The 55850-nt window shown below is 43.5% G+C and carries 63 protein-coding genes (1 of these 63 running past the window's edge); 22 read left to right on the top strand and 41 right to left on the bottom strand.

What is annotated here, in order from left to right; all coding sequences use genetic code 11:
* Positions 1 to 397: the 5' portion of a DMT family transporter gene (locus ACTRXF_RS13305; RefSeq protein ID WP_474262234.1), read on the bottom strand. 29 nt of this gene lie to the left of the window's left edge; only the first 397 of its 426 coding nucleotides appear in the window; its start codon is at positions 395 to 397; its stop codon lies off the left edge, out of view.
* 156 nt (positions 398 to 553) lie between these two features.
* Here ACTRXF_RS13305 and ACTRXF_RS13300 point away from each other — a divergent pair, with 156 nt between their 5' ends.
* Positions 554 to 1420, top strand: coding sequence for a LysR family transcriptional regulator (locus tag ACTRXF_RS13300; protein ID WP_474279476.1), 867 nt, complete (start codon positions 554 to 556; stop codon positions 1418 to 1420).
* A 388-nt stretch (positions 1421 to 1808) separates the two neighbouring features.
* On the opposite strand, the gene ACTRXF_RS13295 is transcribed toward ACTRXF_RS13300, so the two are convergent.
* From ACTRXF_RS13295 to msrA, 3 genes are all read right to left on the bottom strand, one after another.
* Entirely contained in the window at positions 1809 to 2966 is a 1158-nt protein-coding gene (locus ACTRXF_RS13295; RefSeq protein WP_474279474.1) for a hypothetical protein, read from the bottom strand.
* 108 nt (positions 2967 to 3074) lie between these two features.
* Positions 3075 to 4037: an arsenic resistance protein gene (locus ACTRXF_RS13290; RefSeq protein WP_474279472.1), complete on the bottom strand. Its 963-nt coding sequence runs from the start codon at positions 4035 to 4037 to the stop codon at positions 3075 to 3077.
* 307 nt (positions 4038 to 4344) lie between these two features.
* A complete protein-coding gene (msrA, locus tag ACTRXF_RS13285) occupies positions 4345 to 5472 on the bottom strand; it encodes a peptide-methionine (S)-S-oxide reductase MsrA (protein ID WP_474262238.1) in 1128 nt (375 codons plus the stop codon).
* 221 nt (positions 5473 to 5693) lie between these two features.
* On the opposite strand from msrA, the gene ACTRXF_RS13280 reads away from it, so the two are divergent.
* Positions 5694 to 5969 (top strand): hypothetical protein, encoded by a 276-nt coding sequence (locus ACTRXF_RS13280; RefSeq protein WP_474262239.1) that lies wholly within the window; start codon positions 5694 to 5696, stop codon positions 5967 to 5969.
* 837 nt (positions 5970 to 6806) lie between these two features.
* Here the strand turns inward: ACTRXF_RS13280 and ACTRXF_RS13275 are convergent.
* Positions 6807 to 7700: a PhzF family phenazine biosynthesis protein gene (locus ACTRXF_RS13275; protein WP_474279470.1), complete on the bottom strand. Its 894-nt coding sequence runs from the start codon at positions 7698 to 7700 to the stop codon at positions 6807 to 6809.
* Between the two features lie 176 nt (positions 7701 to 7876).
* On the opposite strand from ACTRXF_RS13275, the gene ACTRXF_RS13270 reads away from it, so the two are divergent.
* Entirely contained in the window at positions 7877 to 8278 is a 402-nt protein-coding gene (locus tag ACTRXF_RS13270) for a VOC family protein (RefSeq protein ID WP_474262241.1), read from the top strand.
* A gap of 95 nt (positions 8279 to 8373) precedes the next feature.
* Here the strand turns inward: ACTRXF_RS13270 and ACTRXF_RS13265 are convergent, their stop codons facing one another.
* From ACTRXF_RS13265 to ACTRXF_RS13250, 4 genes are all read right to left on the bottom strand, one after another.
* Positions 8374 to 9906 (bottom strand): BCCT family transporter, encoded by a 1533-nt coding sequence (locus ACTRXF_RS13265; RefSeq protein WP_474279468.1) that lies wholly within the window; start codon positions 9904 to 9906, stop codon positions 8374 to 8376.
* 207 nt (positions 9907 to 10113) lie between these two features.
* A complete protein-coding gene (locus ACTRXF_RS13260) occupies positions 10114 to 10701 on the bottom strand; it encodes a type 1 glutamine amidotransferase family protein (RefSeq protein ID WP_474262243.1) in 588 nt (195 codons plus the stop codon).
* 69 nt (positions 10702 to 10770) lie between these two features.
* On the bottom strand, positions 10771 to 11193 hold the full coding sequence (locus tag ACTRXF_RS13255) for a VOC family protein (protein WP_474262244.1): 423 nt from the start codon (positions 11191 to 11193) through the stop codon (positions 10771 to 10773).
* Between the two features lie 47 nt (positions 11194 to 11240).
* The gene (locus ACTRXF_RS13250; RefSeq protein WP_474262245.1) at positions 11241 to 11801 is read right to left on the bottom strand and encodes a sugar O-acetyltransferase; all 561 of its coding nucleotides are present in this window, start codon (positions 11799 to 11801) and stop codon (positions 11241 to 11243) included.
* 183 nt (positions 11802 to 11984) lie between these two features.
* On the opposite strand from ACTRXF_RS13250, the gene ACTRXF_RS13245 reads away from it, so the two are divergent.
* Both ACTRXF_RS13245 and ACTRXF_RS13240 read left to right on the top strand, forming a co-directional pair.
* Positions 11985 to 12578 (top strand): TetR/AcrR family transcriptional regulator, encoded by a 594-nt coding sequence (locus ACTRXF_RS13245; RefSeq protein ID WP_474262246.1) that lies wholly within the window; start codon positions 11985 to 11987, stop codon positions 12576 to 12578.
* Complete coding sequence (locus ACTRXF_RS13240; protein WP_474262247.1) at positions 12575 to 13132, top strand: hypothetical protein; 558 nt, start codon at positions 12575 to 12577, stop codon at positions 13130 to 13132. The genes ACTRXF_RS13245 and ACTRXF_RS13240 overlap by 4 nt, the downstream gene beginning before the upstream one ends.
* A gap of 17 nt (positions 13133 to 13149) precedes the next feature.
* Here the strand turns inward: ACTRXF_RS13240 and ACTRXF_RS13235 are convergent, their stop codons facing one another.
* The 3 genes from ACTRXF_RS13235 to ACTRXF_RS13225 all read right to left on the bottom strand — a co-directional run bounded on the left by ACTRXF_RS13235 (position 13150) and on the right by ACTRXF_RS13225 (position 15246).
* The gene (locus tag ACTRXF_RS13235; protein WP_474279466.1) at positions 13150 to 14274 is read right to left on the bottom strand and encodes an MFS transporter; all 1125 of its coding nucleotides are present in this window, start codon (positions 14272 to 14274) and stop codon (positions 13150 to 13152) included.
* Positions 14275 to 14364: 90 nt separating this feature from the next.
* Positions 14365 to 14919 carry a TetR/AcrR family transcriptional regulator gene (locus tag ACTRXF_RS13230; RefSeq protein ID WP_474279464.1) on the bottom strand — a complete coding sequence of 185 codons (555 nt, stop codon included), beginning with the start codon at positions 14917 to 14919 and terminating at the stop codon, positions 14365 to 14367.
* Positions 14920 to 14994: 75 nt separating this feature from the next.
* Entirely contained in the window at positions 14995 to 15246 is a 252-nt protein-coding gene (locus ACTRXF_RS13225) for a hypothetical protein (RefSeq protein WP_474279462.1), read from the bottom strand.
* 233 nt (positions 15247 to 15479) lie between these two features.
* On the opposite strand from ACTRXF_RS13225, the gene ACTRXF_RS13220 reads away from it, so the two are divergent.
* Positions 15480 to 16304, top strand: a complete 825-nt coding sequence (locus ACTRXF_RS13220) for a DUF6920 family protein (RefSeq protein WP_474279460.1) — start codon at positions 15480 to 15482, stop codon at positions 16302 to 16304.
* Between the two features lie 442 nt (positions 16305 to 16746).
* Here ACTRXF_RS13220 and ACTRXF_RS13215 read toward each other — a convergent pair whose 3' ends face one another.
* The 8 genes from ACTRXF_RS13215 to ACTRXF_RS13180 all read right to left on the bottom strand — a co-directional run bounded on the left by ACTRXF_RS13215 (position 16747) and on the right by ACTRXF_RS13180 (position 23748).
* Positions 16747 to 16968, bottom strand: a complete 222-nt coding sequence (locus ACTRXF_RS13215; protein ID WP_474279458.1) for a DUF6007 family protein — start codon at positions 16966 to 16968, stop codon at positions 16747 to 16749.
* Between the two features lie 112 nt (positions 16969 to 17080).
* Positions 17081 to 17965, bottom strand: coding sequence for a M23 family metallopeptidase (locus tag ACTRXF_RS13210; RefSeq protein ID WP_474279456.1), 885 nt, complete (start codon positions 17963 to 17965; stop codon positions 17081 to 17083).
* Positions 17966 to 18017: 52 nt separating this feature from the next.
* Positions 18018 to 18191, bottom strand: coding sequence for a hypothetical protein (locus tag ACTRXF_RS13205; protein ID WP_474279453.1), 174 nt, complete (start codon positions 18189 to 18191; stop codon positions 18018 to 18020).
* A 151-nt stretch (positions 18192 to 18342) separates the two neighbouring features.
* Entirely contained in the window at positions 18343 to 19860 is a 1518-nt protein-coding gene (gene arfA / locus ACTRXF_RS13200) for an arabinosylfuranosidase ArfA (protein WP_474279451.1), read from the bottom strand.
* Positions 19841 to 20518: a YesL family protein gene (locus ACTRXF_RS13195; RefSeq protein WP_474279449.1), complete on the bottom strand. Its 678-nt coding sequence runs from the start codon at positions 20516 to 20518 to the stop codon at positions 19841 to 19843. The genes arfA and ACTRXF_RS13195 overlap by 20 nt, the downstream gene beginning before the upstream one ends.
* Before the next feature lie 23 nt (positions 20519 to 20541).
* Positions 20542 to 21384, bottom strand: coding sequence for a carbohydrate ABC transporter permease (locus tag ACTRXF_RS13190; protein WP_474262282.1), 843 nt, complete (start codon positions 21382 to 21384; stop codon positions 20542 to 20544).
* A gap of 6 nt (positions 21385 to 21390) precedes the next feature.
* On the bottom strand, positions 21391 to 22323 hold the full coding sequence (locus ACTRXF_RS13185) for a carbohydrate ABC transporter permease (RefSeq protein WP_474279447.1): 933 nt from the start codon (positions 22321 to 22323) through the stop codon (positions 21391 to 21393).
* A 54-nt stretch (positions 22324 to 22377) separates the two neighbouring features.
* Positions 22378 to 23748 carry an ABC transporter substrate-binding protein gene (locus tag ACTRXF_RS13180; RefSeq protein WP_474279444.1) on the bottom strand — a complete coding sequence of 457 codons (1371 nt, stop codon included), beginning with the start codon at positions 23746 to 23748 and terminating at the stop codon, positions 22378 to 22380.
* Positions 23749 to 23946: 198 nt separating this feature from the next.
* Here ACTRXF_RS13180 and ACTRXF_RS13175 point away from each other — a divergent pair, with 198 nt between their 5' ends.
* Positions 23947 to 25053 (top strand): substrate-binding domain-containing protein, encoded by a 1107-nt coding sequence (locus tag ACTRXF_RS13175; RefSeq protein WP_474279442.1) that lies wholly within the window; start codon positions 23947 to 23949, stop codon positions 25051 to 25053.
* Positions 25054 to 25214: 161 nt separating this feature from the next.
* On the opposite strand, the gene ACTRXF_RS13170 is transcribed toward ACTRXF_RS13175, so the two are convergent.
* The gene (locus ACTRXF_RS13170; protein ID WP_474279440.1) at positions 25215 to 26597 is read right to left on the bottom strand and encodes a sugar porter family MFS transporter; all 1383 of its coding nucleotides are present in this window, start codon (positions 26595 to 26597) and stop codon (positions 25215 to 25217) included.
* Positions 26598 to 26934: 337 nt separating this feature from the next.
* Here ACTRXF_RS13170 and ACTRXF_RS13165 point away from each other — a divergent pair, with 337 nt between their 5' ends.
* Genes ACTRXF_RS13165 through araD form a run of 4 tightly spaced genes read left to right on the top strand, consistent with a single transcriptional unit; the run spans position 26935 to position 31799 of the window.
* Positions 26935 to 28572, top strand: coding sequence for a xylulokinase (locus ACTRXF_RS13165; protein ID WP_474279438.1), 1638 nt, complete (start codon positions 26935 to 26937; stop codon positions 28570 to 28572).
* A gap of 26 nt (positions 28573 to 28598) precedes the next feature.
* Positions 28599 to 30023: an L-arabinose isomerase gene (gene araA / locus ACTRXF_RS13160; RefSeq protein WP_474279436.1), complete on the top strand. Its 1425-nt coding sequence runs from the start codon at positions 28599 to 28601 to the stop codon at positions 30021 to 30023.
* A gap of 42 nt (positions 30024 to 30065) precedes the next feature.
* Entirely contained in the window at positions 30066 to 31067 is a 1002-nt protein-coding gene (locus ACTRXF_RS13155) for a glycoside hydrolase family 43 protein (RefSeq protein ID WP_474279434.1), read from the top strand.
* A 42-nt stretch (positions 31068 to 31109) separates the two neighbouring features.
* On the top strand, positions 31110 to 31799 hold the full coding sequence (araD, locus tag ACTRXF_RS13150) for an L-ribulose-5-phosphate 4-epimerase AraD (RefSeq protein ID WP_474262266.1): 690 nt from the start codon (positions 31110 to 31112) through the stop codon (positions 31797 to 31799).
* 99 nt (positions 31800 to 31898) lie between these two features.
* On the opposite strand, the gene ACTRXF_RS13145 is transcribed toward araD, so the two are convergent.
* Positions 31899 to 32642, bottom strand: a complete 744-nt coding sequence (locus ACTRXF_RS13145; RefSeq protein ID WP_474279432.1) for an amidohydrolase family protein — start codon at positions 32640 to 32642, stop codon at positions 31899 to 31901.
* A gap of 179 nt (positions 32643 to 32821) precedes the next feature.
* Here ACTRXF_RS13145 and ACTRXF_RS13140 point away from each other — a divergent pair, with 179 nt between their 5' ends.
* The 4 genes from ACTRXF_RS13140 (at position 32822) to ACTRXF_RS13125 (ending at position 34404) form a co-directional block, all read left to right on the top strand.
* Positions 32822 to 33046 (top strand): helix-turn-helix transcriptional regulator, encoded by a 225-nt coding sequence (locus tag ACTRXF_RS13140; protein ID WP_474279430.1) that lies wholly within the window; start codon positions 32822 to 32824, stop codon positions 33044 to 33046.
* 1 nt (position 33047) lies between these two features.
* Positions 33048 to 33338 carry a hypothetical protein gene (locus ACTRXF_RS13135; RefSeq protein WP_474279428.1) on the top strand — a complete coding sequence of 97 codons (291 nt, stop codon included), beginning with the start codon at positions 33048 to 33050 and terminating at the stop codon, positions 33336 to 33338.
* 316 nt (positions 33339 to 33654) lie between these two features.
* Positions 33655 to 33972 (top strand): ArsR/SmtB family transcription factor, encoded by a 318-nt coding sequence (locus ACTRXF_RS13130; protein WP_474279426.1) that lies wholly within the window; start codon positions 33655 to 33657, stop codon positions 33970 to 33972.
* A gap of 27 nt (positions 33973 to 33999) precedes the next feature.
* The gene (locus ACTRXF_RS13125) at positions 34000 to 34404 is read left to right on the top strand and encodes an ArsI/CadI family heavy metal resistance metalloenzyme (protein ID WP_474279497.1); all 405 of its coding nucleotides are present in this window, start codon (positions 34000 to 34002) and stop codon (positions 34402 to 34404) included.
* An 18-nt stretch (positions 34405 to 34422) separates the two neighbouring features.
* Here the strand turns inward: ACTRXF_RS13125 and ACTRXF_RS13120 are convergent, their stop codons facing one another.
* The 3 genes from ACTRXF_RS13120 to ACTRXF_RS13110 form a co-directional block, all read right to left on the bottom strand.
* Positions 34423 to 34800 (bottom strand): iron chaperone, encoded by a 378-nt coding sequence (locus ACTRXF_RS13120; protein WP_474279424.1) that lies wholly within the window; start codon positions 34798 to 34800, stop codon positions 34423 to 34425.
* 188 nt (positions 34801 to 34988) lie between these two features.
* On the bottom strand, positions 34989 to 35303 hold the full coding sequence (locus ACTRXF_RS13115; protein ID WP_474279422.1) for a DMT family transporter: 315 nt from the start codon (positions 35301 to 35303) through the stop codon (positions 34989 to 34991).
* Positions 35303 to 35650 (bottom strand): DMT family transporter, encoded by a 348-nt coding sequence (locus ACTRXF_RS13110; protein ID WP_474279420.1) that lies wholly within the window; start codon positions 35648 to 35650, stop codon positions 35303 to 35305. Before ACTRXF_RS13110 ends, ACTRXF_RS13115 begins: the two co-directional genes overlap by 1 nt.
* Positions 35651 to 35686: 36 nt before the next feature.
* Between ACTRXF_RS13110 and ACTRXF_RS13105 the strand changes: the two genes are divergently transcribed.
* A complete protein-coding gene (locus ACTRXF_RS13105) occupies positions 35687 to 36520 on the top strand; it encodes a LysR family transcriptional regulator (protein ID WP_474279418.1) in 834 nt (277 codons plus the stop codon).
* Positions 36521 to 36695: 175 nt separating this feature from the next.
* Here ACTRXF_RS13105 and ACTRXF_RS13100 read toward each other — a convergent pair whose 3' ends face one another.
* The 5 genes from ACTRXF_RS13100 to ACTRXF_RS13080 form a co-directional block, all read right to left on the bottom strand.
* The gene (locus tag ACTRXF_RS13100) at positions 36696 to 36917 is read right to left on the bottom strand and encodes a helix-turn-helix domain-containing protein (protein WP_474279416.1); all 222 of its coding nucleotides are present in this window, start codon (positions 36915 to 36917) and stop codon (positions 36696 to 36698) included.
* A gap of 11 nt (positions 36918 to 36928) precedes the next feature.
* A complete protein-coding gene (locus tag ACTRXF_RS13095) occupies positions 36929 to 37411 on the bottom strand; it encodes a DUF2975 domain-containing protein (RefSeq protein WP_474264196.1) in 483 nt (160 codons plus the stop codon).
* Positions 37412 to 37622: 211 nt separating this feature from the next.
* Positions 37623 to 37901, bottom strand: coding sequence for a hypothetical protein (locus tag ACTRXF_RS13090; RefSeq protein WP_474279414.1), 279 nt, complete (start codon positions 37899 to 37901; stop codon positions 37623 to 37625).
* A gap of 165 nt (positions 37902 to 38066) precedes the next feature.
* Positions 38067 to 38672, bottom strand: a complete 606-nt coding sequence (locus ACTRXF_RS13085; RefSeq protein WP_474279412.1) for a class I SAM-dependent methyltransferase — start codon at positions 38670 to 38672, stop codon at positions 38067 to 38069.
* A gap of 124 nt (positions 38673 to 38796) precedes the next feature.
* Positions 38797 to 39669 (bottom strand): DMT family transporter, encoded by an 873-nt coding sequence (locus tag ACTRXF_RS13080; protein WP_474279410.1) that lies wholly within the window; start codon positions 39667 to 39669, stop codon positions 38797 to 38799.
* A gap of 241 nt (positions 39670 to 39910) precedes the next feature.
* Here ACTRXF_RS13080 and ACTRXF_RS13075 point away from each other — a divergent pair, with 241 nt between their 5' ends.
* Complete coding sequence (locus ACTRXF_RS13075; protein WP_474279408.1) at positions 39911 to 40234, top strand: hypothetical protein; 324 nt, start codon at positions 39911 to 39913, stop codon at positions 40232 to 40234.
* A 108-nt stretch (positions 40235 to 40342) separates the two neighbouring features.
* Here the strand turns inward: ACTRXF_RS13075 and ACTRXF_RS13070 are convergent, their stop codons facing one another.
* The 5 genes from ACTRXF_RS13070 to ACTRXF_RS13050 all read right to left on the bottom strand — a co-directional run bounded on the left by ACTRXF_RS13070 (position 40343) and on the right by ACTRXF_RS13050 (position 45533).
* A complete protein-coding gene (locus ACTRXF_RS13070) occupies positions 40343 to 41908 on the bottom strand; it encodes a malate:quinone oxidoreductase (RefSeq protein WP_474279406.1) in 1566 nt (521 codons plus the stop codon).
* A 218-nt stretch (positions 41909 to 42126) separates the two neighbouring features.
* On the bottom strand, positions 42127 to 42798 hold the full coding sequence (locus ACTRXF_RS13065) for a 3D domain-containing protein (RefSeq protein WP_474264184.1): 672 nt from the start codon (positions 42796 to 42798) through the stop codon (positions 42127 to 42129).
* A gap of 520 nt (positions 42799 to 43318) precedes the next feature.
* The gene (locus ACTRXF_RS13060; RefSeq protein ID WP_474279404.1) at positions 43319 to 43972 is read right to left on the bottom strand and encodes a hypothetical protein; all 654 of its coding nucleotides are present in this window, start codon (positions 43970 to 43972) and stop codon (positions 43319 to 43321) included.
* Positions 43973 to 44023: 51 nt separating this feature from the next.
* Positions 44024 to 44860 (bottom strand): hypothetical protein, encoded by an 837-nt coding sequence (locus tag ACTRXF_RS13055; RefSeq protein WP_474279402.1) that lies wholly within the window; start codon positions 44858 to 44860, stop codon positions 44024 to 44026.
* A gap of 367 nt (positions 44861 to 45227) precedes the next feature.
* Positions 45228 to 45533 carry a hypothetical protein gene (locus ACTRXF_RS13050; protein WP_474279399.1) on the bottom strand — a complete coding sequence of 102 codons (306 nt, stop codon included), beginning with the start codon at positions 45531 to 45533 and terminating at the stop codon, positions 45228 to 45230.
* Positions 45534 to 45835: 302 nt separating this feature from the next.
* On the opposite strand from ACTRXF_RS13050, the gene ACTRXF_RS13045 reads away from it, so the two are divergent.
* Positions 45836 to 46402 carry a DNA-3-methyladenine glycosylase I gene (locus tag ACTRXF_RS13045; RefSeq protein ID WP_474279397.1) on the top strand — a complete coding sequence of 189 codons (567 nt, stop codon included), beginning with the start codon at positions 45836 to 45838 and terminating at the stop codon, positions 46400 to 46402.
* A 167-nt stretch (positions 46403 to 46569) separates the two neighbouring features.
* Positions 46570 to 46905, top strand: coding sequence for a hypothetical protein (locus ACTRXF_RS13040; protein WP_474279394.1), 336 nt, complete (start codon positions 46570 to 46572; stop codon positions 46903 to 46905).
* A gap of 64 nt (positions 46906 to 46969) precedes the next feature.
* On the opposite strand, the gene ACTRXF_RS13035 is transcribed toward ACTRXF_RS13040, so the two are convergent.
* From ACTRXF_RS13035 to ACTRXF_RS13010, 6 genes are all read right to left on the bottom strand, one after another.
* Positions 46970 to 48001, bottom strand: a complete 1032-nt coding sequence (locus tag ACTRXF_RS13035; RefSeq protein ID WP_474279392.1) for a LacI family DNA-binding transcriptional regulator — start codon at positions 47999 to 48001, stop codon at positions 46970 to 46972.
* Between the two features lie 221 nt (positions 48002 to 48222).
* Positions 48223 to 49662 carry a sugar porter family MFS transporter gene (locus ACTRXF_RS13030; protein ID WP_474279390.1) on the bottom strand — a complete coding sequence of 480 codons (1440 nt, stop codon included), beginning with the start codon at positions 49660 to 49662 and terminating at the stop codon, positions 48223 to 48225.
* A gap of 158 nt (positions 49663 to 49820) precedes the next feature.
* Positions 49821 to 50648, bottom strand: a complete 828-nt coding sequence (locus ACTRXF_RS13025) for a sugar phosphate isomerase/epimerase family protein (RefSeq protein ID WP_474279388.1) — start codon at positions 50646 to 50648, stop codon at positions 49821 to 49823.
* Positions 50649 to 50668: 20 nt separating this feature from the next.
* Positions 50669 to 51709, bottom strand: a complete 1041-nt coding sequence (gene iolG, locus ACTRXF_RS13020; RefSeq protein WP_474279386.1) for an inositol 2-dehydrogenase — start codon at positions 51707 to 51709, stop codon at positions 50669 to 50671.
* 13 nt (positions 51710 to 51722) lie between these two features.
* Positions 51723 to 52919 carry a Gfo/Idh/MocA family protein gene (locus tag ACTRXF_RS13015; RefSeq protein WP_474279384.1) on the bottom strand — a complete coding sequence of 399 codons (1197 nt, stop codon included), beginning with the start codon at positions 52917 to 52919 and terminating at the stop codon, positions 51723 to 51725.
* Between the two features lie 104 nt (positions 52920 to 53023).
* Positions 53024 to 54040 (bottom strand): Gfo/Idh/MocA family protein, encoded by a 1017-nt coding sequence (locus tag ACTRXF_RS13010; protein WP_474279382.1) that lies wholly within the window; start codon positions 54038 to 54040, stop codon positions 53024 to 53026.
* 551 nt (positions 54041 to 54591) lie between these two features.
* On the opposite strand from ACTRXF_RS13010, the gene ACTRXF_RS13005 reads away from it, so the two are divergent.
* From ACTRXF_RS13005 to ACTRXF_RS12995, 3 genes are all read left to right on the top strand, one after another.
* On the top strand, positions 54592 to 55053 hold the full coding sequence (locus ACTRXF_RS13005) for a hypothetical protein (protein ID WP_474279380.1): 462 nt from the start codon (positions 54592 to 54594) through the stop codon (positions 55051 to 55053).
* 56 nt (positions 55054 to 55109) lie between these two features.
* Positions 55110 to 55361 (top strand): hypothetical protein, encoded by a 252-nt coding sequence (locus tag ACTRXF_RS13000; RefSeq protein ID WP_474279378.1) that lies wholly within the window; start codon positions 55110 to 55112, stop codon positions 55359 to 55361.
* Between the two features lie 241 nt (positions 55362 to 55602).
* Positions 55603 to 55850 (top strand): Na/Pi symporter (locus ACTRXF_RS12995; protein WP_474279495.1); only part of this gene is annotated, 248 nt, incomplete at its 3' end.

The following is a 55850-nucleotide window of genomic DNA, read 5'->3' as shown; positions in this document are numbered from 1 at the left end:
CGATCAGTCCGACCGCGATCAGCCGGGACGTATCTATGGGAATCTCCGGAGTCCCAAAAGCACCGAAATGATCAAGAAACAGTCCTAAAAGGAGTTGACCAGCAATACCGGCGGTTATGGCTGCCGAAGCGCCAATCCTTGGTACTGCCAGAATGATACAAACAATATAAAAAGCGCCCAGTCCTCCCACCATCCATTTCCATAAGGGCAGCGACGGAAACGCTGGCGGAAAGCCCTGAACCAATGTGCTCGCCAACAAAAACACTGTACCAACAGCATAGGCGACCAATGCGGCTGGCAAACTTCCCATTTTGGCTCCGATTTCTCCATTGACGCCCGCTTGAAAAGCCAGAGCAGCCCCTCCCGCAAAGCTTAAAATCATAAAAAACCACGCCATCCCTGAGTCATCTCCTTTAATATGTTAATGTCTGTTCTTCATTCATCTACGCTTGTCGAAACGTGGACTACATTCTATACTAAAGAACAACACCAACCATGAAAAATGAATGCTTATGAGATCTGCCCATCATTTTTACTAATAGGAGAAGGTAGCATGGAACTACGTGATTTGAAGATTTTTCTCTCCGTGGCTCAAAGCCGCAGCCTTTCCCGGGCGGCTCAAACGCTTGGATACGTTCAGTCCAACGTCAGTGCCCGCATTGGCCGCTTAGAGGAAGAATTGCAGACAACATTGCTGTATCGGCATGCCAAAGGGGTTCATCTCACCCCAGACGGAGACAAGCTGTGGACCTATGCCCGCCAATTTGTGCAGTTGGAGCAGGACATGCTGGAAGAGATGGCTGCACGGCCAACTATGGAAGGAAAATTACGTCTTGGGTCCATTGAATCAACTGCCTCCACACACATGCCTGCCGCTCTACAGCAGCTTATGACCGAGCACCCCCGTCTCCAAGTCTCACTAACCATTAGTGAAACCAAGAACCTGGCCCAACAGGTGTTAGCATATGACCTCGATGGCGCTTTTGTAGTGGGAAGCATCGATCACCCGGACGTGTCCAGCGTGCCGGTGCTTCAGGAATCATTAGTACTGATCACAACGCTGGGGCTTTCGGTGCCCATGATCCAAAAACCCGGGCACGCCCCGACGCTGTTAGTATTAAAAGAAGGATGCATCTATCGACAAACGCTGCTCGAATGGATGCACAACCACCAGTTCTCTGCTCCGAAAATCATGGAGTGTGCCAGCTTAGATACCATTATCGAACTCACGAAAGCTGGCATCGGTGTCTCCCTTCTTTCCCAATCGTACCTTCAACGCCGGAATCGAACCCAGGGCATCGCCACGCACACCCTCGAATCACCGTATCAGGCAGCAACGACATGGTTTATCTACCGAAACGATAATCTACAGCAACGTTCGCTCCGTGCCTTTCTTGACACCTTTGCCAGGCAACCCTAATCCAGTTTTTACTGGCAGACAGATAACCGTGACAGGAAGATCTCCATTTATATCTACGCCTTTTTCTTTTAAAGGATGTGTGAATAAAAAATGCCTGAAGACATATATATCTTCAGCCATTCATGATTTTCTTAGCTTTTCCATTATTGCGCTTATCTTTTTGTAGTCTAAATGCCGCCCAGTTACTGTTCAATCACTTACTTAGCCAATAAACAAAACTGTTTTCTGTATGATTAACACGAGATTCAGACGGGCTTTTATTATTGAAGCAGTTTAAACGGTGAACGAAAAACCTTTCAACATAAATACTCATTCCGGTAAAATATTCGCAGAAAAGATGATAACAAATAAACTCATGAAAATCCTTCGCCTTAAGTTCGAAGAGCCTTTACTGGTAATTCACCACGGCCGGGGCAGGATCCAGCTGGATGACCTCTTCAGGACTCATCACCGGTTCATCTTTATCATAAAACACTTTAAAACCACCGTATTGCACAGCTTCATTGCGCACCAGGTCTCTGTATTTAGCCATTTTCACAGCAGACCCTCCCCACCCATCAAAGTTTAAAGCCACTTCTACATGATCAGTCGGCTGAATGGCTTCCTTGTTCGCCAGCGCTGCATCGGTAAACTGGTGAACGAGAACCATTTTGTCCGGAAGGTTGTTCTTCTCCACCATTTTCGTAAGGTAGTCCACGGCTTTTTGAATCTCCGCTCCGTCGACCTGGCCAAGGTCCACCCCCGGCGTTTCTCCTTCATCCACATGGAATTCAGTATCAATGGCAAGTTGAACATAAGGAAGCTTCAGCCACTTTTCCAGGGATTTCACCTGGTTTAACACCGAGTCCTTACCCAACTGGACATCGAGCATCAATAAAGCATCATTCTCTTTGGCAAGCTTGGCATACTTGTCTATCTGCTCCGGTGAAGTCATGCGAACGTAGTTTCCGTCCGAACCGGGATCCCGATCGGCAGCGGTCGCTATGAGTTCAATAGTGGGAACAGCTGGGCGAGATGGATCAGCGTTGGAATAAGCCTGGGCCTGTTCCTTTAATTTTTCCATTAAAGCGTCAGGCTCCATTTCCCCGAGTATTCCCATATTGGCGGAGTCGGGATGACCATAATACGTAACTAGCCGATGTTCCTTCAATGGTCCATCCGTTTGATCCTGGACGCCTTTGATTAGTGTTTCTCCAAACGGAACCAGCCTTGTACTTTCTCCTGTTCCTGCTTCAGATTCAGGCATCGCTTCCAATTCTTCCTGCTCCAGTTGATCCTTTAATGGGAGGCTGTCACTCTCTGGTTCTACGGGCTTGTATACCTGCCCAGGCTTTGTTTCTTCTGCTTTTTCCTGTGGTCCCTCAGCTTCTGTCTCCTCTGTTTCATCGCTCTCTTCATTGGCAGTTGAACGAGAAGACTCATCCGTAGAGGAGGAATGTGAAATCATCTCCGGCTCTCGCTGTATAAAAATGAGAGCCGCTACGACAAGTATTACCGTCAGCCCGATCATTAGAAGCTCTTTTCCTATCAGCAGTTTTCGTTTCATATATTCATCCTTCTTCCAGTTATCTACTGTAACTTATTGCCAGCGTTTCATGATTATCGTACTACTTCCACCTACCTTTTACAATTAATAGTAAAAAAATGTTTGGCATCAGAAGCGCGGGCGGTTCCGTCTCCGAAACGCAAGCAGCACCTGGGCAACTCCTGCCAGGATCGGCAGCTCGATCAACGGACCAATCACCAGAGCCAGGGCTACCAGCGGCTGATCTGGAAAAGCGGTGACTGCAATCGCCAGGGCCACTGGAGAATTCCGTGCCACTGTGGTTAATGTCAGGCTGGCCGTTTCTTCGTAAGAAAACCGCAGGGCCCGGCTGGTCATTTGGGCGACCGTCACATTGATGCCAAAAAACAGGAGAATCGGCAGCACGAGAATGGTAATAACGCTCAAGTTATTTAAGAGCGCCGAACCCTGAGAGGCAAACATCGCGGCTACCGCCAGGGCCAGAAAGAAAATCTGGGCCCGTGAAAAGAATGGAAGCAGCCTGTGTTCAAGAAATTTGGGCTGCCGGCGCCAAAGATACTTGGTTCCCTGAGCCAGCAGAAACGGAAGCAGCAGCACGAGCAGGACACTTTCGATGATCGTCGGCAGTGCCACCGTTTCGATCGTTCCGGCGAACAAGAAGAGATATAACGGCAGCAGCAGGAACTGCAGGACAAGGTTCAGGGGAAGAATCGACGTCGATAATGCGAGATTGCCTTTAGCTATAGATGTAAAGACAAGATACCAATCAGTACAGGGCGTTACCATCAACATAATAAATCCGAGCCATAAGGCCGGATGATCAGTCAGAAACAAGGCGCCAAGACCCCAGGCAAGCAGCGGGGTCCAGATAAAATTGATCCCCAGGCTCACACCGAGAAAGACCCGATGCGTAAAGGCCCTATGCAGATCCTTTAACGGAATAGATAAAAACAAGCCATACAGCATCAGCAGCAAAAAAGGAACAATCAGTACCTCCGCGTGGGCACCGATCACTCTCACCTGGCCCAGAGCCAGGCCTGTGCCTACCGCCATGATAATTAGGAGCGTTTGATATTTTTCGATAATATTCACGGCTTCCTCCTTTCCATGGATGCCGGTAAGCCTGATAAGTTTCGTCCCTCTATCATACCAAACAGGCACCTCCCAGTCGTTGTCAGAATCCTGAATGTTCTTCTCATAAAAATTTTTCTTCGAAATATCAATTCAAATAACCGTATTTAGAAGAGACGGTAGATATTTTAATCGGTAACATGTGCTCTAAAAAAAGCCCCGCATCCCTTGTTAAAGAGATACGAGGCTGCTTCTTGCTTCCGCTTTTTTGTTGTTTAATTAGAACATAGGACCCGTAAAATAAATTGGGAGACGCGCATTTTTTCTGCTATTTAAAATCAGCTGCATACTCTTCGTATTCAGTGCCTTCCAGTTCATCGGCCGCAATAAAATCCATGGCTGCGGAATTCATGCAGTATCTAAGGCCTGTAGGCTCAGGTCCGTCCTGAAACACATGCCCTAAATGGGAGTCTGCATGCTTGCTGCGCACTTCCACACTCGTGCCTAGAATGCCACCGTCTTCTTCATACGTAATATTACCCAGCTCCAGAGGCTTCGTGAAGCTCGGCCAGCCTGTACCGGAGTCATACTGATCGCGCGTGCTGAATAGCGGCTCCCCGGAGACGATATCAACGTATATTCCCTCTTTCTCGTTATCATGGTAGGCATTATCGTAAGCAGGCTCTGTTCCGTCTTCCTGCGTCACCTCATACTGCATGCTGTTCAGTTCAGACACGGCCGCTTCTTTATCCTCTACGACAAACGGGGAATCTGTGCTTACTTCGTACTCTTTATCCTCTCCCCATACCTCATCTAAATAGGCATCACGTCCGGAGTTGCTGCGGTAATATTCGTACCTTCCCGGGTTTTTCTTATAATAATCCTGATGGTAGGCCTCTGCTTCGTAAAACATATCGTATTCTTCAATGGACGTCACAATCTCTCCATCAAACCGTCCGGAGTTCTCCATCTCTATTAATGACGCTTCCGCTGCCTGCCGCTGGGCCTCGTCATGATAAAATACAGCCGATAAATACGGCTCTCCTTTATCCACGAACTGTCCTTCATCATCCGTCGGATCAATTTGGCGCCAGAAAATCTGCAGAAGGTCTTCGTAGCTGATTTTTTCAGGATCATACGTAATTTGAACCGCTTCCTGATGACCCGTTTCTTTGTTCGACACTTCGTCATACGTAGGATTTTCTTCCTCGCCGCCCGTATAGCCGGAAATCACGCTGACGACGCCGGGCTGGGATTCAAACGGCGGCTCCATGCACCAGAAGCACCCCCCGGCAAATGTAGCCTGCTCCATTCCTTCTAAATCCCCCTGCAGCTCCGTTTGTTCCGTCGCGACCACTTCTTCATATTCCGAGGCCGTAAACGCCTGATACAAATACCAGCCGCCGGCCAGAAGAAGAACTGCCGTTATACTAAAAAACCACCGTTTTTTATTCATATAGCTCCCCTTTAGTTTCTTTCCTTTCATTATAAGGAAAAGAAAGCAGATTTAACATCATTACAACTTATCCGTATTCAGCAATACTTTAGAGCCGCTGGGGTATAAACAAAATTTTAAAGACCCGGACTTTTGAAAAAGACCGGGCCTTTAAATAGATGGTAAAATTAGGTATTAACAGCAAGGACATCATTAACACAAGCATAAGGGGGCGACAGATCATGACATTTATAGCGCAGTATGGATTCTTTTTTGCGATATTGATTGTTATTGGCGCCATCATATTTTTCAGCTATCTATTGCCGAAGACAGAGAGATTTGTTCATGCTTTGACTGCTTTATTAGTATTTGGAGGAATAGGAATTATTATTTATAGTTTTCTCAGGCCAGATGATCCTTTTACAGGCATTGCTTATGCAGTTTTAACATTTTTTATCTGGTTAGGTACGGGGCTGGGATGGATAGGAATCGCTATTTATGAAATGATAAAGGAATGAAAGAAGGGATATTTTATTAATTAACGGCCATCCTTTAACTCTTATTTTCATTCGTTTTTTTGCCCCAGTCATAGAGAAATATTGCGGAAGCTATACTGCCCAGGACGTAAAAAATAGCCATATATGCTTCTCCTTTTTATCAACAAAATTGTCATTCAAGTCATAAGGATTTCCTTCTTAATTTACCAGCGAGAGTAATACCACTCCTACAATCATACCAAAAAGAAAATATACCAGAAATCGCACATACTTATTTTTCATGTTTAACTGCCTCCTCGAAAATGTCTAATACAGCCACACTATAAAAATGTCTCACGACTCAATGGTCGCTTTTTTTCTTTTTTTCTGGTCTATCCAAATAATAATTGTCGATATAAGTAATACAGCTACCAGTCCATTAAAAAGCCAGAAAGGTATAGTAATAACATCTATAAAATCCAATCCCACTAATACAAGAACTACAATGCAAAATATCTGATGGCATATTGTCATAATCTTCATTTCGTATCTCCTTTTTGCTGATATGAAATTTCTCATTTCATTTATCCGATTTTCAAGCTTATGTATTTTACATTCGATTGATACTTTTCGACGGCGATAATAAATAAAAGAATTGCTATTGTAATTGTATTCATGCTATCTCTTCGTATAGTCTCCTTTTCCCGTCTTATTTCATATTATAGATTAATGAAACATCACTGCACAGAAATCTCAACCTTCTTCTCCGATTTTTATCATCACACTACCTTTAGTGTATTGAAAAAATATAATTGTTTTTACTCTTGAAAAATGAGATTGGCGTTGCCGTCTATCTTTTTATTTATAATGGCTTGCCTATTATATTTTCACATCAAAGCTGGTCACATACACTGCATGGCCGGAAATACTCACTTCAATCTTATCCTGATGTTTTACGACCTGCACGTGAACCCTTCCATCTTTATTCATTTCCTGTCCCTGCTCTACGGTAAGTTGTAGAGGCGATTGAAAATGCTCATCAATAAACGCCGCCCAATAAGCTCCCATAACTCCGGAGGCTGTTCCTGTGACAGGGTCTTCCACGGTTCCCGAGTACGGGGAGGAAAAGTGCCTCGCATGCATATCCGCCGCTTTATCATAAGTTTCCAGGCAAAACGGATGAATGGATGCTTTCGGCATTTTTGTGAGAACCGATGGAAATGCTGAATTATCAGGTCTCATTTTTTCAAAGCTTTTTAAATTAGCGATCGGCACCAGCAGCGTCCAAGTTCCAGTATTTCCATAGACGATAGGCATATCAGCTTGAATATCATTTTCCTGTAATCCTATCGAAGCGGCCAGAGAAGCCCGGGAACTATGAAACATTTCCAACTTTGGCGGCGCCTGGGTCATTGTCATTGTGCGCTGTTGATGGGCAGACGTTTGTATTGTGACGGTGATAATTCCAGCATTCGTCTCCACCGTGATACGTTCTTTATTACCAAGCAGTCCTTTGTTTTTTAATGCATAAGCCGAAGCCATCGTAGCGTGGCCGCACAAATTCATTTCGTGGCCCGGTGTAAAAAAGCGCAGACGTATATCTGCTGATTCGGAAGATAATACAAAGGCCGTTTCGTTAAACCCAACCTGATACGCCACCGCCTGCATTTCTTTTTCTGTCACGTTGTCTCCGTCAAAAACAACGCCTGCTGGGTTCCCTTTATGCGGAATTTCACTGAAAGCATCATAATGATACACACGGATGTTCTGCATTGTTCTCCACTCCCCCGATTAACTTTTCCAAGACTTCATGTATATTCCTCCCCGGGGAAAGATGTTTTCAGATGTTCATTTTACTTTATCTTCTCTCTATGATACTTTTTTACAATAAATAGGAAAAGAGAGAAAAACTTTTTCCTATTTTTCTTCAGATAAAAGGAGGATCTCAGATGAACGGGCACATTCATCATATTGAGCTTTATGTATCTGACCTCGAACAATCGAAGGCCTTTTGGCAGTGGCTGCTGGAAGACCTTGGCTATCACGTCTTTCAGCAATGGCCGGATGGGATCAGTTTTAAATTGGATTTCTCCTACATCGTATTTGTTCAGACGGAAGATCGTTTTCTGGACATTTCTTATCACCGGCGCCGGACAGGATTGAACCATATTGCTTTCCATGCCCGGTCGAAATCGCATGTGGATCAAATGACCAGGCAGCTGCGAGCAGCGGATATCCCAATTCTTTATGAAGACCTGCATCCCTTTGCCGGGGGAAACAATCACTACGCCCTCTATTTTGAAGACCCGGACCGTATTAAAGTAGAGCTCGTAGCTCCAGCAGAAAGCTGAATCTCACCGACAATAAAGGATTTCGGACTTCACCTGTAAAATAGCTTCCCATAAAAAAAGAACTCCCAATTTTATCCGGAGTTCTCCAAACCAGTTCAGGAAGCTTTATCCGGTTTATCAGCATTTTTACTTTTACCCTTTGTTTCAATATCTTTTTCCTCCCGGAGTGCTTTAAACAGCGAGTACACCATCAGTATCATTACGAGAGAAAACGGGAGCGCCGATATAATCATGACGTTCTGCAGCGCATCGATCCCTCCGGAATACAGCAGCACGGCCGCTGTAGCAGAAAGCATGAGTCCCCAGATGAACTTCACTACAGCCGAAGGATTCATTGCTCCGTTGGAGGTCTGCATACCAAGCACAAAGGTGGCAGAATCTGCTGAAGTAATAAAGAATGAAACAATTAGCAGTAGTGCAATGACGGACATGACTGTGCTGAGCGGGTATTGATCAAACACGCCAAAAATCGCTTCTTCAGGAGCCAGCGAAGCAATGTCTGCCATGCCGGTGCTTTGTACGTTCAATGTGGCTCCGCCAAACAGCGAGAACCAGATAAAGCTGACAATTGACGGCACCAGAATGACGCCGATAGTGAATTCCTTCAGAGTGCGTCCTCTCGACACACGGGCAATAAATATTCCTATAAAAGGCGTCCATGAGATCCACCAGGCCCAGTAGAAGATGGTCCACGCATTAATCCACTCTCTTGTACTTTCAGATGTCGGCGCGATCCGAAAGCTCATTTGCGGAAGCGTCTGTATATACGTACCAAGTGTATTCGTGAACAAATTCATGGAAAATAACGTTGGCCCGATAAAAAGCATTAAAATAAACAGAATGATTGTTAAATAGATGTTTGCATTACTTAAGGATTTAATTCCTTTATTTAAGCCGGTATACGCCGATACTAAAAACATTGCAGTAATAACGACAATAACAATCAGCTGCATCGTGTAATTATTCGGTGTGCCAAACAAGTAGGACATACCGCCGGAAACCTGGGTCACGCCAAGCCCGAGGACGGTAGCAATCCCCGATACTGTAGTAATCAGGGCAATAATATCCACCACTTTTCCACCGATGCCTTTTTCGTTCATAATCGGGCTGAGCATGGCGCTTACCATGCCCGGGGCGCCCCGACGGAATGTAAAGTAGGCAAAACAGATGCCGGTAACACCGTAGATAGCCCAAGGGTGTATTCCCCAGTGCAGGAACATGTAGCGCATAGAATCGACAAGGGCCTGGTCCGTTCCGACCTCTGCTTCCGGGGCGTTCGTTGCGTAGTGGGATACTGTCTCCGCCCCGCTCCAAAACACTAGTCCTACTCCCATCCCCGAGCTGAACAGCATCGCAAACCAGGTCGGATAGCTGTATTCCGGCCGGTCCTCCGGCCTCCCAAGACGAATGTTTCCATACCTGCTGAAAATAAAGTAAACACATAATAGTACAAATGCTGACACAAGTAAAAGATAATACCATCCAAAATGAGTCGATACAAATGATCTTACTGCAGAGCTTGCGTTAAAAAACGATTGTGGAATTGCGACTCCGACAACCGCCATAATAAGCAGTATTACCAGGGCTCCGTAAAATACAAAGCCTACTCTTGGTTTTTGATTATCCACGGCGGGGCTCCTTCCTTTTTAAACAGCGGCTGAGATCCAGAACTGATCGCCCCGGACACCTATCGTTTAAAGCTAAATAAGTGATACCCGCCGCAATTGCTGTGTAAACCCGCCTTATATCTTCAGATCTAATCGAAAAATCAAAAACCGCTGAAAATTAGCAATTCTGGATACTTTCTATTTTTGTATTTTTTCCTTAATTTCCATTTATAAAAATGGGCTTCCGTATTTTTCAGTGTATTCGTAATAGCCGTAGCGGTACATATACATTGTCTTTTCAATTTCCTCCGCCGCAGCAAAATTAATCATGTGCAAAACCAGTTCAGTGAACTCTATGGGGGCTGTGCCATTCGCAGTTACCAGGTTTTTATCTTTAACAGCCTGCTCTTCCATAAACTCTGCATCCGGATGATAGTTTTCGTAGTCCTGCCAGAAGTAAGCCGAATTGCCGGTATGGCTGAAATGATTTAAAAATCCATTCCTTGCTAAATAATCTACCGCTCCGCATATGGCACCGACCGGAATATTTTTAGTGATCGCTTTGTCCACTAAATTAAAAATATCATCGCTTTCAACGTCCCATTTGTTGCCGCCTATTAATACGAGCAAATCGAAATCCGGATGGTGGTTGATTTTATAATCCACCGCTGTTTTAAAGCCTCCGATAGATGTAACCTGGTCATGCAGAGAAATTGTACTAACCGCCCACTCCTTACCCTCATTCAATGTAGCCGACAGGTAAGCGGCTTCCCAGTCAGCATACTCATCTAAAAGCAGAAACAATGCTCGTTTCACAGCAAATTCCTCCAAGCTGATTTTTGTTATAACTTTACATAGGCCGGCTGCAGCCTAACTGAACAATGCTCACTCTGCCTCAATCCATGCCGGGTTCCAGACAATTTCCCACAGATGGCCATCCGGGTCCTGGAAATGTCCGGAGTACCCTCCCCAGAATGCATCATGTGCTGGGTCTGTGATAAAGGCACCTGCACGTTCCGCTTTCCCCATAATCTCGTCCACCTCCGCTTTACTATTCACGTTGTGACCGAGAGTGAATTCCGCAGGATTTGGCTGGTTGGCCTTTATACCAGCTTCATGCGCAATATTTTTACGATTCCAAATGGCAAGCTTCAGCCCTGCCTGCAGATCAAAAAAGGCTACTGCTCCGTGATCGAACTCCTCCCCTACAATCCCTTCAGTAGGAAACCCCAGCCCATCACGATAAAAGCGCAGCGATTTTTGTAAATCCTGCACTCCAATAGTAATCACAGACACATTTGGCTTCATAAAATCATCTCCTTGTAAAAATAAAATCATCTAATTGCCGGAAAGATTCATTGGTCCAAACGCCTAATAAGACGTGCCGGGTTTCCGCCCACAAGCGTACGGGCAGAAACGTCTTTGGTAACGACTGCTCCCGAAGCGATAACTGCGCCGTCTTCAATGCGAACGCCGGGATTAATGATGGCTCCTCCCCCGATCCACACATTATGTCCGATCGTCACAGGCGTTCCGTATTCCTGGAGCGTCGCGCGGGAGGCTTCCTCCATCGGATGATTTACGGTATATATGTGCACGCCCGGCCCCAGCATCACTCCGTCACCGAATGTAATTGGCGCCTCATCGAGCATAACGCAGTTGAAATTGGCGAAAAAACGGGCACCAAGATGAATATTATAACCATAGTCACACCAGAACGGCGCACTAATCCGGGCTTCTTCCCCCATTGTGCCTACGATTTCCTGTAGCAGCTGATTGCTTCTTTCTTTCTCCCGGACACTGGTGGAGTTATACTCTTCAAGCAGCAGCTTCGCCTGCAGCCGCTCCGATGCAAGTTCAGGGTCGTGCGGTAAAAACAGCTCTCCATTCATCATTTTTTGCTTTTCACTTTTCATTCGGACACCTCTTTTATTTTCGCCTCTTAAGCCTTGAACACTTCTATACGCCCACTATACCACTGTTCGTTTAGTCTGGGATATTTGTTTTACGGAATGTTCCAGAAATTTCTTTTTCTTTTTAATACACATGTATTAAAAAGATGGTATACTTACATTACTTTCTAAATACCGGGGTGTACTATGCCAAAACTCATTGACCACGAAAAGAAAAAAGAGCAGATTATTGAATATGCCTGGCAGTCCATTGTGAACAGCGGGGCGAAAGGCGCGACGGTAAGAAATATCGCAAAGCTCGCTGACATGACGCCGGGGCAGATCCGCTACTACTATCCTACCCACAGCTCGCTGCTCGATGCAGTCATGAAAAAAGTAAATCATAAAGTTGCCCAAAGAATTCAGGAGATTTTCGGGCAGGAAAATGTCACCGAAAAGGAACGGGTCATTCAGGCGATACTCGCGGTCCTCCCTTTGGATGATGACCGCTATGCGGATATGGAGGTATGGATGGCGTTCCAGTACGAAATCCATGCAGCAGGAACGAATTTCATGGGAGATGAGATACGAATGCTCATTCAAAAAACCTTACAGTATTTGAAAGAAAAACAAATGCTGCAGGAGGACCTGCCTGTCGAGCTCACTACCATGCGTGCTCACGCCCTCGTTGACGGCCTGGCCCTGCATAAATGGTTAACCCCTGACCGCATAGATAATAATAATATTATTAAACTGATTCGCGAAGAAGTCTATTCCTGGCTTAAGGAGGAGCATAGATGAATTTCATACTGCTGTTGATTATTGGGATCGAAATAGCCTTCTGGTTGGTTATTGCCGCCGGGTTAATTATTCGTTACGTGTTTCAAATGCCTAGACTCGGGTTATTCTTTCTCGCCTTAACTCCCGTCCTGGACCTGGTGCTGCTGGCTGCGGCCTCCGTGGATCTTATGGGCGGGGCAATAGCTACCACGGCTCATGCCATTGCTGCCATTTATATTGCGGTATCCATTGTTTTTGGAAAGCAGATGATCCGCTGGGCCGACGAACGGTTCAAGTATTATATTATGAGGCAGGGCGACAAGCCGTTCAGGCTCTACGGCTATGCCTACTCCCGGAAATACTTTAAGGACTGGGTCAAACACGTATTGGCATATGCGCTGGGAACAGGGATGCTGTGGGGAGTTATTTTTGTCGTTAATAACGCAGACAGAACTGAAGCATTGAGCGGCACGATTAAATTATGGTCTCTCATCGTAGTGATCGATTTAGTTATCTCCATTACGTACTTTATATGGCCGCGCGAGGCGAAATATAAAGAAGAAATTCAAGAGTAACACGCCCGGGAACATCTTTAGTGCGATTGATATTTGAATATGATCGTCGCATAACCTACTACAGAAGCGGCGAGAAACAGTGTATGATAACCAAACGCACCAGCGACGATTCCGGAAAAAATGGATCCTGCCGCCTGCCCCAGGGCAAGCATTAAAAACGGCAGCCCCAGCCCAATGGAGGGATTCGTCCGGAATACTGAAACGCCCCACACAATTAGGACCCCGGTAATGAAAACATACGAACTCCCAAACAGAAACGGGGACAAAAAACCAACCACGGGACTGCCGGGCCAGCTGCCGAGAAGCAGAGACGCAGTGGACAGCGTTACTACTGAAAGCCTGAAGGCGTTCCAAATGCCAAACCGGTTAATAAAGATGCCGGCGGTACCGCCCAATAAACCTGACAAACCGATGATTACCCAGAGCCAGTCTCCGAGGTAGCCAGGTACGCCCTCCAAATTTACGATAAAATCTCTCGAAAAGGTCCAGTATGCCGCAGAAGAGATGCCCAGAAGCAGCGAGGCCACGATCAGCTGGACAGACTGCTTCCACTCCTGCTTCACAAAGCCAGCCGATCTCTTTTTTTCAATTGCCGGCTCGTGAGGCAGTACTTTGTAGTTGGCAGCCAGCACGATTACGGCGATAACCATAAAGATCACATACGTCTCCCTCCAGCTGTCCACCATCATAATCGCGATGGCACCGGTGAATGCCGTTCCGATGCTTGTACCGGAATTGATCCAGGCATTCGCCTGGTTCTGCTCCCTGGCTTCTACCGTCGTATTTACAATACTGGCATATGGCGGGGACGATAAGCCCGTACTCATCCCTGCTAAAAATATCCCCGCCCCAAGCCCGATCGGAGTCAAAGAAACGGAGATAACGCCAAGGCCAATAATCGACAACAGTCCCGCTGCCACCAGCATCAGCCTCGAAGTCACCTTCCCGGAAAACATCATCGCTGCTACTATCGCTATACAGTACGCCACATAGGACATAGAAGAAATGATTCCACTCGTGGATTGGGTCATATTGATTGCTTCATTAATATAGGGAAGCATCAGTCCGTAGCTGAAACGGGACAGCCCGTAGGTCACCGCAATCATCGGCAGTCCCGCAAGGATTAATTTATTCGCATTCATAGTTATTCGCCCCTTCTTATTTATTGATCGTTCATTCAATAAACGGTGAAAAAATAAGAGCCGTCAAATAACGATGCTCTCTTATCATGTTTATTCATGGGCCGTCTGCATGTTTTTTGCCAAATCGAATGCCGATTTTTCTATTTCTTCCATCTCCAGAATTTGAGCCATGGACGTAATTCCTTCCAGTATCATGAACAGCTTCATTCCTAGCGTTTTGGAATTATTAAAAGGTTTGATGTCGCGCTCAATTTTATTTAATAGGTTGGTTTTATGGTCCTTACTCATAGCAGTAATCTCTTCGTTGACTCCCTCATATTCCTGTTTTGCTCTTAAAAACAAACATCCATTAAAGCCGTCCGTTTTCATCCAGTCCACATGGGCCTGAATCAGTGATTCTGCGTATATGGTGAAACTATTTGCTCCCTCCGTTTTTTCTTTTATAAAGTCGAAATAACGCATTTCCCTGCGCTTTAATATTTCTATAATCAACACTTCTTTAGACTTAAAATGATAATACATCGTCATCGGCGCCACTCCGACTTCATTTAATATACTTTTGACCCCGACAGCATGAAACCCGTTCTGATAAAAAAGATCTTCTGCGGTGTTCAATATAACCTCTTTTTTCGATGCCGCTTTCATAAATCGTTCCCCCTTTTTTATTTATTGAACGTTCATTATAATAAATCATAACATATTCTATCGCGAAATGTTACTTTATTGTTTTTTCTTTCTAATTTTTTCTGCCGTCTCATTTAAGAATTCATCTATATTATATTCTTTGTAATCATCCCGAATTTCAGCAATGACTATGCTTCTCGCTTCCTGTTCTGTTTTTCCTTCCTTCATTAAATCCAGCAGTTTAACATTATACGCAGCTTTGTAGTCTTCTTCACCTTCGGAAATATTTTCCGCATCCCCGCCCCAGATAATACCGACAATTTCTTCTAAAAACTCCCGATATTCCATATCGCTACCCCTTTTCGGATAATATTTTATAATTCAATTATACTTTACCCTTTCAAATGCAAGTTGAAGAAAATTCTAGAAAGTAAAAACTAAAAACTTTCTTCATGTTCGTCTTTTGATGAGAGTTTTATAAGGGAATAGCGGTATTACCACTAAGAAGAACGGAATGTCAGTATACTTTTGATATAGCCATACACACAGGAAATGAGTCCTGTAATCTGGAGGTGCAGCTGATGAAAGTTCTTTCTTTTATTATGTTTTTCATTATTATATTAATTCTCGAAAAATGGCGTTTTCACTATTTTACAAATAAAGAAATCGCTTCTCTTTCCGCTACTAGCGAAAATGACCCAGCTATGCCGATAACACAGCAAAGAATCGAAACTCTTCCTCTCCCTGTAGCGAGATGGCTCATGAATATTGGACTGGCGGGCAAACGTGAAATAAAGTCGGTACGATTAAAACAAACGGGAGTAATGAAATTGAAGCCTTCACAGAAAAAGTGGTATCAATCAAATGCGGAACAATATATCACAGTCAATGAACCAGCGTTTCTCTGGAAGACAGAAATAAAAATGCTCCCCTTCATCAACGTAGTCGGAAGAGATCTTTTTACGCATGGCAGGGGACAAATGAAAATCAAAATAGCTTCGATTATTCCCATCGTAAACATAGCTGATAATGAAAAATTTAATCAGTCCACCCTGCAAAGGTATTTGCTTGAGCTGCCCTGGTACCCTTCCGCTGCGCTCAGCTCTTATATTCAATGGAGGCAGATCGATGAGTTTTCCGCCGAAGCCATTATGAATTATAACGACGTTTCGGGGTCCGCCACATATCAGTTTAGTGCTGAAGGAAATATAGAAAAAATTAGCGCTTTGCGATATAAGGATAGTGGTAAAAATGCAAAACTTCTGGAATGCGTCGGGGAGGTTGTAGAGAATTCCACTATTGATGGGATAGATATTCCTACAACATTAACTGTTTCTTGGATGTTAGAAGAAGGAAAATTCACGTGGTATAAAGTAGAGGTGAAAGACATAAAATTTAATGAATAACCATAAACAAAGCAAAAGACTGTCTCTTTATACGCCTGGAGACAGTCTTTTCATATTCACGATTTAAAAACATACTTTACCATAAGCACCCAAAAGGGGATAACAATGATGAGAAGTAAAACAATAGCGACCGCTGATAATAGATTGGAAATGAAAGAGTCTTGAACAATCATCAAATAGATATTAAAAAAAATTACAGCCGTGAGAAAAATTCCTCCAATGACTGACCCGGTATTTATCGTTTGTTTCAATTAAACACCCCCAGCTATAGAAAACAACGAACCCTTGCCAGGTTCGTTGCATTCGTTATGAAAAATTCCAGAAAACCAAGCAACAGAAGAGCGATGTTATATTCTATTCTTACTCATTATAGCACCTGGCTCTCTTTTGATTAAGAAAAAACCATTGAGAACAACGACCGTCCGCAGTGAAATACGATTAACTATTTTCTGTTCCGGCGTTTTCCTGCTTCCACCAGCGTATGAGTAACGTAAAATAATCCAATACCAACAAAAATAATAATGAAGACATTTACAACAATACTCCATAAACCATGGACGGGGAGGTATGAAAACAGCCAGGCCATCGGGAGCAAAAAGATAAGATCATATGTATTAATTTGAGCAAAAGTATATTCAAGAGTTTCCCGTTTCTTATCTCTCATATTTGCCCACCTCCTGTTTTAGCCAAATTCTTTTTAACTATAAAATATGACTGCTTACTCTGGATATCTCTGTACATATAAATACAAATCACTCACGAATACATTTTTAATATCATTCATTGATTTGCTCACCGCGGATAGGATTGCAGCCGTTCTCAAACCTCATACGGATAGATGTCCCCTGAAGAAAATCTGCCCGGGTCGACAACTGCATGTGCAGATGGGCTTCTGATGAATTGCCTGAGTTACCACATTTTCCTATCAGCCGTCCTATTGAAACGCGTTCGCCCTCCTCTACCAGAATCGAACCGGGCTGCAGGTGAGCCAGAACGCTGTACTCCTCGAAAGCATGATGAATAACCACCACATTACCCGCCAGCTTCTCTTCATTCATGACTCCCGGCTCGTTGTCCGGGATTCCATCCACAACCGCAGCTACAGTACCCTCTGCCGGCGCATAAATTGGTTCCCCATACGCCGCATAGTGCTCATTTCTTGCCGGCGATTTTTCATAGGTTTTTCCGTTAGTTTGAATTACCAGATCATACGCATAGCGTTGGTTGAATAGATGGTGATGAGCGTTAGCCAGAGGATGATTTCCACCCCAGACGATTGTCCATCCTACCCCCGGCTCTACCGGCCAGCGATACTGTTGCCTGGATTCCTCCTTTTCGCCAATGGGATCAATAGCTACGGGAATCATAGCCAATCCGTGTATGATGTATTGATCATCCATGTAGACATCAAGCGCCCGCTCATTCCGGTCGTCGTTCCAAACGTACTGCACTAAATGTTCATCTATTTGATATGAAAACAGAAGACTATATGCTGTTACCCCTTTATTGAAGCCGGCGGCCATTTTCTGAAATTCTTCTCTGGCAGCAAGCCGCTTAAAATCGTTGGTAGTTTGCTCGTAAATGCGAACAAAATCTCCGAGCAGAAACGAATTTCCAAACTCCTGAGGCGGTATTGGATTATCCGGAAATGTAGACGTCATGATGCCTTCCTCCTGAAAAGTCATTTGGCGTTTCGTATTACTAACCATCCGGCTACTTTTTTGGAGTACTTATCCAGGAAGTGCCCCAGGCAGCCGTCAGAATAAAGATTACTATCAGTCCAGCGGATATAATTGGCTTTCCTAATTCATAGCCGAGCCCCAGACCTCCAGCGATAATTGCCGTCAATAGCAAGGAAGCCGGCGTTATTATTTGTTTTCCCTTCATTTTTGGTTCCTCCAATTACCAACAGCTTCTACTCTTTATTCCTTCATCATATCAGGAGTCAATAATGGAAGGAATATTATGGATAATATTTGTTTCGAATTAAAAAAGGGTCCTTAGACATTTATCCAAGAACCCTTTTGGCCACTTCAATTTATTTTTTTATACGCAGTCTTACCATATTCCAGGACATGCGCGGCAGCTCTGCCTGCAGCTGCTTTTCTTCCAGAACAGCATTGCCGCCGTTGTGCGGTGCTACTTCTTCCTTATCTTTCGTGTTCACCGCTTTCGGATCATCATGCTCGAGCACGACATGCTCCACTACCTCCGCCTGTTCAAACGAACGCAGGTCATAAGAGATGGATAATGATTCTTCTAGATGCCTGTTGGTCATAAAAAGCACCAGTTCATTTCGTTCTTCATTCAATACTACCGCACTATCTAAGTATGGAACGTCTGAGAATTCTCTGGAATCGTATTTATCCGAATGAATAATCGGGTGCAGTGCTTTTCCGCGCCCGTAGACCGACAAATAATAATATGGGTAATAAATGGTCTGCTTCCATGCTTTCCCCTGATTTTCCGTCATAATCGGGGCGATCACGTTTACCAGCTGCGCCATACAGGCCATCTTTACACGATCAGCATGGTTAATCAGCGTATGAACCATATTAGCTACGAGCAAAGCGTCTTCGAAATTATAAACATCCTCCAGCTGCGGCGGCGCGATCTGCCACGACTCTAGCTGTTTATCCGCTTCGGTCGAATGAAACCATACATTCCATTCATCAAAGCTGAGATTGATCGTTTTGTTGCTTCGTTTTTTAGCCTTAATGTAATCACATGTAGAGATGACCGTACGAATGAATTGATCCATATCCAATGATTTTGCTAAAAAATTAGCCGTATCGTTATCATGGTTTCCATAATATTGGTGCAGTGAAATATAGTCGGCAAATTCGTAGGTGTGTGAAAGCGTCGTCGCTTCCCACTCCGGGAAGGTCGGCATAGCGGAATTCGAACTACCACAGCTCACCAGTTCAATCGATGGATCCACAGTTTTCATCGCCTTCGCTGTTTCATAAGCGAGACGTCCGTATTCGTCAGCCGTTTTGCCGCCGATCTGCCAGGGCCCGTCCATTTCATTGCCAAGGCACCACGTTTTAATATTGTGCGGCTGCTCGTAGCCGTGGGCTTTCCGCAGATCACTATAGTACGTGCCTCCGGGATGATTGCAGTACTCAAGCAGGTTTCTTGCAGCATCGATGCCTCTCGTCCCCAGGTTTACAGCCATCATAACCTCGGTGCCGGCTTTTGCCGCCCAGTCGGCAAATTCATTTGTACCCACTTCGTTTGTCTCTATGGTGCTCCAGGCAAGCTCGAGCCGTCTCGGCCGTTCATTTTTTGGCCCGACGCCGTCTTCCCAATTATACGCAGAAACCATGTTCCCCCCTGGATAACGAACGATGGGAACCTGCAGGTCCCTGACTAATTGCAGCACGTCCTGGCGAAAGCCCTGTTCATCTGCATTTTCATGTCCCGGCTCATAAATGCCGCCATATACAGCCCGTCCCAATTGCTCGATGAAAGAACCGTAAATTCGCTCATCCACCTCGGAAATTACAAAATCCTTATCTACAATAACTGAAGCTTTAGGTTGTTTTTTCGCCATATTTTGTACGCTCCTTGGTTATGCTGTAATTCTTAGATTCCTGCTCTCGTACACTTTTTTCTTCCAGACGCTGGTACAGGTTTTTCGTAATAAATACAGTTGCTAATGCGGAAAGACTGCCGTAGAAAAAGAGGAAAAATGCCGGGACCGTTAACGCCCCGTAGATTAAAGCAAAATGAACCGCTATTAATGAAACAGTAATATGCATTTTTGTAATTCCAATAATCAAAGCGTTTTTAAAGTAAGTTAATAAACTGGTTTGAAAGCTTGAATGTAAAGCAAACAGATGCACTGTCAGTGAACTGTAAACGACTAAAATAACAATGTAGAAAAATATTGTTACTGCGTTTGCGGAAAAACCGTTATTCAGCGCCGCATAGTTAACAAGGATAAGCAAGGCGCCTCCCAACCACAGGAAGCCAAGCATGTTTGCCTGTATGAAATCCCGCTTGTAAAACTGAATAAATTTTTTCCCTACCTTTATCTCCCTGCTGTTTAAAAGCTCTTTTGAAACACCAAGTGCTGCAGTCGAAGCTGGAAAAATACCAAATGCTATCAGGCCACTAAGCATTCCTACAATCCAGCATACGTTTAATATAAATAGTTTATTGATCCATGCGAAAATCATATTCAATTTTTCTAATGGGAGCTTTTTCATACCTTTTCCTCCCTCTGGAGTAATCAGCCTTTAACACCGCCGACAGTAAGGCCGGAGATGAAGAATTTCTGAAAGAACAGAAACAGAATGACAATAGGAACAATGGTAAGAACGGATCCGGAAAACAGGAGCTCATAGTTATTACCATATGGAGTAAGCAATGTGGCCAAGCCTACCGGAAGCGTGAACATTTCATTTGATCTTAATACAAGCAGCGGCCACAAAAAGTTGTTCCAGCTGGTAAGCCCCTGGAGAATAGCCATTGCCGCAAACGAAGGACCCATGAGTGGCGCCATTATTTTGAAAAAGATGCCGTACTCTGTGCATCCGTCAATTCTCGCGGACTCCATTAGTTCCTTCGGCAGCCCCAGACAATACTGTCTAAAGAAAAACACTGCCACCGGGGCAACAATTAAGGGAAGCATTACCGCAAAATAGGTGTCCACCAGGTTTAAACCGGTCATCATCTGGTAAAGGGGAAGCATTAAGATTTCAAACGGTACCATCAGTACAAACAATACGAGCATAAAGATAACTCTTACTCCTTTGAAATTGTACATCGCTAGCGCGTAACCCACCATGGAGGAAAAGAATAGTGATAATACAATTAAGCCTCCACTAACAATGAGACTGTTCATATACCACTGCCAGTAGCTGGCCCCTTCCTCAGAAAATACAGCCAGGTAATTACCAAGATCCAGACTGGCTGGATCGAAAAAAAACGAAAGACCTTGCCTCATCAATTCTGAAGAGGGCCGCATAGAAGCTACAATCAATGATACTACCGGGGTGAGAGCAATTACAGTTATTACTGCAAACAATGCAGTCAATAGAATTGACACCCATTTTTTATTATTTTTGCCCATCACTCTTTAATCCTCCTTTTTGAAGGCGCCAAAGAATTTCAGCTGAATCATGCTTACAACAAATATGATCAGCATTAGCACGACTCCGATAGCTGCGCCGAAGCCCATGTCATTTTGCTGAATGCCTTCTTTGTAAATATATCCTACAATGGTTAAGCCAATATTGCCGGGAGAACTGTTTTCCCAGAATACAAAGCTTTCTTCAAACATCCGGAAGCCGTTAATGATCGTAATGGTGGCTACGAAAATAATAACAGGCTTTAAAGCAGGCATCGTAACGAATAAAAATTTCTGCCATGCGCTCGCTCCGTCGATATCAGCCGCTTCATATAACTCCTCCGAAACGTTCTGCAGACCAGCGAGAAAGTATAGTATGTTCACGCCGATCCAGCGCCATGAAGCAAGCAGCACCATTAAAAACATTCCCGTGCCTGCTCCGTACCTCCACTGCACCGGGTCCATGCCAACAAGTCCAAGCAATTCGTTTACAAAGGAGTTTTCCGACTCCCCGAACATCATCCGGAAAATAATACCGGCGACGATAACCGAAGTAAGAGCAGGTATAAAAAGTGAAGCCCTGAAGAAATTTTTAAAATACAGGGATTTACTGTTTAAAAATACTGAAAGTATAATTGGAATCATTACCAATATAATGACTGTAAAAAACACGTAGGTTGCTGTATTTCCCAGCGCCTGAAAAAAAGTCGGGTTTAAAATACGTTCATAATTATGAGTTCCTATAAAAGTCGTCTGGCCAGGAAGAACCTGCTGAAAACTCATAATGATCGCCTGAATCATTGGATACAAGTACAGTGCCAGGAAAGATACAATGAAAGGCGATACAAAAACATAAGGAGCAACCTTCTTTGAATTCAGGAAATGCAGAATACCTTTTAAAGAAAAAGTCTTTTTATTGGACATTGTTTCTGAACGTTCCATTTTCTGCTCCTTTCCGCTAAATAATAATAGAAGGAGGGCAAAAGCCCCCCAGTTCTATTCTTCTGTCTGCCCGCTGCTTACTGCGTCTTCAGCCTGCTTTAATGCTTCTTCTGGGTCCTGGCTCTGCTGCCTGATAGCGCTGTTCAGCACATTCGTGTGAATTTCGGACTGCACATCCGGCAGATCCGGTGTAATATTCAACGCTTCGATTTCCCCATTTAAGTCCAGAAGGGTGTCAAAGATTTCATCGTCAAAGTAGTCGTAGTAAGGGTTAGGTTCATCCATGGCCTCATCATCCCACACAGTGTACATTGGTGGATCAAATCCTAATTCCTGCCAGAGTGCAATATTTCCTTCTTCAGACAATTTCGCATAGGCTAAAAATTCTTTAGCCAGTTCCGGCTCTTCCGTCTGATTCGTTACTACTGTACCTGTACCGCCCATTCCAGCTGTGCGGTTTCCGCCTTCCTCCCATACCGGCAGTGGACGAATTTCCATTTTCCCTTCGAGATCAGGCATATAATCAATAAATCTGCCCATGTACCAGGTTGGCATCATTAACGAAGCGGCTCCTCCGTCATTCATGTATCCATAGTATTCTTCAGAGTGATGAAATCCGCCTGGTGTTACTTCTGCTACTTCATGTTCATTCACCATGTCGTCTAGAAATTGAAGTGTATCAACGTTAGTATCGTTTGCCAGGGTTAGATCGCCTTCATCATTGAAGTAATCGGATCCTCTTTGACTGATTAAAGGCCAGAAGCTGAAATGCTCATCAACCTCCACTGTAGTCATCATAGAATCTGTATTTTCTACCACCTGTTCTCCTGCTTCTACATAGTCATCCCAGGTAACAATTTCATCTATATCCACCCCGGCCTCTTCCATAATCTCCGTATTATAGTACATTACTGTAGCGCCAACGTGGTAAGGCATACCGTAATAATTATCATCCTTGGAATATATATCAAACCGTTCTTCCACCATATCGTCGAGCACTGGCTCTACGTATTCATTCATCGATTCTAATTGAACGTCACCTTCAAGGAAGTTGGCAAAGTAACTAATTTCTATGTCCGCCATGTCAGGAGCTCCAGACCCCGACTGTAGAGAGAGAAGCAAATTATTATTCATCTGATCAATAGGGTATACCTCAGCTTGTAATTTAATCGGCCTGTCTTCATGCTCCTCATTCCATCTGTTTACTGCATCTTCATAAATACCAATATGTTGTTCATTGAATGTCCAAAAAGTTAATTCGGTAGCATTCTCACTATCTTCCCCGATTACTTCTACTTCATCTGCTTCGCCTTCTCCTCCTTCTCCGCCTCCTTCACCATCACTTCCGCTACCACTCCCGCCGCCACAACCTGCTAAGTAAACCAAAGACAGCATCGCACCACCAAAAATCGACCAACGCTTCATAATTGTCCCCCTTATCTATTTTCCTAACTTATACGTACAAGTTATTTTTTATTTAACCATACAGGTACATTTATTGCAAGCGCTTTCTATATATTTATTTCAATATTTAGATATCAAATGCCGACAAATACTGACAAAACAATTTTTCTTCAGTTGTACGCATGTGTATGATACGATAAAAAGAAAAAGAGGTGCATGATGGTCTCAAAATATAAACAATTAAAGCAGCACATCCAATCCAAAATTTTGGACGGCAGCTTCCGTCCCCACCAAAAAATTCTATCTGAATACGAATACGTAAAGAACTTTGAAGTAAGCAGACATACGGTACGCCAGGCTATCGGCGAGCTTGTGAGCGAGGGATGGCTGTACCGGGAGCACGGCGTCGGCACATTTTGTGCAGACCGCTCTAAATTTTCTTCCCCCTCCACCCGTAAAAACGTAGCCATTATCACTACGTACATTTCAGATTATATTTTCCCCTATATTATACGCGGAGCTGAAAGGTATTTAAGCGATAAAGGCTACAACGTTATTCTTATGAGCACCAATAACGATTTTGATAAAGAAAAACAGGCGCTCGAAAATATTCTTACCCAGCAGGTCGATGGACTGATTATTGAGCCGACACGCAGCGCGCAGGCTAATCCCAATCTAAATTACTACCTGAATCTCGAAAATGCCGGTATCCCTTATGTTATGATGAACGCGTATTATGAAGAGCTTGAACCGCTGAGTTTAACCTTAAACGATCAGGAAGCCGGATTCCGGAACGCGGAGCATTTAATCCAGTTGGGCCACCGGCGGATAATTGGGTTATTTAAAACGGATGACATGCAGGGCGTGCAGCGGATGAAAGGTTTCCTTAAAGCTCATCGGCACTACGGCTGTCCGGTGGATCCCTCCCTTTTGATCACGTATTCCACCGATGAAAAGTATTCCAAGGCTGCTCAGGCTGTTGAACAGATTTTAAGGGATCAGACTGATGGGCCTACTGGACTTGTCACCTATAACGATGAACTCCTGCTGCAGCTTCTCGATGTGCTCCGCGATAAAAACCTGCAGGTTCCTGGGGATATTTCTGTCGTAAGTTTTGACGATTCCCATTTTACCCAAATCTCCGAAGTGAAATTTTCTTCCATCGTACATCCTAAAGAACGTATGGGAGAGGACGCAGCCAAATATGTAACGACTCTCATTGAACAGCCGGATGCCGCCCTTTCCTCTATTGTATACGAGCCTCATTTTATTGACCGCCATTCGACACGGAGTCTCCAATTCACACCAGCGCTGGAAACAGAATAAATATTAAATACGGACCGGCAGACAGCTGGACCGTACTCAAAAAAGGAAGCTGCCCCTTTTATTACGGGCAGCTTCCTTTTTCGTCTGGTTACAATTCGTAATTCCTGTAAATATTATTTTAAAGCACAGTAATTCCGGGCTCCTCCGGGCCTTAGAACTGTTTATTTTTCAAAGCGATAGGCTTTCTTGGAAGGCTCCCATATTGTTTCTATTTCTTCTAAAGACTTATTTTTCGTTTCAGGTACTATGGTCATCACAAAAACAAAACAAATAACGTTAATAACCGCAAACATCCAGAATGTAAAAGCACCTCCGGCGTTATTGATGAGTACAGGCGTGAACTGCCCTATCGCCCAGTTAGCTCCCCATAAAAACATGGTGGCAATTCCGACTGCTTTTGCACGCATATGATTTGGAAAAATTTCCGGAATCATAATCCATGGAATTGGGCCCATTGAGATACAAAATGCTGCAGTAAAGCCCATGATAAAAAGCAGCGCCCAGATTCCATTACCTACATCAAAGTAGAAAACGCTTCCAATAAGAACCATAAATATTGCCATCAAACTCGATCCTACGCCCATCAATCGTTTTCTTCCTGCTTTGTCGATTAATAAAATAGCAACTACTGTAAATATTACCTGTACGGTTCCTATTAAGCTGGTGGCCAGAAATTCAGTATTATTTTCAAACCCAACCAGCCGGAAAATCGTTGGTCCGTAATAAGTTACAGCGTTCATTCCGATAACCTGATTAAATAGAGCCAGGAAAATACCGACTGCCATTGCTTTTCGAAGACCCGGCTTCAACAGCTCTCTAATTGATGTGCTTGATTCACTTCGAAGAGAGGTTTGAATAGCCTCAAGTTCCAGTTCAGCTGTGCGGGTGTTATTGATTTTTTCCAATGTCCGAAATGCTTCTGTATGCTTTTGCTTTTTCACTAAATATCTGGGACTTTCAGGAATAAAGATGAGCATGATAAAAAAGAGAACTCCCGGCACTACTCCGTATCCGAGCATCCACCTCCAGCCTGTTTCAACTCCCCATCCATAGCTGCCCGAGTTTGCCACAGCAAGGTTAATATAAAATGTAGCTGAGATACCAATAATAGTGAACAACTGATACATAGAAGCCAACCGGCCGCGTATAGCAGGCGGGGCACACTCAGCAATATACGTAACTGACAACGCAGAGGCAAAGCCAATTCCGAGACCGCCCAGAACTCTTGCGAGAATGAGAGAAGTAACACTCATAGCGAGCGCAGACCATAAGGCGGAAACAGCAAAGAGAATCCCCGACAGCATTAAAATCTTTTTTCTGCCAAAGCGGTCACTTAAATATCCGGACAGCCCGACCCCGGCCACTCCTCCTACCATAACACTTGAAATAATAAATCCTTCCATAGCCGGACTTAAATTATAAAGCTCCTGCAAAAAGCCGATGGCGCCTGAAATTACTGCGGTATCAAAACCATACAAAAACCCTGCCATTCCTGCTGCGGAAGCTATCAACAATACATACCAGACTGACTGCTTCTCTTTCATGATGTTCAATGTCCCCTTTCAATAATTGGAAATGATAACGTTCACAAGAAAACTATCATATGTTCGTACAAGTTTCAATAATTTGGGTTATTTTTACATTAGTTGCATACAAGTATTTTTTTAAAATTAAACTAATGACAATTTCTCACTCCTTCTTTTCTAATTATGTTGTTTAAAAAGGATAGAAAGCGGTTGCAAGAAGCTTCGTTTCGTGGTTAAATGAACATAACTTATACGTACAAGTTATGTTTTATCCATTGATTTCATTAACGCAATGAAACAGAAATGAGAGATTCATTCGAGTTACTAAAAATGCTTTTTAAAGGAATGAGTCAAAATGAAGCAGTCAGAAATGAAACAAGCCATTACTCAAGGCCATACTTCACTCGGAATTGAATTTGGCTCCACGCGTATTAAAGCAGTACTGATGAACAACAGCTTTGAAACAATCGCCACGGGCAGCTATGAATGGGAAAACCAGATGAAAAACGGTCTTTGGACATACCATCAGAAAGATATTATTGCTGGTTTGCAGAAGGCTTATGGTGACATGAAATCCGAAGTGGAAAGCGCGTACGGGATTACACTCCGAACTATTGGTTCGATAGGTATTTCAGCTATGATGCACGGCTATATGCCATTTGATCACACCGGAGAACTGCTCGTCCCCTTTCGGACGTGGCGTAATAATACCACCGGAGCTGCGGCCAGCGAATTAACAGATCTATTTCAGTACAATATCCCGGAACGATGGAGTATTGCCCACCTTTATCAGGCTATACTCGATGATGAAAAACATTTGCCGCGTATTCAGTTGATTACGACTTTAAGCGGATACATCCACTGGCTGCTGACCGGAAAACAGGTCATTGGAGCCGGGGATGCATCGGGGATGTTTCCAATCAACGAAACTACTCAGGACTACAACGATTTCATGCTTGAACAGTTCGACACCCTCATTACAGCAAGAAATTATTCATGGAAAATTAAAGACATTCTTCCTGAAGTTCTTACAGCCGGCGAACAGGCAGGCACCTTAACCAATGACGGCATCAAAATTCTGGATAAATCACAAAATCTACAGCCCGGGATTCCGTTTTGTCCTCCGGAAGGTGATGCCGGAACCGGAATGGTGGCTACGAACAGTGTGAAAAAACGTATCGGTAACGTTTCTGTAGGGACCTCTGTTTTTGCAATGATTGTACTGGATCAAAAAATTTCTAACACGCATCCAGAAATTGATTTAGTTACTACACCAAATGGAAATTCTGTCGCCATGGTGCATGCGAATAACTGTTCAAGTGATTTGAACGCATGGCTTGGATTGTTCCGGGAGTTTTCAGAAGCAACTGGCCAAAAGCTTGATTCCGACGAATTATTTGAAGTAATGCTGCAGAAAGCTCTCGAAGCGGATCCTGATGGCGGCGGCCTGCTCAGCTATGGTTATTTTTCCGGTGAAAATATTACAGGAATGGAAAGCGGCCGCCCCTTGTTTGTACGCTCTCCGGAAAGCAATTTCAATTTAGCTAACTTCATGCGAACACACCTCTTTTCTGCCTTCGGTGCCCTAAAAATCGGCATGGATCTTTTAACAGATAAAGAACAGGTGGCGATTGATAATGTCTTCGCTCATGGCGGCTTATTCAAAACTCCAGTGGTTGGACAGCGGATAGTTGCTGCTGCAATGAATACGCCTGTTTCTGTTATGGATACGGCCGGAGAAGGCGGAGCCTGGGGTATTGCTGTACTGGCCTCCTATATGAAGAACAAAGGCCAGGACGAGGCCTTGGAAGAATTTTTGGACAATAAGGTTTTTAACGACATCGAAACCACGGAAATCCACCCGGACCGTTCTGATGTGGAAGGCTTTGAAATTTTTATGGAACGTTATAAAAAAGGTCTCGTCATCGAACAGGCGGCGGTAGAGCATTTAACACCGGCCGAAGCAGTCAGCGAACAAGTCAAAGTAAATTAAACTATCAATAAGAAAAGAGGATACTTATGCCCGCTATCGAAAAAAAAGAATTCTGGTTCATCGTCGGTGCACAGGAGCTTTACGGAGAAGAAGCGTTAAAGGAAGTAAAGGCTCATGCCCAGCATATAGCTGATGCATTAAATAAGAGCGGTGTTTTACCTTACCCGCTTATTTTAAAAGACTTAGCAATCAATACAGATGAAATTACACGCACCATGAAAGAAGTAAACTATCGTGACGAAGTCGCGGGTGTTATCACTTGGATGCACACGTTCTCCCCTGCGAAGATGTGGATCCGCGGGACGAAAATCCTGCAAAAACCGCTGCTTCATCTAGCTACTCAATTTAATGAAAGTATCCCCTGGGAAACCATCGACATGGACTTCATGAACCTGAACCAATCGGCCCACGGGGACCGCGAATACGGCTTTATCAACGCTCGTTTAAACAAGCAGAACAAAGTGGTCGCCGGCCATTGGAAGCACGCTGATATTCAACAGGAGATTGCCCATTGGATGAACACAGCTGCAGCTTATAATGAGAGTTTCAACATTAAGGTTGCCCGTTTCGGTGACAACATGCGCAATGTGGGCGTTACAGAAGGCGATAAAATTGAAGCGCAGATTCAATTTGGATGGGTCGTCGATTACTACGGGATTGGAGACCTTGTCGAATACGTCAATCGTGTTACAGATAAAGAGGTTGATGCACTCCTTTCAGAATACAAGGACCTTTATGAATTTGATTACGGCAGCTATACAGAAGAAAAATGGAAAGACAGTGTTAAAGTACAGGCAAGCTACGAGATTGCCATTAAACGCTTCCTGGACGATGGAGGCTACAATGCTTTCACAACCAACTTTGAAGATTTACATGGAATGAAACAGCTTCCCGGCCTTGCGGTGCAGCGTCTAATGTCTCAAGGATACGGCTTTGCTGCTGAAGGAGACTGGAAAACGGCTGCGCTTGACCGTTTGATGAAGGTGATGAGCCATAACGAGGCAACAGGGTTTATGGAAGATTATATCTATGAATTAACAGCTGGGAAGGAAGCCATCCTTCAATCCCATATGCTTGAAGTAGATCCCACGCTGGCAAACCATAAACCAAAAATCGTGGTATCGCCCTTAGGCATTGGAAACGGCGAAGACCCAGCACGCTTAGTCTTTGATGGTAAATCCGGGGACGGGGTCGTGGTTTCGATGGCGGATTTTGGAACGCATTACAAGCTTCTTATTAATGAAGTTTCGGCATTTGAACCGCCTGCTCCTGCACCGAATCTCCCGGTAGCCCGTATACTTTGGAGCGTTAAACCAAACCTCCAGGATGGGATAAAAGCCTGGATTGAAAATGGTGGCGGTCACCACACTGTCGTTTCATTAAATGTAACGACAGAGCAGATTATTAATTATGCAAAGCTGGTTGGCCTGGAATACGTCGTTATTAATTAATATATTTCAGCTTAAACTATTAATATTTAAGGAGTGGGCTTTATGGAGAATCTGAAAAACCCTATTGTTTTACAAAGAGCCGATCCATTTGTTTATAAGCACCATGACGGGTTTTATTACTTTACCGGCTCGCACCCTTCCTACGACCGGATTATTTTGCGGCGCGCAGAACATCTGAATGACCTGTACGACGCAGAAGAACACATTATTTGGAGTAAACACAGCAGCGGCGCTCAGAGTCATTTAATCTGGGCCCCTGAAATTCACCGTGTGAATGGAAAATGGTATATCTATTATGCCGCTGCTCCTGACGACAACATTGATGATAATACGTTCAATCACCGAATGTTTGTGATTGAAAATGAATCAGACAACCCAATTGAAGGCGAATGGAAAGAAAAAGGTGAAATAAATACAGGGTGGAGTGCATTCGCTCTTGATGCAACCACCTTTGAACACAATGGTATCCAATATTATGTTTGGGCACAGCAGGATGTAAATATAAAGGGCCATTCAAATATTTACATTGCTGAGATGGAAAATCCATGGACTTTGGCGACTACCCCCGTTTTGCTGACTAAACCTGAACTGCCGTGGGAAGTTAAAGGCTTTTGGGTCAATGAAGGTCCTTCCGTTTTGATTAGAAACGAAAAGGTTTTTATTACGTATTCAGCAAGTGCCACTGGTATCGATTACTGCATGGGGCTGCTGACAAGTGATGCCGGGGCAGATTTATTGAATCCAAATTCCTGGACTAAAAGCCCAGAGCCAGTTTTTGAAAGCTATTCACCGAATAAACAATATGGTCCGGGACACAATTGCTTTACTGTATCTGAAGATGGCAGCAGCGACATTCTGGTTTATCATGCCCGTAATTATACTGAAATTGTCGGGGATCCCCTTTATGACCCGAATCGTCATGCGCGTGCGCAGGAAATTACATGGGATGAAAACGGTAACCCGGTATTTGGAATTCCTGTGTCGGATGACCGGTGGACTCCAGGCACGCCAACAATATTAACTAAAGAAAATTCCAATGAATAATTTATTGATCATACATGTACGTACATTGAAGGAGGTTTCCCATTGCTGGAACTATTGAAGCAGCAGGTGTGCAGCGCAAATCAGGGACTCGTTGATCATGATCTCGTTACTTTTACCTGGGGGAATGTCAGCGGATTTGACCCCGAGACAGAATTATTGGCCATCAAGCCTTCCGGGGTGCCTTATGAAGAGCTGTCTCCCGGGGATATTGTATTGGTGGATTTAAAAGGAAACGTTGTGGAAGGCGATTTAAAGCCCTCCTCTGATACTCCTACCCATATCGAGCTGTATAAAGCTTTTCCAGGTGTAAAGGGTATTGTTCATACGCATTCGGACTGGGGCACAGCCTGGGCCCAGGCTGGTAAAAGCATTCCCTGCTCCGGAACTACTCAGGCGGATTACTTTTACGGAGATATTCCCTGCACACGTCAACTAACAAAAGAAGAAGTCCGAAATGGTTATGAAAAAGAAACAGGGTCCGTCATTATAGAAGCAATGCAGGGAAAAAATCCTGTGGAAGTACCGGGAATAGTTGTTCACGGGCATGCTCCGTTTGCGTGGGGAAGCTCTCCGGAGGACGCCCTTCATAACGCTGTCGTGCTTGAAAAAGTCGCAAAAATGACCTTTCTTTCCTTCCAGCTCTCAGGTGAGCTTCCCCTTGATGACCATGTACTGCAAAAGCATTACGAAAGAAAGCATGGGGAAAACGCCTATTACGGGCAGTCTAAATAATTCCTGCTTTCAAGAGCAAGCCATGGTTTAAACAGGCTTGCTCTTTTTCACGTCTAAAAAGCTTAAAAAGGCTTACATACCTTTTGTATAATAATTAATCTATTTCGTATACCAGCTCAATGCATTCGAATACAGGATCTTATTAGTTGCTTTCTCATCAAATAAATTTTGAACCATTTCAATGTCTTCATACTTGAACGGTCTCGGCGCTCTTGTAGATGGAAGGTCTGTGCCAAACATCAAAGCCTCTGGGTTTACGTTATAAATGGAAGTTAAAGCATTCGCCACATTTAGGTCCACGCGCCCAAAGCCGGTAGCTTTCACCCGAAGGCCTTTATCCACTAATTTCAGCAGATGAGGCAGCCCTTCCTCCGACAGCCCTAAATGATCGATGGATACAGCAGGCAGCTTTTCAATAGTTGCTGCGAGTTCAGGCAGCCCTTTGGCGTCCATGTAAAGTTCAGAGTGCCAGCCCGCTGTTTCATCCACTCTCCGTGCCATGTACTCGAGCCGGGAAATATCTTCAGATCCGCCCCGCCGGATATTAAACCGCAGCGCCCTCACCCCATGGTTATGCAGCCTTAAAATTTCTTCATCACTCACACTGGACGGCAGCTGAGTTACTCCACAGAATTCGGGCCCCAGCTGTTGAAGAGCTTTTAATAAATACCCCTGATCAAACCCCTGAAACGAACCTGACACCACTGCTCCGCCCAGGACGTTGAGTTCAGCCGTATCCCTCTGATAATCGGCTGCCTCATATTCCGGAGGTATATAGCTTTGATTTTTAGTAATAGGAAAATCAAAATCAATAATGTGCAGGTGCGCATCAAACATTCTCATATTCTCCCTCCTCTTTTATCTCTCCTGAGAATATCCCGGTTCAGATTATTTGGTCAAAAAATCTCTAAATGTTCGCCCCATCTCTCCTCACACATAGTAGGCAACATAATAAACATGTAATATATTTTTGACATTATGTTAAAAATATATTACCATAAATGTAAGGAGGCCATAGATGAATGAAAGAACAAGGTGAATTAACTAATCAGCTGTCGGTATTCCGGGCCAAAAAGGGCTATTCCCAGGCAGAGGTCGCAAAGAGAATCGGTGTGAGCCGCCAGACTATTGTTTCACTGGAAAAAAATAAATACAGTCCTTCACTCAAGTTAGCTTTTGAACTGGCACACTTATTTGAAACCGGCGTGGAAGATATTTTTCAATATAATTTGAAAGGAGAGGAATAACATGGAATGGTTCTTCTATCCGTATTTAGCCGTTGTTATTTTCTCCATCATCATTTGGTTTAGGTTTCAACACGGGGAAGAAGGAAAAGATGAACGCGGCCGTAAAATTATTAACCGCTCGTATTCGATTATTTTTCCCATGTTTCTTATCGGCTGGGTCGTAGTCAGATTGATCGAGGACTTCATCATTCCACTTGACGGGGACGCCTGGCGGGACGCCATGTGGTATTTGATTACCGGGATTATGATTCTTCATTCCATCCTAATTTTTATCTTCAGGAAAATCTACTAATACTAAAACCATAAAACAGCAAACCAAAGAGAATAACATTAACAATTAATTATCTTAATTTTCGTATAATTTAATATAGTAAATGTCTTTATTGATTTTCCCGAAATGTTTCTATGCTTCATATTGTCTGCCACATTACCTGAAAAATGGTGATGTGGCTTTCGTTAACAGAAAAACTGTCCCCAATCACTAAAGGATTTAAATATTGGAGGAGCTTTACATCAACTTTTTTTGATTTATTCATTGTTTTTTCTATCGCACCAGCCTATACTTATATTACATCAAAAAAATTTGATATAAAAAGGAGATTTTTTCAATGAACTCTCCCTCTTCTTCTAAATTTGCTGCAGCTTCCCCATTCACTATCTATGAACAAAAATTCAAAGCCCTGGCCGACTATCAGCGGCTGGAAATTTTGCATCATATTACAGAAGCAGGCAGCGTGTGCGTCTGTGATTTGACTGAACGCATGAACCTGCCTCAGTCCAAGCTTTCGTATCATTTAAAAATTTTGCTCAATGCTTCACTCATCGATCGCGAAAAACACGGTACCTGGAATTACTATATGCTGAACGACCAGGCACTAAACCATCTATTGTCTGAGGAATTGTGCTGCCTTTTTCGCGAAAAATAAAAATTTATTTAAAATTAAGGAGGTTAAATCATGAAAATTCATATCGGATTAAACACCAGCAGTCTTTCCAAAGCCGTAGCGTTTTATACCAAGCTGTTTAACGAACCCCCGGTCAAGCACAAGGAAGATTACGCCAAATTTCTTCCAGCCGGCATTCCAGTAAATTTCACTCTAAACGTTCATCCCAATGTGACCGGGAACCAGGTGGAGCATTTTGGCCTGCAGCTTCCTGATGCTGACACTCTCGTCTATCATAAACAGCGTATCCAGCAGGAAGGATTTTTCGCCCGAGAGCAAACAGACACCACTTGCTGCTATGCTCTTCAGGATAAGTTCTGGGTTACAGACCCTGATGGTAACGAATGGGAATTCTTCTATACTAAAGCAGACGTTGAGACTGCCGCCAAAGAACCCGGTTGCTGCTCATCCTAGCTTCATGCTTGTCGGATCTTAACTTTCTTTCCGCCAGAACGTGGAGCAGTCTGCTTTATCAGCAATATTAAATTCGATTATATTTTTAAGTAATTCATAGTCCACCGGCTGCTCCCACGGAATGCGCACGAGCTGTTTCGTATACTCATAGCCTGTCCTCGTAATCTCTTCTGAAAATTGATCAATAGCCGTTTTTTCCGGGGCAACCGCCAGATGGCGTTTAGCTGTGCTGAAAGCAATGATAAAAGTTCCGTGATCGGTAAACATCGGCTGATTCCATGCAATTTTCGGCTCCAGCTGTGAAAATTCCTTCGCTATCCAATCCAGAACCTCTTCTGTCCGCTCTCTGTGCTCCTGATTTTCTATATTCTTCAGATACTCTGAAAAATGTTCCATGCGTCTCCCTCCCCTTGAAAAATTCAGTAATTATATAGCATTTTAAAAGATCTTCTAATGCTACTTATATTTTAACAGTTCAAAAGGGTCTAATGCCGGCTTGCTTCATAGGTATTTTTGCTATGACACTTGGGCTCAAAAAATTAAAAGAATCTAAAATAAGATATATTTTATCTCCCTTAAGTCATTCAGCTTTGAAGATGGAGCACTAATACACCGATAACAATCAACGTTAAAGATAATAGCTTTTTTCTCGTGAATGGCTCCCGGAAAAACAAGGATCCGATTGCAGCTGTAGCAGCGACCATTACGCCGGACCAGATCGCATATGCGATGCTGATATCAATATATTGGACACTCAATGTCAAAAAGTAGATACATCCTAAAAACAGAAAAAAGGAAGCAGCACTGGGCAGCTTTTTCCGGAACCCCCGGGATAATTTCACCGCCACGTTCGCTATTACAGCAAATACTAAGCTTATGATTAATAATAATGTTCCCATCACCAGGCCCCTTTATTACTTTTTTGGTTATCGGGCATATTTAGCCCAATCATGCCTGCTACAACAAATAAAACCCCCAGGGTTTTAATCGCGGATAGGTTTTCCTCAAAGAAAACGGATCCAATAAGAACTACCAGCACTGTTCCCCCTCCTGCCCATAAGGCATTTACAATTCCCAGTTCATAGTTCTCCGTAAGAATAATATAAAAACTAAGCGCTATACTATAACAAATGATGACCATGAGAGTTCCTCCCAAATTCGCAAATCCATTTGCTACCTTCATGTAGGAAGCACCCACAACTTCTAAAACAATAGCAAAACTCAGAAAAGTGTAGTATTTTAGCATAGAAGCTCCTTTTATTTTTAGAATGGATGTGTACAGATGAATATACGTATGCTGGATTATTTTCTGGCCGTCGCTCAGGAAAAAAATCTTTCCAGAGCTTCCAAAAAATTATTTATTTCTCAGCCGGCCTTAAGCAAACAAATCAAACAGTTGGAAAGCATACTTGGGTTTTCCCTTTTTGTGCGCTCCACCCATGGGATGATGCTAACCCATAAGGGAGAACAACTGTATGATGATATTGAACCTCTTGTAAATCAGCTGCACTCCCGTATGAAAAAACATACGGAAAGCAGAATTATTCATATAGGTGCCGACCCTTTACTGGCTTCGTATTATTTTCCGCAGCATATGGAGAGCTTCAGTCCTTTTCAGGTTCAGCTCACCCATATTAAGGATGATACGGTCGATTTATTGCCGCTCCTCCGTTCAGGAGATATCGACGCAGCTATTGTCCAGGATCAACCCTCGTACCACGGTCTGGCTTCTGCTTTTTTATTTCACGATGAATTTTTTGCGGCAGTCCCTGCCAATCATCCGTTAGCACAGTTCGAACGTCTTTCCATGACCCAATGCTTTCAGCATCCCCAAATATTGAGCCCCTCCACCCCTCTATACCAGCGGATCATAAGGCTTATAGATGCTTACAATGCTCCAGTTCCTTCTATTAAGGAAGTTCCTTATAATGCTATTGTGGGATTTGTTGCTCAAGGGTACGGCATTTCCTACCTTCCTTCGATGGTAGTTCAAAACGTGGACTATAGAGGAGTTGTGTTTATACCTCTTCAGGAGGCTCCCCTTCACCGCGACATGTATTTGTTTGCCACCGATCAAATCTATCTGGAAATGCTTCGGAACGGCTTCGACCTGTAATTACTATAAATGCATATGGCAGGTGCGCATAATACTTATTCTGGATGGAAATATAACCAAAAGTTATATCTTCACAAAAAAACACTTTCCCTGTTAAAAGAGAAAGTGTTCGGGCTAAAGGGAGTGCAATCCTCAGAACTACTAGCTGCTCCCTTTAATATTAATTTTTTAAACTTTATTCCTCTGCCTCCTTTTCTTCCCCGTATTCCAATATATCTCCAGGCTGACAATCCAGTGCCCTGCATATTGCTTCTAGAGTGGAGAATCGTATAGCTTTCGCTTTTCCATTTTTTAATATTGAAAGATTTGCCATTGTAATGCCGACCTTTTCCGAAAGTTCGGTTACGCTCATTTTTCTTTTCGCAAGCATTACGTCAATATTGATGATTATCGCCACTAGCTTTCACCTCAGACCGTTAAATCATTTTCAGATTTTATATCTATCGCGTGCTGAAATAATTTTTGAAGAACAGCAGCAAAGACTGCCACTACTGCCGGAGCAAATACAAAGCCTGCTCCAATCAGGATGACTCCCGGGGCGTCATCTAATTCCGCAAAAATGTAAAACAGCGGCATTCCTGCTATATACAAACCGCTGATGGCGACTGCACAATACTTAATCACTTTTAAAGCTTTGAGAGCCAATGCTGAAAATGCTTTGTTTTTGTCAATGTAATTCAATAGCTTAAATGCCTGATACAAAGCAGCAAAAAAGGGAACTGCCGCTGCATACATTACAGCTAAAATTCCGTATATAACGTAGGCGAATCCCGTTTCACTGCCCGCAGCTTCTCTCGCAATCACAGGCAGCCCAAACAAACATAAAGCAAGCACCGGCAGTCCGATACAAATGACAGCTATCTTTAAAAAGAGCGTTGAGCCTCTTTTCATCAAAAGCACCTCCCTCTTGATGCTTTTATTCTACCATTAAATATATTGATAATCGATAAATTTTTATTCCTAAACAGGTGATAATATACATATCATTCAGGACATTCATGACTACTTTGCGGAATTGTCATTAAACAAAAAATCAGGCAAGACTGAATTAACTTTAGCCTTACCTGATTAAATCAATTATTCATTTCTTCTAAACTCTCTATTATAGATGCTCTTTAATTTTTTGAATAACCTGATTGGTAGCATCTTCCCCGTCTTCTGCCCGGATTGGGTCTACTTCGATGTAATTGCTGCGGTTGGTCAACTCTTCAGCCCAACCTATAAAAACATCCTCTTCATCGTCTTTGTCCACGATAGAAATTTCCCAGTGCACGCTTTTGTCCTGACGCTTCAATTCAAAGTAATACTTTGCAATTGGCATTAATTTCGCTTCGGCCTGCCCGTCGAACTGATCTTCTAAACTTTTCGGCTGATCAGCCATAAAAATACTCCTCTCGTTTAAACACTCGCGTGCAAAATAATTTGAAGCAGCAAAAACATAACTGCTTCTCTTCGTTTATTTCCGTTTAAATGCTTCATTAATCATTGAATGTGAGAGCCTGCACGTCAAAAGCTGATTGAAATAAATCAGTACTGTTTTTATATATTACCCGGTCGATTTAGTCCAAAGCAGATAAAGATATCCCAGCTGGGCCCGTTCATATTTTACAATTTCCAGATCAGAAGCATCGACTATTCCTTTGATATTCCGGTCATGATGACAGCCGAATGATTTTAAAAATATAGGATTCAGGTGATGCTGCAGCCACCGCACACCTTTATTATTTAGTAACCCATGCTCAAGCAGCAGGATCTCTCCCTCACTTTTGCACCATTTGTTCAAGAGAGTCAACACACGAATTGGATCCTTGTAGCAGCATAATGTGCCGGTAGAAAGAATCGTATCAAATGTGTTTTCCGGAAATGATAAATGTTCTACTTCGGATAAAATAAAATCAGCATTTACTTTGTATTCTTTCGCGCCGGCTTCTGCCGCCTCAAGCATTCCCGGGCTGAAATCAACACCGGTATATTCAGCGTCCAAAGGCAGAAAAGCATAATTCATCCCTGCTCCGACAGCGATTTCCAGTGTTTTCCCTCTCGCGGCACCGCATATCTTTCTTCTCCATTTATTATCTGCTTCATATTTTCTATGCCTCTCGTGCTTATAGGCCTGCTTGTTAAATTTCTGCACCAATTCTTCATTATTCATTATCAGTCCTCCTCTTTTTGCCGTGTATTGTGGTTCAAAGATGACTGTTATTAAAATAATGAGTCTGTTACATTGATTATACTCTTTTCTATTCTTTCCGGCCGTTAAATTACATTTATTATTTCTAAAGTTGATATGCTTTCTTCTGCTGAACTAAAAACAATCCGACCCCGAGCAGCACGATCATCCCGCCGATAATCTGTAGTGCGACGACTTCTTCTCCAAGAATGAAAAACGCCAGGATAGTAGCGCCAACCGGTTCGCCCAGAATCGTCATTGAAATAGTGGATGTGTTAATAAAGTTCAACAGATGATTGTAAATGACGTGGGCAATCGTTGGAAGAATCGCAAGCAGCATAAATATCTGCCACTCTTCGGCCCCGTACCCCGTTACTGGAATACCGGAGAATGCATTAAAAGCATGAAGCGATATCCCTGCCACAAAAAATACTATAAAGCTGTACAGCCAGTGTGATACCCGCTTCACTACACGCTGGCCGATTAATAAATAAACGACCACCGCTATCACGCTCAAAAAGGAAAGCAGGTTGCCGAGTAAGGCAGAGCTGCTGCTGCGCCCAAGGTCTCCCAAACCAATAATCACTACTCCTAAAATCGACAGGCTGATCGTAATCAGCTGCGGTATGCTGACTCGTTCTTTATAAATCAAAAAGCCGCCGGCCAGCGCTACTACCGGCTGCAGGGCCAGAATAATGGTGGAGCTTGCCACCGTTGTCAGCTTTAATGAACCAAACCAGAGTGCAAAATGCATGCCAAGGAAAACCCCTGAAAAGATGAAAAGCACCCATTCCTGTTTTTTGATATTTTTAAAGTCTCGTCTTTTTAACCAGACAAAAGGGAGTAAAAACAAACTGGCAATATACATGCGGTACATGCTGAGAATCGTGGCCGGTGCTTCGGACCATTTTACAAATATCGCCGCAAAAGAAATCGCGATAATAGATATTATCAGTAAAAATGCTGTTGATTTATTCATCCTTTCTTCTCTCCATCCTTTATTATCATCTCTTTTTGTATTGACATAAAGAATCGTATCAAACGAGCGTTTAAAAATCCGGTATATAATTTCCTATTTTAAGCTACTTTTTTCCGGTGCATAAATACCTACAAATGCTTTAATAATATTTACATAATCAACCATTTTATATATTATGGTGGCATACTTAAAAGATTAGGAAGCAATGACACTTCATATAATACTGAAGGGAGAGCCTGCTATGAAGAAATCATTACCCGGCTTGATAACGCTAATCGGTATTATCGCCGTTAACTGGCTTATAGCCTTTCTTTTATCTGCAGCTTTCATTGAATTTTCGTTTTTAACCGGCCTGGCTGCCACAATTGTGATCGGCTGGCTTACTTCGTCCGGCGGCTTTTCCTCCGATGCCGTTCGTATGCAGACGCAGGGGGATACAGGTATTAGAATGGAAACAGAATCCCGCAGCGTTCTCCGTTTCTCAATGCCTTTCTTCGTCGCCCTTACATATACCTTACTTACTTTAATAATAACGATCTACTATTACCGGGATTATTTTTTATAAGTACATGATACTATCATCTCGGCCAATAATTACTCGGGCTCACATCAAAAAAGCCTCTTTTCAGCTGTTTAAACTGAAAAGAGGCTTTTAAAATAATTAAAATTATATTTACGTCATTTGCGGCTGTTTTTGATTTTTCAATCCAAGCACCTGCTCGGTAGACTTATGGATTTCCTCAATCATCTCTGGATTTTCTGACAGATTCATACCGTATGAAGGGATCATTTCTTTTATTTTCGGCTCCCATGCTTCAAGTTGCTCTGGGAAGCATTTCTCCATGATTTCGAGCATCACAGATACGGCAGTCGACGCACCCGGAGATGCTCCGAGGAGTGCAGCTATAGAGCCGTCCTCCGCGCTGATCACTTCTGTGCCGAACTGAAGGGTACCTTTACCTTCTTCGGTATCTTTAATAACCTGAACCCGCTGGCCGGCTACGAGCAGCTCCCAGTCCTCTGTTTTTGCGCTTGGGACAAATTCCCGGAGCTCTTCCATGCGCTGTTCCTTTGACTGCATTACCTGCGTGATCAGGTATTTCGTTAATGGCATGTTCTTAGCTCCCGCTGCCATCATTGTAATCAGGTTATCCGGCTTGACGGATTTCAATAAATCCATCAGGGACCCCGTTTTCAAAAACTTTGGAGAGAAGCCGGCATACGGTCCAAATAAAAGTGTTTCCTGATTATTAATATACCTCGTGTCCAGATGCGGAACAGACATTGGAGGTGCTCCGACGGGCGCTTTGCCGTACACTTTGCCGAAATGCCCGTTGACGACATCCGGATTCTGGCAGACCATAAACTGGCCGCTTACCGGAAAACCACCGATGCCCTTTCCTTCTGGAATACCGGATTTTTGCAGCAGGTGCAGGCTTCCGCCGCCTCCACCAATAAACACAAAATCCGCCTCGTGCAGCTCAAGCGTTTCTTTTTGATGATTGCGCACCTTCACTTCCCAGGTGCCGTCTTCGTTACGCGTAATATCATCCACGTCATGGTTATATTTCATTTCTACGTTATTCTTTTCAAGATGGTTAAACAGCTGACTCGTCAACGAGCCAAAATTCACATCGGTGCCGTCTGCAATTTTAGAAGCCGCTATCGGTTCTTCAATCTGTCGGTCCTTCATCATTAACGGCATCCATTTTTCAAGCACTTCCGGGTCCTCTGAAAATTCCATCCCTGAAAATAATGGATGCGCAGACATTTTTTCGTAACGCGTCCGTAAAAAGGAGACGTTATGATCGCCGCGCACATAGCTGATGTGGGGTAGAGGCATAATAAAGCCGCGTGGATTATGGATCAAATCGCTTTTCACCAGATAGGCCCAAAACTGTTTGGATACCTGAAATTTTTCATTGATGCTGATGGCCTTACTGATATCAACGGAGCCATCCGGCTGCTCGTTTGTATAATTTAATTCACATAGAGCCGCATGTCCGGTTCCTGCATTGTTCCATTCATTCGAGCTTTCTTCTCCCGGCTTTTCCAGCTTTTCAAACACTTTGATATTCCAGTCCGGGGACAGCTCTTTCAGCAGTGCACCTAATGTTGCACTCATAATGCCGGCCCCGATTAAAATGATTTCTTTTTCACCCTGTTGTTTATTCATTTCTTTCCTACTCCCTACATAATAGAAAAAGACGTCTCCTTTTGGCGGAAATCTTCCGGCCATATTTTGTTCACGTCAGGGAGGCATCTTTTCCAATAATTTTACACCAAATATAGACTATCATTATTAGACGAAGATTAAAATCATTATTATTAATATAATAACCGTTTATGAACCTAGAAAAACAATTAATATAATTCAAGACCCTTTAAAGCCTTTTTCAAGCTAAAAAAACCGAAACCGGAGAATTTCCTCCGGTTTCGGTCCGTTTATTATGATGATTAGTCGACTACTGTTACTTCAACGTCCTTACGGCCGAAGGAAAGTGCTTCGGAGTTGGTTGGTACGTGAACGTCGATGCGATTGCCGTTAATAGCGCCGCCAGTGTCTTCTGCTTTATAAGTGCCCATGCCTTCCACTTTTACAGTGGAGCCGAGTGGGATAACGTCCGGATCAACAGCGATGACGTTAGCGTCACGATCGTTGTTAAGGTTAACGCCTGTTGCCGTGATGCCGCTGCAGCCTGCACACTCAGCAGTGTATGCTGTTGCTTCCACTGTCATGGTTTCGCCGCCGCTTGTGCTGTTCGAGGACTCGGAAGTCGAAGCTCCTGCTACTTCTTCGCTGGATTCACTGGAGGACTCAGAAGATCCGCCGAGAGCTGCCTGCGTTTCTGGGCCGGCTACGCCGAAGTAGTTGCCCGCAGAAGAAGAAATACCGTTTGCTGCCTGAAAGTCTTTTACGGCGCTGAGCGTTCTTGGGCCGAATGTAGAACCAGTATTTCCGTGGAAGTAGCCTTTTTCCTTCAGCGTGTCCTGAAGCTCTGCAACAGAGGAGTTAACGTCGCCGTAAGTCATAGAACCATGGTCACCGATGGATGCGTCTGCTGCCTGTGGTGCTCCGAATACGACGCCTGCTGTAATTGCTGTACCGAATAGTGTCTTTTTCATCATAAATAATTCATCCTTTTTAATTATAATATTTGTTATTCGTCCTAATGACGAAATCCATTGAAAAGTTTACCTATATGTTTACTTGCCTTTACGTCGTCACTGCATTGATTATCATGTTGTTTTACTGCTTTTGTTTTTTGTGCCGTCTCTCAAACACAACGCTACCGATTATGCCTTGAAAAAGCACAAATGGCAATAACATTAATTTAGTTGTAATCTAACCTTAATAGTTTTTCATATTATGTAAAATTAACAGGTATTCCTGCACATATTCCACTAAAAACTGCCGTATTTTTACTCATTACTACTGAAAATATATTTAAAATATTACGCTATTATTACAATAAGCCCGTGTTCGCGTAACATTATTAGAAATAAAGAAAGAAAATACTTTTGAATTTTGCTTGTACGTGGTAAATCTATTAGTTTTTAAGCTTTTCCAGGGCATATCATCAACTAAAAAACCCATACAGCACTTCTTTTTGAGAAGTCTGCATGGGGCCAAGCTTAATAGTAGAATTTATTTCACCTGCTTATATGAAGTGATCTCCAGGTCTTCGTCTACGGTGGCTTCGTACGTTTCCACTTTCGTTTTTCTGCCATCGTTGTTCAGCACATCGATTTTTACGTGCCACACGCCGTCCTTTTCTTCTGTAGAAGTAATACGCTTTGGTTCAGCTACATAGTTTTCGAAAAATGCATTGACGCTATCCATTACTTCGGTAAGCCGGGGGCCATTCTGTTTGGATTTTTTCTTTTTAGAAGGCGCCGGTTTTCCTTTGGAAGCAGAGCCGGCTGCGTTCCCTGCATTTTTTAATTGCGGCCTGCCTTCATTTTTAGAAACCATTCTTGCTTTTTTAGGCGTCTGTTCTTCATTTTTATTCTCTGAAGATGATCCTGACATGCCGGGAATTTTCGCTTTCGATTTTTCTGCGGTCTGCTTTACGCTGTCTTTGGCTTCCCCGGCTTTTTTTAGAGGCTTCTTCAACAAGGAAGCTGCTCCCCCGCTTTCATTTTCTTCCTCCGAAGCATTGGTTTCTTCCTTCGAATCTTCAGAAGACTCCTCCTCCCCGTCTTTCTTTTTAATCCCCTTTGTGATCATCGGGATAGCTCCTCCGATCAAACTTCCGGCTGCCATCAGCCCGTAGGTAACTTTATCTTTTTTATCAGTCATTATGTTTTCTCCTTTCTTTACTGCTCAACTCTGAATGACCCTGCCGAACCTTTATTTGTCGGCAAGGGCCTTGATAGACGAAGTACTTTTTCTGCTGTCGCTGCTTTTTGTGGCTTCTCGCCTCATTTCTTTTATCAAATCGTCCCATGAATTCTCCATAAAGTCATTTTTCACCTGCTGCTTGAGCTCTTCTTTGAGCTTTTTATGCATGTCGTTCTTCCATTCTGAAGCCAGGGTACGTGTAACTCCACGGACGAGGCTTTCATGTGCAGCTTTCGATAGGAAAGAAGAAGTTGCGGCACCTGATTCGTCTGCGTTGCTCTTACCTTCTTCATTTTCAGACTCGTTTTCGTTATTATTCTCATCAGACGTTTCTTGTGTCCCCTGATACGCTTCATTAACCTGTTTCATGATTTCCTTAATCATACCGTTTTTATCTTCTTTCGTTACCTGCAGTCCGCTGTCTGCCGCCAATTTTTTAACAGCCTGCTTATCCATCGAATACAGGTTAACCTCTTCTTCATTACCATCTTTATTCGAAATAATGACTCCGGCGTAATTTTCTTCATTTTTTTGACTTGTAGACGAGCCTTCTGCATTTTCTGCTTCCTCATGTTGAATCGTCAGCTTAAAGCCATCTGACTGATTTATAATTTCATCAATCATATCCTGTTTTCTGGTTGATTTAATTTTTAAGCCGCTGTCCTTTGCCAATGCTTTTATAGCTTTATTACTCAAAACGCGAAGATTTACTCTTTCTTCCACTCCTTCATTATCGACGATGACTACTGCCGATTGTTGGTATTCATCGGAAGCTGATTCCCGTACAGCCATCGGTTCTCCCTCATTTCCCGCCCGTTTCCGGATATTTTCCAAAAATTTCTTCATTTTTAAACTACTTTACCTTTTATACCCCTTAATCAAACTAATAAGTACAAAACTTTCTTTTATCCATATTTTTTGAAAACCTCCGCCAAATAAAACAGCGGGCTTTCTCCCGAAGAGAAAAGACAGCTGTCATTAAAAACGGATTTCAACTGCTGGAATAAGTGGGGACTGATGTTATTCCTCCTGTTCGTTTTGCTGATCACGTCGGCTCGTTTTTCTTTTGTTTGTACTCACTTTGGCCACAGAGACATAAAAATAAGCCCTTCAAGTTTAAAAAAACTCAAAGGACTTATTCAATTTAGTTTATGATTTTAAGAACAGCATTTATAAATAGACGTGTAATCCAGCAAAAACTTCTTCTGTTTCATTATACAGCTATCCGATAGTAATTAAGGTTTTCGCCATAAAGCTTCCTTTTTTCTATAAACCCTAATCGTTGTAATTTTCTAACTTTTTTACGTAAATAGCGTTCTGACATCTCTGTTTGCGCTGCAAGTTCAGCCTCCTGGCAGTGAAACCATCCGTTCTCCAAAAATCCAAAATAAGCCGTTTGCTCTTTAAATTCGTTTATGAGCGCACTGTATATTAACGCTTCTGCGTATCCAACCTCTCTTACAATTGCTGGATTAACACCCTCATGTAATGATTGTTGATATTCTCTATTTTCCAGCAAGAGCCACCCCTCTATTATTACCAGGTTATTTGATGAGACTGCTGCTTACGATTTTTCAGGATTAATTCCACTGGCTATGTTTTTCTCTAACGATTCTTTTTTCCTATCCTAGCGTATAAAAAAAACTTTGAAAACCATTACATTACAAAAATGTAACAGGAAATCTGCTTTTGTTTAAAATTGACTGGAGCCTTTGAATGTAGCTTTTTAAACCAGGCAAAGTCCTGTGCTTCAGCACGCCCTGCCTTATGATATAGTTATTTCATTACAGTCAGTACTGTTATCAAAAGGAGGGATCTCATTTGGAAAGATGTTCGTGGTCACAAAAAAATGAACGTATGCAGGAGTATCATGATAATGAATGGGGACGTCCGAATACAGATGACAGCTATTTATTTGAAATGCTAACGCTGGAAGGCGCTCAATCCGGACTCTCCTGGAACACGGTGCTTGCTAAACGGCACCATTACCAGGAAGCTTTTCAGCAATTTGATATTCAGAAGTGCGCCTCCATGGCAGCCGAAGACCTGGAGTATATTCGGCATCATTACGGCGTGATTAAACATTCTGCCAAATTAGCTTCTGTGCGAAGCAACGCTGCAAAAGTCCTGACAATCCAGGAAGAATACGGCAGCCTGTCTTCCTTCTTTTGGCGGTATGTTGATTTTAACCCAATTATTCATGAGCGGAAAGAAGAAACAGAGGTTCCATCTTATACAGAGCTGTCCTCTCAAATAAGCAGGGAATTGAAAAAACGGAAATTCAAATTTGTCGGACCGGTAACGGTGTATTCATTTATGCAGGCCATTGGTATGGTGGATGACCATGTTCGTACCTGTCCCTGCCACTCTAAAAATACTAATGCTTGATTTGGCAGTGTTTAAAGCCTCTGTCTTTCTTTGAAACAGACCTTTTGCACAATTAAAGTTCTCGTCCGGTTGTTAATACTTTTATTTTTACTTTTCACCGGGAACATGAAGTTTAGATTTCATTCGACAAATTATAAATTAATGTTCCAGAAAGAAGGTCAATTATTATGGAAGAAACAAAATACCGGGCAGTAATGCTTCAGGAGGACGGTACGGTAGTGGAACGGCATTATACCCGAAGACAGTTGTTTGAAGGAGGACAAAACGTAAACCTCCTTAACAGCCATTATCATGTGCTCCCTGACGTTTGGGCTGTGGGGTTTTATGAATTGCCGGAAGAAATTGAAGAGGTCTGGGCTGAAACAAAAGAAGCCTCTTTCCCTCTCCCAGCTATCTTTTTCAGCTATAACCCGCACACCCAGGCCATGGCTAATATGAGTGATAAACTGATCGAACAAACGAAAGCCGAAATACAGAAAGCCGAGCTCCGCAAAAGTAAATAGCGTTACAAAAGCAATGCCTTTTCTGTTAATGGAGGGCCATTGCTTTTTATTGTATACAGACGGCTCATTGAACTGGTTCCTGCAGGCTCATTCCGTTTTTCGCTGTCGTCTTCCTTATTTTTATTTCCGGTGTCAGGATAATTGTCCTGCTTGACTGTTTTTTGCCTTTAATCTGATCTACGAGCGTCTGGGTGACAACCTCTCCCATCTCCACGATTGGCTGGGAGATCGTGGTCAGCGGCGGGTGGCTTAAAACAGCAATGAACGTGTTATCAAATCCTACTACCGAGAAGTCCTCGGGCACTCTTTTTCCGCTTCCTCTAGCTCCCTGGATACTGCCTATAGCCAAAAAGTCTGTCAGGGCAAACGCCGCACTGACATCAACGTCTTTTTTTAGCACCTCTATTACAGCTTGTTCTGCCTGCTGGGTAGTCATCAGTTCTTCTATAATTTTAACATTCCTTTTAGGAGGAACCCCCGCTTCTTCAAACGCTGCATAAAAACCTCTCAAGCGATTCTGTTCACTTGAATTATTCAGGTCCCCAACCAGCAGAAGCACTTTTCGGTGGTTTAAATCAAGCAAATGCTGCGCAGCCAGGTAGCCTCCCCGAAAATCATCCACCAGTACCGTGCTGACAGTAAGGGATGGAATATCCCGCGATACCAGCACTACAGGAATGTTTTGGTGCATAAATTCTTTTAATGCTTCTATATTATGCATACCGGTGCCCAGAACAACACCATCCACCTTTTTTTGATTCAGCCACCATAGATACTGGACTTCTTTTTCAGGGTCGTTATCAGTGTTACATATAACCACGCTGTAGCCATTTGCGTGCCCTGTGTCTTCCACACTTCTCGCGAGCTCCGCGAAATAAGGGTTGGCGATATCAGGGATCACCAGTCCGATGGTATGTGTGTGCTTCCCGGTGAGCGCAGAGGCAACTATGCTCGGGTGGTATCCTACTTCCTCTATAATTTGCAATACGCGTTTTTTTGTTTTCTGTCCAACATCAGCCTTATCATTGATGACTTTTGACACCGTAGCAATCGAAACTCCTGCCCGTTCTGCCACATCATATATGGTTGGTTTCATTTTTCTCCTCTTTCTCCGCCTTTTTAACTTCCCTCTTTCCTGCACCGTTTATACTTATTAACGGCCTATTATAAACAAATATACAGTGGATGTTCAATTACTTAATTCTCATTATTTTTAATGTGAATCCTCTCTTTCGGTTACAAAAAGCCAGGAATCTTCTGAAGGTTCCCCGGCTTTTTGAACTGAATGTTTATAAAATACTTAATACTTCAATTATTTTATGAGGATCTAGCCTGCTTATCCGCTTTGGCCTGATCGCTTTTAGATTTTTTGTCAAACCAGATCTGCTCAATTTCTTCGAGTGATTTATTTTTCGTTTCAGGTACAAACTTCCAGATAAAGAAGAAAGCGAATGTACTGATTGCACCGTAAATCATAAACGAACCGACACCAAATGCTTCATTCAGTGGTGGGAAGGTTGTCGAAGCTGCCAGGTTTGCTCCCCAGAGAAGCGTTACAGCCAGAGACATTGCCTGCCCTCTGATTTTGTTTGGAAATATTTCTGAAAGCATTACCCAGGTAACAGCACCCCAGGTCATTTGGAAAAATGCTACAAACCCGAGAATGAACACGAGTGTCGCGATGCCGTAAATACCTGAGAAAAACAGCGTAGCTACGGTAAATAAGCAGATCGCACAACCTGCTGATCCTAATAGAAGAAGGAATTTCCTTCCGCTTCTGTCGATTAATCGAATCGCAATCAAGGACACGAGAACACCTATAATACCTACAAGTACAGTCTGAAGCATTGATGCGGACTGGCCGGCACCGAGACTTTCAAAAATTCGCGGAGCATAGTAGAGAATAATATTGATACCGATAAACTGCTGCAAAACGGCGAGAGTGAAACCAACAACGAGAACTAATTTACCGTAGTAGAACAAATTAACCTTCTGTGTTTGTGTATTTAATGATTCCTGGATGCTTGAAAGCGTCCGGCTTGCTGCATCCTTGGATCCATGCAGTTTTTCCAGTACATTGTATGCCTGGCTGTCTGCATTTTTGAGCGCGAGGTACCTCGGTGTTTCCGGAATAAACAGAAGCAGAAAGAAAAACAACGCGGCCGGCACGAGCTCGGAAGCAAACATAAGCCTCCAGCCAGTGTCATCGATCCATGCGCTTGACTGCCCCCGCACGATCCACCAGTTTACGATGTAAACTACTGTCTGGCCGAACACGACGGCCATGTTGTACAGTACAACAAGCTTCCCGCGTATATGCTGAGGACTCATTTCGCTAATGTAGACCGGAGCGATCGCAGAAGCAAGACCTACACCAATACCACCGAGAATACGGTACAGGTTAAATGTAATCAGTAAAGATAATGTCGGCTCCCCCCGGGTGAAAAAGAACAGCTCCGGATAAGCAGATCCCAGGGCAGATAAAGCAAACAAAGTCGCAGCAATAATCAGCGTATTCCGCCGGCCAATACTATTCGCAATGAAGCCGGATATTAAGGCCCCGATAATACAACCGGCAAGGGCGCTTGAAACGGTCAATCCATGAATAAGCGAACCTAATCCTAAACTATCCACGAGATACAGCTGCACCGATTGTTCTGCTCCGGCAATAACGGCCGTGTCATAGCCAAAGAGCAGCCCTCCCAGTGAAGCAACCAGTGCAACTGATACTATATAAAAACTTTGATTGTTTTTCATTTGAATTTAAGAAGGGAAAGGTCCTCCCTTCCTTCCTCCTTTCTTTCCTTAAGGGAAATAGGCTCAATATGAGTTTTTCGTGGTTTCGGGAAAGAAGTTTATCAACCAGCAGCCGTCAGATGAACATTGAACTTTTATTTGTATGAATTATCTGACCTTTATATAAACATTTTATCCAATGCCTCTTTTACATGCCGGTAAGACTGCTCTCCTAAGTGGTATTTTTCCATTTCCCAGTAGTCGGGCCGGAACAACTCCAAACCGACCATACGTATATGTCCCGTTCTCTGCACTCTGTTCCCGATCTCTTGTAAAGGAATTACTCCGAGACCCGGAAAAATTCGGTCTTTGTCTTCAAGCTCTTCTATTCGTGCATGTTCTGCATCGTTAATATGAAATACAAATATTTTTTCAGATGGCGTTTGTTCAATCGCATCCAGAGAAGAACCTCCGGTGTAAAAATGAAAAACGTCCAAAACGAGCCCGACATTTTCACGGTTTACTTTCTCCATAATTTCTCTGGCAGCTTCAAGGGTTTTTATCGAAAACTCCTGGATGCCTATGAATTCAAGTGCAATGTTCACCTGGTACTTTCCTGCAATATCGCTCATTTCCTGAAGCATTTGTACGCTGTCTTTTACGATTTCTTTATCTGAAATACCCGGGGGTCTCGGGCTCGGGACAGCAATGACGTAGGACGAACCAGCAGCGCTTGCGATTTGACACCATTTTTCTGTGTCTTTTAATACCAGTTCCCTCTCCTCCCCCTGCTTCAGGTTAAAGAATTCGATGGCGTTGATGGCATCCGCCTTCACGGATGATTGCTCGAACAGGTTTTTCAGGTCATCGAGTGTATGATCCTTTAAAAAGCTCTCGAGCTTGTACGTCCTAAGCTCTACTACGTCATACCCTGCATGCTCTGCAACAAGGATATCTTCTTCCAAGGTACACTGATCGGTTGTAGAGCCGTTTAATCCATACAGCATCTCTTCCTCCTCCTTCCTTTTTACAGTACGTACACTTTGTCCTGATACTGTTCCTGCATATTGATACGCTCTCCATTATTCATATAGGAACGGGTCGCTGCGAGCGCTACCTGCATATTGATTTTGGAATCCACTGAAGTTACCCGCGGGCTTTCTTCCCCCTTGACACATTTAATAAATTGTTCGAGCTCCTGCACGTATGCTTCGCGGAATCTCATCTGAAAGTTAGGTACAATCTCGTGATTGCTTCCTGTGCTGCTCTGAACAGTGACATCGCTATTACGGAGGGAACCGACAAAGATGGCGCCTTCTGTTCCGATAATTTCGGCCCGGATATCGTGTCCATACGGCGAGTTCCGACTTGCTTCCACATCACCCGCTCCGCCGTTTTCAAACTCGAGGTACGTAATGGCCTGGTCGACGTCGTTGTACTCTTCCATGAATGGATTCATTAAAATCCGTCCGTGACCGGAGACCGAAGAAATTTCGGAGCTCATTAAATACCGTGCGATGTCGTAATCGTGAATAGAGCAATCCAGAAAGATACCGCCGCTGTTTTTAATGAAGGATGCCGGCGGTGACCCGCTGTCGCGTGTGAAGCCTTTAAAATAAATCGGCTTTCCGATCTCTCCGGCATCAATACGCTGCTTGGCATCAAAGTATCCCGGGTCGTACCTTCGCATAAAGCCTACCTGGCAGATGACGTCCGCTTTCTTTACCACTTCAATGACTTCATCCGCTTCTTCGATGGTGGAGGTGAGCGGTTTTTCCACAAATATTTGCTTCCCTTGTGATGCCGCCTTTTTAATCATCTCTGCATGCGTGCTCGTTGGTGTAACGATCACTACCGCATCAATATCCGGATTCTGGAAAACCTCCTCCGGGTCCGCTGTCCATGCCGGTACCCCAAGCTGCTCTGCAGCCCGTTCTGCATGCTCAGCGATCGGGTCGCAAATCAAAATAAGCTCTGCTCCCTTTACTTTATTCATCATATTGCTTGCGTGAAACATCCCCAGTCTTCCAAGACCTAAAACCGCTACCCGTATATCCTGCTGTGCCATGGCACACCCTCCTTTAATTGATTTCAACACTATCTGGTTTATAAATTTCAGAAATGGCCGTCCATCCCCGTTTGTTTACGGAGCGTTCGACAGCCTCCAGGATCGCCTGGTTCCTCACTCCGTCTTCAAAGTTCGGTGCTGCGCTCGTTTGATTCCCAATATTGTCCATCAGAGAAGCAATCAAATTGACGAAGGTGTGCTCGTACCCGAGAATATGGGCAGCCGGCCAATAATTCCCGGCAAAGGGATGCTCTGCTTCCGTGCAGTTAATCGTTTTGAATCCCTGCAGTCCCGGTTCGTCTTCTTCAAAGTAAACCTCCAGGTTATTCATGTTTTCCATATCCCAGCGGATGGATCCTTTTTCCCCGTTAATTTCGAAGCGATTGCCCGCACGGTTGCCGCGGCTGAACCGGGAGGCTTCAAATGTGCCCATCGCCCCGTTCTGGAAAGTGGCCAGAAAGGCAGAAGCGTCATCGACCGTCACTTCGCCCCACTCGCCTTCCCGGATCTCCGTCTGGAGATTGTGCACGGTGTCACCGAGCGGGCGCTCTTTGACAAAGGTCTTCATCATTCCCGCTACTTCGTCAAATTCACCCACGAGAAATCTGGCAAGGTCAATGATATGGGCGCCGAGATCACCAAGCGTTCCCGATCCCGACATATTTTTCTGCATGCGCCAGGTGAGCGGGTAGTTTGGATCCATCAGCCAGTCCTGCAGAAACGTTGCCCGGATGTGATAGATATGCCCCAGTTTTCCACTGTCAATCAGCTGTTTGGCAAACTGAACCGCTGGAGCAAACCTGTAATTGTGACAAAGCATATGAGTCACATTGTTTTTTTTCACTGCATCACGCATGCGGACCGCTTCTTCCACCGACAAAGCCAGCGGCTTTTCACACAGCACGTGCTTTCCGGCTTCCGCTGCCGCGATGGCAATTTCACTGTGGGTATCATTTGGGGTTACAATATCAACTAGGTCAATGTCTTTTCGTTCAATGAGGGCTTGCCAATCTGTGGCGTGATTGGCCCATCCCATCTTTTCAGCGGTCGGCCCTACTCTCGAGGCGTCCCTCCCGATGATCGTGTCGAGTTTTGGCGTTACCGGGCTGTCAAAATAGAAGGGAACGTCTCGGTAAGCATGGCTGTGGGCTCTCCCCATCATCTTGTAACCAACCATTCCGACATTAATTGTTTTCTTTTCTTCTTCCATTGTCTCTCCACCTCCATATATTCTTTCTGTGCAGGGAGCAGCATATTTTCAATGCAAAAGCTCCCCGTAAATTTACTTAAGCGCTTAAGTAAATATTAAAAAATTTATACTTTTTTTAATGCTTTCACCCGGCTCGAAAAGTCTATTTCCTCACCCGTTCTGGCGCTTTCATAAATGGCATTGATAAGCATCGTTAATTGATACGCATCATCCACATCTACCGGTGGAGCCGTTTTATTGACGAGCGCGTCGATGAACAGTCTGTCTTCTTCGATATAGCCACCCTTTTCATAAAACGGAACCTGTGTGTAATCCTCGGCTATCATTTGCTGTTCCAGCCCGGGTGACAAACGCACCGTCTCTAGCTCTACTGTCGTAGCAGTAGAATATTTGCCGTAAATTTCAATAGTTTCAAATGGGAAGCTCCAGCCAGAATGAGCAGAAGAGACAAGCGTGGCAATACCACCGTTCTCAAACGTTACCAGCACTGCAAAATCATCAAATTCATTATCAGAAATGTTTTGTCTTGCCTCGCACCGAATAGTTTTCACCGGACCGAAAAAGTAAGGAAGAAGGTCAATTTGATGAATTGTCGTTTCATACAGGAATCCACCTGTTTTATTTGAGTCTGCTGTCCATGCAGGCTTTAACAGTTCCCCCCGGTTGAGCTTAAACTGCCCTAGATGAGGGTTAAGTGCCCCTTCTTCAATCCATTCCTTTACTTTTTTATGAGTATTCGCGTACCGGCGGTTCATCCCTAGATTGTAGACACCCTTTGACCCTTTCGCTGCCTTGCGGATTCTTTCCGCACCTTCTTCGGTCACAGCCATCGGTTTTTCACTAAACACATTCAGCCCTTCTTCGAGGCATTTAATGACGGGTTCCACGTGCGTGGTATTCGGTGTTGTCACATAAACAGTGTCGACGCCTAAGCCGATCAATTCATCCAGAGTTTCCACCGGCTGTACATTTCCCTCCAGGGATTCCGCTAATTTTCTGGCATTATCCAGTACAATGTCGGCAACTCCTATAATCTCCACCCGCTCGTCCTCCTGCAGAATAGATCCGTGTACAGAAGCAATGAAACCTGACCCTAAAAAACCCACTTTGATTTTTTTCATGTGTAGACCTCCCAAAATTGAGTAAGCGCTTTCGTAATATAAACTCATTGTAATTAATACGTTTCTATATGTAAACCCTTTCAAATATATTTTTAATCTTCCATACTCCTGTGTACTTTTAATTGTACTAATCAATAGTATTATTTACTTTATTGAAATTTCCTTTTTTAAGTATATAGGCATTTACTGAATTAAAATTATACGTCCGATAAAAAAATCCTCAGTATTAGATGGCCATGATTTTATTAAGTATTACTCTCCCAACGCTTTTTGTTTTATTTTTATTAAATGCAAAGCTGTTGTCTCTCCCAAATTATGTATATATTATGCCAATTTCCACATAGCTAAAATTAAGACCTTAGATATGAGTAATATATCATTAAACGGGAAAACAATTTAATAAATAAAGATTTTTATAGTTTTCAAAAATTTTGTTATAAAGCGGGTTTTGCATTTCAACCGTACCGCTATTCAACCCTGGTTATTTATATTTAAAATAAAAGTTTTTTTATGATTGAAATGCTGCAGGCCCGGAGAAAGGAGCAGCATTTATGAAATACGAAATGAAACATGCTGTGTATGAAGAAATGGCAGAGCACCTTGACCAGAACGGACTTTCAAGCGTGGAAGATTTTGTTCAGCAGGCAGCAGAGAATTTTGAGATGGCGCTGCTACTTCCTTTTTATATGTACTATTACCATCCGTACGAATGGCAGAATTATTCCTTATTTGCTGACGACCCTTTACCAAAAACACTGAACTGCGCCGCTTATACTGCACTTGATGCTCCTGCACTTAATGTAGACCCAAAAATCAAGCGTTTCTTTTACGGCACGTACTGTATTACTTCCTCGCCGCCGGATGACCAGACAATCCTTTTCCTGGAGGAATGGACAATGCATTTATTCCGGAAATACTGGCATCTTTACCAAAAAACCTTGTTTTTTGGTAACCATGTAGAAGTTTTAGATAATCAGACGTCCCTTTGGATTCCAAAGAATACTCAGTGGTAACAGCTCCCTTTTCAAATTGCGAAATAGTTTGGGAGTCCCCAAGGAGGGATTATTCTATGACTCCGCTGATTATCGGCTACACCATTCAGGGAACGGAAATTATTGTAGGAACCCCTGCAAGTTTAGCATGGTTTGCAGACGAGCCCTGTGTTGCTATGTACAGGGATATAGAAGCACTGTTTCGTACTCTGCATCCATTTGCTGTCAAAGGAGTGGCCATTCATTTTCTCCCTGACGTGCAATCGTTAAAAACTGCCTGGGAGGTTTATGATATCAGTGCTTCTTCGTACCGTTCCGCCTATCAATGATTGTATTTTTAAAGGAAAAACAGACTCTAACACCAACGAGTCTGTTTTTCTAATGAACAGCACGGAATACCTGTTTTCTACTTTCTCCCTTTTCTAAGCTGTATTATCTTTCTGCTCCAGTTTCCTCCCTCCCTTTACAAAATCTTAACAATTCCTTTATTTACACTACAGGCTATCATGCTTTAAAACTGTAGAGGGTATTGCAGTAATCTGTGTTAGATAGACATCAAGGGGAGGAATCATTGTTTTGGATATTCAAACGCTGATATTTACGTTTCTCGGCGGCCTGGGGATTTTCCTGTTCGGGATCAAGTACATGGGCGACGGCCTGCAGAAGATCGCGGGCGACAAGCTGAGGGACCTGCTCGATAAATTTACGACCAACCCGTTCATGGGCGTGCTGGTCGGGATTATCGTCACCATCCTGATCCAGACGAGCACCGGCACCACCGTGCTCGTCGTCGGCCTGGTCAGCGCCGGGTTCATGAC

Source organism: Marinococcus sp. LNHM3E3-2.2, assembly GCF_056034385.1.
The sequence above is the reverse complement of the archived record's forward strand: the minus strand, read 5'-3'. Positions and strand labels throughout refer to the sequence as shown.

What these genes read in the sequence shown, in the direction of transcription:
- ACTRXF_RS13300 (WP_474279476.1), top strand. Translation starts at nt 554, where the DNA reads ATGGAACTACGTGATTTGAAGATTTTTCTCTCCGTGGCTCAAAGCCGC.
- ACTRXF_RS13295 (WP_474279474.1), bottom strand. Translation starts at nt 2,966, where the DNA reads ATGAAACGAAAACTGCTGATAGGAAAAGAGCTTCTAATGATCGGGCTG.
- msrA (WP_474262238.1), bottom strand. Translation starts at nt 5,472, where the DNA reads ATGAATAAAAAACGGTGGTTTTTTAGTATAACGGCAGTTCTTCTTCTG.
- ACTRXF_RS13280 (WP_474262239.1), top strand. Translation starts at nt 5,694, where the DNA reads ATGACATTTATAGCGCAGTATGGATTCTTTTTTGCGATATTGATTGTT.
- ACTRXF_RS13275 (WP_474279470.1), bottom strand. Translation starts at nt 7,700, where the DNA reads ATGCAGAACATCCGTGTGTATCATTATGATGCTTTCAGTGAAATTCCG.
- ACTRXF_RS13270 (WP_474262241.1), top strand. Translation starts at nt 7,877, where the DNA reads ATGAACGGGCACATTCATCATATTGAGCTTTATGTATCTGACCTCGAA.
- ACTRXF_RS13255 (WP_474262244.1), bottom strand. Translation starts at nt 11,193, where the DNA reads ATGAAGCCAAATGTGTCTGTGATTACTATTGGAGTGCAGGATTTACAA.
- ACTRXF_RS13250 (WP_474262245.1), bottom strand. Translation starts at nt 11,801, where the DNA reads ATGAAAAGTGAAAAGCAAAAAATGATGAATGGAGAGCTGTTTTTACCG.
- ACTRXF_RS13245 (WP_474262246.1), top strand. Translation starts at nt 11,985, where the DNA reads ATGCCAAAACTCATTGACCACGAAAAGAAAAAAGAGCAGATTATTGAA.
- ACTRXF_RS13240 (WP_474262247.1), top strand. Translation starts at nt 12,575, where the DNA reads ATGAATTTCATACTGCTGTTGATTATTGGGATCGAAATAGCCTTCTGG.
- ACTRXF_RS13235 (WP_474279466.1), bottom strand. Translation starts at nt 14,274, where the DNA reads ATGAATGCGAATAAATTAATCCTTGCGGGACTGCCGATGATTGCGGTG.
- ACTRXF_RS13230 (WP_474279464.1), bottom strand. Translation starts at nt 14,919, where the DNA reads ATGAAAGCGGCATCGAAAAAAGAGGTTATATTGAACACCGCAGAAGAT.
- ACTRXF_RS13225 (WP_474279462.1), bottom strand. Translation starts at nt 15,246, where the DNA reads ATGGAATATCGGGAGTTTTTAGAAGAAATTGTCGGTATTATCTGGGGC.
- ACTRXF_RS13220 (WP_474279460.1), top strand. Translation starts at nt 15,480, where the DNA reads ATGAAAGTTCTTTCTTTTATTATGTTTTTCATTATTATATTAATTCTC.
- ACTRXF_RS13215 (WP_474279458.1), bottom strand. Translation starts at nt 16,968, where the DNA reads ATGAGAGATAAGAAACGGGAAACTCTTGAATATACTTTTGCTCAAATT.
- ACTRXF_RS13210 (WP_474279456.1), bottom strand. Translation starts at nt 17,965, where the DNA reads ATGACGTCTACATTTCCGGATAATCCAATACCGCCTCAGGAGTTTGGA.
- ACTRXF_RS13205 (WP_474279453.1), bottom strand. Translation starts at nt 18,191, where the DNA reads ATGAAGGGAAAACAAATAATAACGCCGGCTTCCTTGCTATTGACGGCA.
- arfA (WP_474279451.1), bottom strand. Translation starts at nt 19,860, where the DNA reads ATGGCGAAAAAACAACCTAAAGCTTCAGTTATTGTAGATAAGGATTTT.
- ACTRXF_RS13195 (WP_474279449.1), bottom strand. Translation starts at nt 20,518, where the DNA reads ATGAAAAAGCTCCCATTAGAAAAATTGAATATGATTTTCGCATGGATC.
- ACTRXF_RS13190 (WP_474262282.1), bottom strand. Translation starts at nt 21,384, where the DNA reads ATGGGCAAAAATAATAAAAAATGGGTGTCAATTCTATTGACTGCATTG.
- ACTRXF_RS13185 (WP_474279447.1), bottom strand. Translation starts at nt 22,323, where the DNA reads ATGGAACGTTCAGAAACAATGTCCAATAAAAAGACTTTTTCTTTAAAA.
- ACTRXF_RS13180 (WP_474279444.1), bottom strand. Translation starts at nt 23,748, where the DNA reads ATGAAGCGTTGGTCGATTTTTGGTGGTGCGATGCTGTCTTTGGTTTAC.
- ACTRXF_RS13175 (WP_474279442.1), top strand. Translation starts at nt 23,947, where the DNA reads ATGGTCTCAAAATATAAACAATTAAAGCAGCACATCCAATCCAAAATT.
- ACTRXF_RS13170 (WP_474279440.1), bottom strand. Translation starts at nt 26,597, where the DNA reads ATGAAAGAGAAGCAGTCAGTCTGGTATGTATTGTTGATAGCTTCCGCA.
- ACTRXF_RS13165 (WP_474279438.1), top strand. Translation starts at nt 26,935, where the DNA reads ATGAAGCAGTCAGAAATGAAACAAGCCATTACTCAAGGCCATACTTCA.
- araA (WP_474279436.1), top strand. Translation starts at nt 28,599, where the DNA reads ATGCCCGCTATCGAAAAAAAAGAATTCTGGTTCATCGTCGGTGCACAG.
- ACTRXF_RS13155 (WP_474279434.1), top strand. Translation starts at nt 30,066, where the DNA reads ATGGAGAATCTGAAAAACCCTATTGTTTTACAAAGAGCCGATCCATTT.
- ACTRXF_RS13145 (WP_474279432.1), bottom strand. Translation starts at nt 32,642, where the DNA reads ATGAGAATGTTTGATGCGCACCTGCACATTATTGATTTTGATTTTCCT.
- ACTRXF_RS13140 (WP_474279430.1), top strand. Translation starts at nt 32,822, where the DNA reads ATGAAAGAACAAGGTGAATTAACTAATCAGCTGTCGGTATTCCGGGCC.
- ACTRXF_RS13135 (WP_474279428.1), top strand. Translation starts at nt 33,048, where the DNA reads ATGGAATGGTTCTTCTATCCGTATTTAGCCGTTGTTATTTTCTCCATC.
- ACTRXF_RS13130 (WP_474279426.1), top strand. Translation starts at nt 33,655, where the DNA reads ATGAACTCTCCCTCTTCTTCTAAATTTGCTGCAGCTTCCCCATTCACT.
- ACTRXF_RS13120 (WP_474279424.1), bottom strand. Translation starts at nt 34,800, where the DNA reads ATGGAACATTTTTCAGAGTATCTGAAGAATATAGAAAATCAGGAGCAC.
- ACTRXF_RS13115 (WP_474279422.1), bottom strand. Translation starts at nt 35,303, where the DNA reads ATGGGAACATTATTATTAATCATAAGCTTAGTATTTGCTGTAATAGCG.
- ACTRXF_RS13110 (WP_474279420.1), bottom strand. Translation starts at nt 35,650, where the DNA reads ATGCTAAAATACTACACTTTTCTGAGTTTTGCTATTGTTTTAGAAGTT.
- ACTRXF_RS13105 (WP_474279418.1), top strand. Translation starts at nt 35,687, where the DNA reads ATGAATATACGTATGCTGGATTATTTTCTGGCCGTCGCTCAGGAAAAA.
- ACTRXF_RS13095 (WP_474264196.1), bottom strand. Translation starts at nt 37,411, where the DNA reads ATGAAAAGAGGCTCAACGCTCTTTTTAAAGATAGCTGTCATTTGTATC.
- ACTRXF_RS13090 (WP_474279414.1), bottom strand. Translation starts at nt 37,901, where the DNA reads ATGGCTGATCAGCCGAAAAGTTTAGAAGATCAGTTCGACGGGCAGGCC.
- ACTRXF_RS13085 (WP_474279412.1), bottom strand. Translation starts at nt 38,672, where the DNA reads ATGAATAATGAAGAATTGGTGCAGAAATTTAACAAGCAGGCCTATAAG.
- ACTRXF_RS13080 (WP_474279410.1), bottom strand. Translation starts at nt 39,669, where the DNA reads ATGAATAAATCAACAGCATTTTTACTGATAATATCTATTATCGCGATT.
- ACTRXF_RS13075 (WP_474279408.1), top strand. Translation starts at nt 39,911, where the DNA reads ATGAAGAAATCATTACCCGGCTTGATAACGCTAATCGGTATTATCGCC.
- ACTRXF_RS13070 (WP_474279406.1), bottom strand. Translation starts at nt 41,908, where the DNA reads ATGGCCGGAAGATTTCCGCCAAAAGGAGACGTCTTTTTCTATTATGTA.
- ACTRXF_RS13065 (WP_474264184.1), bottom strand. Translation starts at nt 42,798, where the DNA reads ATGATGAAAAAGACACTATTCGGTACAGCAATTACAGCAGGCGTCGTA.
- ACTRXF_RS13060 (WP_474279404.1), bottom strand. Translation starts at nt 43,972, where the DNA reads ATGACTGATAAAAAAGATAAAGTTACCTACGGGCTGATGGCAGCCGGA.
- ACTRXF_RS13055 (WP_474279402.1), bottom strand. Translation starts at nt 44,860, where the DNA reads ATGAAGAAATTTTTGGAAAATATCCGGAAACGGGCGGGAAATGAGGGA.
- ACTRXF_RS13040 (WP_474279394.1), top strand. Translation starts at nt 46,570, where the DNA reads ATGGAAGAAACAAAATACCGGGCAGTAATGCTTCAGGAGGACGGTACG.
- ACTRXF_RS13035 (WP_474279392.1), bottom strand. Translation starts at nt 48,001, where the DNA reads ATGAAACCAACCATATATGATGTGGCAGAACGGGCAGGAGTTTCGATT.
- ACTRXF_RS13030 (WP_474279390.1), bottom strand. Translation starts at nt 49,662, where the DNA reads ATGAAAAACAATCAAAGTTTTTATATAGTATCAGTTGCACTGGTTGCT.
- ACTRXF_RS13025 (WP_474279388.1), bottom strand. Translation starts at nt 50,648, where the DNA reads ATGCTGTATGGATTAAACGGCTCTACAACCGATCAGTGTACCTTGGAA.
- iolG (WP_474279386.1), bottom strand. Translation starts at nt 51,709, where the DNA reads ATGGCACAGCAGGATATACGGGTAGCGGTTTTAGGTCTTGGAAGACTG.
- ACTRXF_RS13015 (WP_474279384.1), bottom strand. Translation starts at nt 52,919, where the DNA reads ATGGAAGAAGAAAAGAAAACAATTAATGTCGGAATGGTTGGTTACAAG.
- ACTRXF_RS13010 (WP_474279382.1), bottom strand. Translation starts at nt 54,040, where the DNA reads ATGAAAAAAATCAAAGTGGGTTTTTTAGGGTCAGGTTTCATTGCTTCT.
- ACTRXF_RS13005 (WP_474279380.1), top strand. Translation starts at nt 54,592, where the DNA reads ATGAAATACGAAATGAAACATGCTGTGTATGAAGAAATGGCAGAGCAC.
- ACTRXF_RS13000 (WP_474279378.1), top strand. Translation starts at nt 55,110, where the DNA reads ATGACTCCGCTGATTATCGGCTACACCATTCAGGGAACGGAAATTATT.